The organism is Dyella ginsengisoli LA-4, from assembly GCF_000334915.1.
In the GTDB taxonomy this organism is placed as follows: Bacteria; Pseudomonadota; Gammaproteobacteria; order Xanthomonadales; family Rhodanobacteraceae; genus Dyella_A; species Dyella_A ginsengisoli_A.
This window is the reverse complement of record NZ_AMSF01000005.1, coordinates 1-57,671: the sequence shown is the minus strand read 5'-3', so window position 1 is coordinate 57,671 and position 57,671 is coordinate 1. Positions and strand designations below refer to the sequence as shown.

The 57,671-nt window shown below is 67.3% G+C and carries 44 protein-coding genes, 1 tRNA gene and 1 riboswitch (1 of these 46 running past the window's edge); of the genes, 24 read left to right on the top strand and 21 right to left on the bottom strand.

All coding sequences use genetic code 11. The annotated features are described in order from the left end of the window. A protein-coding gene (locus C693_RS0101045; protein ID WP_017460388.1) for a 5-oxoproline transporter, DUF979 family subunit crosses the window boundary here: on the top strand, window positions 1–268 show its 3' end. It extends 704 nt beyond the left edge of the window; only the last 268 of its 972 coding nucleotides appear in the window; its start codon lies beyond the left edge, outside the window; the stop codon is at window positions 266–268. 20 nt (window positions 269–288) lie between these two features. After that, window positions 289–942 carry a pyroglutamyl-peptidase I gene (gene pcp, locus C693_RS0101040; protein ID WP_017460387.1) on the top strand — a complete coding sequence of 218 codons (654 nt, stop codon included), beginning with the start codon at window positions 289–291 and terminating at the stop codon, window positions 940–942. 25 nt (window positions 943–967) lie between these two features. Here pcp and C693_RS0101035 read toward each other — a convergent pair whose 3' ends face one another. The 4 genes from C693_RS0101035 to apbC all read right to left on the bottom strand — a co-directional run bounded on the left by C693_RS0101035 (window position 968) and on the right by apbC (window position 3,868). Beyond that, window positions 968–1,465 (bottom strand): hypothetical protein, encoded by a 498-nt coding sequence (locus tag C693_RS0101035; RefSeq protein WP_017460386.1) that lies wholly within the window; start codon window positions 1,463–1,465, stop codon window positions 968–970. A 92-nt stretch (window positions 1,466–1,557) separates the two neighbouring features. Beyond that, the gene (gene dcd, locus C693_RS0101030) at window positions 1,558–2,124 is read right to left on the bottom strand and encodes a dCTP deaminase (protein WP_017460385.1); all 567 of its coding nucleotides are present in this window, start codon (window positions 2,122–2,124) and stop codon (window positions 1,558–1,560) included. Window positions 2,125–2,228: 104 nt separating this feature from the next. Then, window positions 2,229–2,777 (bottom strand): NADPH-dependent FMN reductase, encoded by a 549-nt coding sequence (locus tag C693_RS0101025; RefSeq protein WP_017460384.1) that lies wholly within the window; start codon window positions 2,775–2,777, stop codon window positions 2,229–2,231. After that, complete coding sequence (apbC, locus tag C693_RS0101020; RefSeq protein WP_017460383.1) at window positions 2,774–3,868, bottom strand: iron-sulfur cluster carrier protein ApbC; 1,095 nt, start codon at window positions 3,866–3,868, stop codon at window positions 2,774–2,776. Before apbC ends, C693_RS0101025 begins: the two co-directional genes overlap by 4 nt. A 170-nt stretch (window positions 3,869–4,038) precedes the next feature. Here apbC and C693_RS0101015 point away from each other — a divergent pair, with 170 nt between their 5' ends. From C693_RS0101015 to nth, 4 genes are all read left to right on the top strand, one after another. Continuing rightward, window positions 4,039–4,503, top strand: coding sequence for a DUF2147 domain-containing protein (locus C693_RS0101015; protein WP_017460382.1), 465 nt, complete (start codon window positions 4,039–4,041; stop codon window positions 4,501–4,503). 126 nt (window positions 4,504–4,629) lie between these two features. Beyond that, a complete protein-coding gene (gene metG, locus C693_RS0101010) occupies window positions 4,630–6,729 on the top strand; it encodes a methionine--tRNA ligase (RefSeq protein ID WP_017460381.1) in 2,100 nt (699 codons plus the stop codon). Between the two features lie 10 nt (window positions 6,730–6,739). Further along, on the top strand, window positions 6,740–7,351 hold the full coding sequence (locus C693_RS0101005) for an RnfABCDGE type electron transport complex subunit B (RefSeq protein ID WP_017460380.1): 612 nt from the start codon (window positions 6,740–6,742) through the stop codon (window positions 7,349–7,351). Beyond that, window positions 7,348–7,983, top strand: a complete 636-nt coding sequence (nth, locus tag C693_RS0101000; RefSeq protein ID WP_017460379.1) for an endonuclease III — start codon at window positions 7,348–7,350, stop codon at window positions 7,981–7,983. The genes C693_RS0101005 and nth overlap by 4 nt, the downstream gene beginning before the upstream one ends. A 239-nt stretch (window positions 7,984–8,222) precedes the next feature. Here the strand turns inward: nth and C693_RS0100995 are convergent, their stop codons facing one another. Continuing rightward, a complete protein-coding gene (locus C693_RS0100995) occupies window positions 8,223–9,491 on the bottom strand; it encodes a porin (protein WP_017460378.1) in 1,269 nt (422 codons plus the stop codon). A 211-nt stretch (window positions 9,492–9,702) separates the two neighbouring features. Here C693_RS0100995 and rnt point away from each other — a divergent pair, with 211 nt between their 5' ends. From rnt to phoU, 6 genes are all read left to right on the top strand, one after another. Next, window positions 9,703–10,362 (top strand): ribonuclease T, encoded by a 660-nt coding sequence (gene rnt / locus C693_RS0100990; RefSeq protein ID WP_017460377.1) that lies wholly within the window; start codon window positions 9,703–9,705, stop codon window positions 10,360–10,362. Between the two features lie 121 nt (window positions 10,363–10,483). Then, the gene (gene pstS / locus C693_RS0100985) at window positions 10,484–11,506 is read left to right on the top strand and encodes a phosphate ABC transporter substrate-binding protein PstS (protein ID WP_198506814.1); all 1,023 of its coding nucleotides are present in this window, start codon (window positions 10,484–10,486) and stop codon (window positions 11,504–11,506) included. A 147-nt stretch (window positions 11,507–11,653) separates the two neighbouring features. Beyond that, window positions 11,654–12,673 (top strand): phosphate ABC transporter permease subunit PstC, encoded by a 1,020-nt coding sequence (gene pstC, locus C693_RS0100980; protein ID WP_017460375.1) that lies wholly within the window; start codon window positions 11,654–11,656, stop codon window positions 12,671–12,673. After that, window positions 12,673–13,539, top strand: a complete 867-nt coding sequence (gene pstA / locus C693_RS0100975) for a phosphate ABC transporter permease PstA (protein WP_017460374.1) — start codon at window positions 12,673–12,675, stop codon at window positions 13,537–13,539. The genes pstC and pstA overlap by 1 nt, the downstream gene beginning before the upstream one ends. Next, entirely contained in the window at window positions 13,532–14,347 is an 816-nt protein-coding gene (gene pstB / locus C693_RS0100970; RefSeq protein WP_017460373.1) for a phosphate ABC transporter ATP-binding protein PstB, read from the top strand. Before pstA ends, pstB begins: the two co-directional genes overlap by 8 nt. A 61-nt stretch (window positions 14,348–14,408) precedes the next feature. After that, on the top strand, window positions 14,409–15,131 hold the full coding sequence (gene phoU / locus C693_RS0100965; RefSeq protein WP_017460372.1) for a phosphate signaling complex protein PhoU: 723 nt from the start codon (window positions 14,409–14,411) through the stop codon (window positions 15,129–15,131). A gap of 111 nt (window positions 15,132–15,242) precedes the next feature. Here phoU and C693_RS0100960 read toward each other — a convergent pair whose 3' ends face one another. The 3 genes from C693_RS0100960 to rnr are packed head-to-tail and all read right to left on the bottom strand — an operon-like array spanning window position 15,243 to window position 18,980. Beyond that, complete coding sequence (locus C693_RS0100960) at window positions 15,243–15,530, bottom strand: CBU_0592 family membrane protein (RefSeq protein WP_017460371.1); 288 nt, start codon at window positions 15,528–15,530, stop codon at window positions 15,243–15,245. Next, window positions 15,527–16,273 (bottom strand): 23S rRNA (guanosine(2251)-2'-O)-methyltransferase RlmB, encoded by a 747-nt coding sequence (gene rlmB, locus C693_RS0100955; RefSeq protein WP_017460370.1) that lies wholly within the window; start codon window positions 16,271–16,273, stop codon window positions 15,527–15,529. Before rlmB ends, C693_RS0100960 begins: the two co-directional genes overlap by 4 nt. A 4-nt stretch (window positions 16,274–16,277) precedes the next feature. Beyond that, entirely contained in the window at window positions 16,278–18,980 is a 2,703-nt protein-coding gene (gene rnr, locus C693_RS0100950) for a ribonuclease R (protein WP_017460369.1), read from the bottom strand. A gap of 140 nt (window positions 18,981–19,120) precedes the next feature. Between rnr and C693_RS0100945 the strand changes: the two genes are divergently transcribed. Then, window positions 19,121–19,205 (top strand) — tRNA-Leu (locus tag C693_RS0100945). 76 nt (window positions 19,206–19,281) lie between these two features. Further along, the gene (locus C693_RS0100940) at window positions 19,282–19,887 is read left to right on the top strand and encodes an HAD family hydrolase (RefSeq protein ID WP_026107086.1); all 606 of its coding nucleotides are present in this window, start codon (window positions 19,282–19,284) and stop codon (window positions 19,885–19,887) included. 128 nt (window positions 19,888–20,015) lie between these two features. Here C693_RS0100940 and C693_RS0100935 read toward each other — a convergent pair whose 3' ends face one another. Continuing rightward, window positions 20,016–20,426: a VOC family protein gene (locus C693_RS0100935; RefSeq protein WP_017460367.1), complete on the bottom strand. Its 411-nt coding sequence runs from the start codon at window positions 20,424–20,426 to the stop codon at window positions 20,016–20,018. Window positions 20,427–20,627: 201 nt separating this feature from the next. Beyond that, window positions 20,628–20,731, top strand: a riboswitch (glycine riboswitch). A gap of 40 nt (window positions 20,732–20,771) precedes the next feature. On the opposite strand from C693_RS0100935, the gene gcvP reads away from it, so the two are divergent. Continuing rightward, window positions 20,772–23,663: an aminomethyl-transferring glycine dehydrogenase gene (gcvP, locus tag C693_RS0100930; RefSeq protein ID WP_430536795.1), complete on the top strand. Its 2,892-nt coding sequence runs from the start codon at window positions 20,772–20,774 to the stop codon at window positions 23,661–23,663. 61 nt (window positions 23,664–23,724) lie between these two features. Here gcvP and C693_RS20780 read toward each other — a convergent pair whose 3' ends face one another. Then, window positions 23,725–25,803 carry a putative bifunctional diguanylate cyclase/phosphodiesterase gene (locus C693_RS20780; RefSeq protein ID WP_017460365.1) on the bottom strand — a complete coding sequence of 693 codons (2,079 nt, stop codon included), beginning with the start codon at window positions 25,801–25,803 and terminating at the stop codon, window positions 23,725–23,727. 206 nt (window positions 25,804–26,009) lie between these two features. Here C693_RS20780 and C693_RS0100920 point away from each other — a divergent pair, with 206 nt between their 5' ends. From C693_RS0100920 to C693_RS24465, 4 genes are read left to right on the top strand one after another with little or no spacing between them, the layout of a single operon-like run. After that, complete coding sequence (locus C693_RS0100920; RefSeq protein ID WP_017460364.1) at window positions 26,010–27,272, top strand: sensor histidine kinase; 1,263 nt, start codon at window positions 26,010–26,012, stop codon at window positions 27,270–27,272. Continuing rightward, on the top strand, window positions 27,269–28,036 hold the full coding sequence (locus C693_RS0100915; protein ID WP_017460363.1) for a LytR/AlgR family response regulator transcription factor: 768 nt from the start codon (window positions 27,269–27,271) through the stop codon (window positions 28,034–28,036). The genes C693_RS0100920 and C693_RS0100915 overlap by 4 nt, the downstream gene beginning before the upstream one ends. A gap of 18 nt (window positions 28,037–28,054) precedes the next feature. Beyond that, window positions 28,055–28,441 (top strand): hypothetical protein, encoded by a 387-nt coding sequence (locus tag C693_RS22430; RefSeq protein ID WP_017460362.1) that lies wholly within the window; start codon window positions 28,055–28,057, stop codon window positions 28,439–28,441. Next, complete coding sequence (locus C693_RS24465; protein WP_083868195.1) at window positions 28,362–29,039, top strand: carbohydrate porin; 678 nt, start codon at window positions 28,362–28,364, stop codon at window positions 29,037–29,039. Before C693_RS22430 ends, C693_RS24465 begins: the two co-directional genes overlap by 80 nt. A 556-nt stretch (window positions 29,040–29,595) precedes the next feature. On the opposite strand, the gene C693_RS0100905 is transcribed toward C693_RS24465, so the two are convergent. Together C693_RS0100905 and C693_RS0100900 are read right to left on the bottom strand one after the other, a co-directional pair. Continuing rightward, window positions 29,596–30,522: a 2OG-Fe(II) oxygenase gene (locus C693_RS0100905; protein WP_017460361.1), complete on the bottom strand. Its 927-nt coding sequence runs from the start codon at window positions 30,520–30,522 to the stop codon at window positions 29,596–29,598. A 123-nt stretch (window positions 30,523–30,645) separates the two neighbouring features. Further along, the gene (locus C693_RS0100900; RefSeq protein WP_017460360.1) at window positions 30,646–33,294 is read right to left on the bottom strand and encodes a M1 family metallopeptidase; all 2,649 of its coding nucleotides are present in this window, start codon (window positions 33,292–33,294) and stop codon (window positions 30,646–30,648) included. A 344-nt stretch (window positions 33,295–33,638) separates the two neighbouring features. Here C693_RS0100900 and C693_RS0100895 point away from each other — a divergent pair, with 344 nt between their 5' ends. Continuing rightward, window positions 33,639–33,989 carry a hypothetical protein gene (locus C693_RS0100895; protein ID WP_017460359.1) on the top strand — a complete coding sequence of 117 codons (351 nt, stop codon included), beginning with the start codon at window positions 33,639–33,641 and terminating at the stop codon, window positions 33,987–33,989. 71 nt (window positions 33,990–34,060) lie between these two features. On the opposite strand, the gene C693_RS0100890 is transcribed toward C693_RS0100895, so the two are convergent. Then, window positions 34,061–35,812 carry a serine hydrolase domain-containing protein gene (locus C693_RS0100890; RefSeq protein ID WP_017460358.1) on the bottom strand — a complete coding sequence of 584 codons (1,752 nt, stop codon included), beginning with the start codon at window positions 35,810–35,812 and terminating at the stop codon, window positions 34,061–34,063. A 99-nt stretch (window positions 35,813–35,911) separates the two neighbouring features. Then, window positions 35,912–36,745, bottom strand: coding sequence for a helix-turn-helix transcriptional regulator (locus C693_RS22425; RefSeq protein WP_017460357.1), 834 nt, complete (start codon window positions 36,743–36,745; stop codon window positions 35,912–35,914). A gap of 235 nt (window positions 36,746–36,980) precedes the next feature. Here C693_RS22425 and C693_RS0100880 point away from each other — a divergent pair, with 235 nt between their 5' ends. Continuing rightward, window positions 36,981–37,331 carry a nucleotide pyrophosphohydrolase gene (locus C693_RS0100880; protein ID WP_017460356.1) on the top strand — a complete coding sequence of 117 codons (351 nt, stop codon included), beginning with the start codon at window positions 36,981–36,983 and terminating at the stop codon, window positions 37,329–37,331. 24 nt (window positions 37,332–37,355) lie between these two features. Next, window positions 37,356–39,248 carry a DUF2075 domain-containing protein gene (locus C693_RS0100875; protein ID WP_017460355.1) on the top strand — a complete coding sequence of 631 codons (1,893 nt, stop codon included), beginning with the start codon at window positions 37,356–37,358 and terminating at the stop codon, window positions 39,246–39,248. 130 nt (window positions 39,249–39,378) lie between these two features. Here C693_RS0100875 and C693_RS0100870 read toward each other — a convergent pair whose 3' ends face one another. From C693_RS0100870 to miaA, 7 genes are all read right to left on the bottom strand, one after another. Beyond that, entirely contained in the window at window positions 39,379–45,819 is a 6,441-nt protein-coding gene (locus C693_RS0100870; RefSeq protein ID WP_026107083.1) for an NACHT domain-containing protein, read from the bottom strand. 361 nt (window positions 45,820–46,180) lie between these two features. Further along, on the bottom strand, window positions 46,181–47,473 hold the full coding sequence (locus C693_RS0100865) for an adenylosuccinate synthase (RefSeq protein ID WP_017460353.1): 1,293 nt from the start codon (window positions 47,471–47,473) through the stop codon (window positions 46,181–46,183). 194 nt (window positions 47,474–47,667) lie between these two features. Then, complete coding sequence (gene hflC / locus C693_RS0100860; RefSeq protein ID WP_017460352.1) at window positions 47,668–48,534, bottom strand: protease modulator HflC; 867 nt, start codon at window positions 48,532–48,534, stop codon at window positions 47,668–47,670. Beyond that, window positions 48,531–49,679 (bottom strand): FtsH protease activity modulator HflK, encoded by a 1,149-nt coding sequence (gene hflK, locus C693_RS20765; RefSeq protein ID WP_017460351.1) that lies wholly within the window; start codon window positions 49,677–49,679, stop codon window positions 48,531–48,533. The genes hflC and hflK overlap by 4 nt, the downstream gene beginning before the upstream one ends. Before the next feature lie 168 nt (window positions 49,680–49,847). Continuing rightward, window positions 49,848–51,161 (bottom strand): ribosome rescue GTPase HflX, encoded by a 1,314-nt coding sequence (hflX, locus tag C693_RS0100850; RefSeq protein ID WP_026107082.1) that lies wholly within the window; start codon window positions 51,159–51,161, stop codon window positions 49,848–49,850. A gap of 94 nt (window positions 51,162–51,255) precedes the next feature. Then, window positions 51,256–51,525 carry an RNA chaperone Hfq gene (gene hfq / locus C693_RS0100845; protein WP_026107081.1) on the bottom strand — a complete coding sequence of 90 codons (270 nt, stop codon included), beginning with the start codon at window positions 51,523–51,525 and terminating at the stop codon, window positions 51,256–51,258. A gap of 156 nt (window positions 51,526–51,681) precedes the next feature. After that, window positions 51,682–52,632: a tRNA (adenosine(37)-N6)-dimethylallyltransferase MiaA gene (miaA, locus tag C693_RS0100840; RefSeq protein ID WP_017460348.1), complete on the bottom strand. Its 951-nt coding sequence runs from the start codon at window positions 52,630–52,632 to the stop codon at window positions 51,682–51,684. Between the two features lie 146 nt (window positions 52,633–52,778). On the opposite strand from miaA, the gene tdh reads away from it, so the two are divergent. Beyond that, window positions 52,779–53,813 carry an L-threonine 3-dehydrogenase gene (gene tdh, locus C693_RS0100835; protein WP_026107080.1) on the top strand — a complete coding sequence of 345 codons (1,035 nt, stop codon included), beginning with the start codon at window positions 52,779–52,781 and terminating at the stop codon, window positions 53,811–53,813. 196 nt (window positions 53,814–54,009) lie between these two features. Next, window positions 54,010–57,663 (top strand): DUF748 domain-containing protein, encoded by a 3,654-nt coding sequence (locus tag C693_RS0100830; RefSeq protein ID WP_017460346.1) that lies wholly within the window; start codon window positions 54,010–54,012, stop codon window positions 57,661–57,663. The last annotated feature ends 8 nt before the right edge of the window (window positions 57,664–57,671 follow it).

Below are 57,671 nucleotides of genomic sequence, written 5' to 3'. Positions count from 1 at the left end.
CGCCTTCCCGGTGATGACCGCCGGCATCGGCCTGCCGCTGCTGGTGCAACGCTACGGCGCGAACCCCGCCACGCTGGGCGCCCTGGGCATGCTGTGCGGCTACTGCGGCACCCTGCTCACGCCGATGGCGGCAAACTTCAACCTGGTCCCGGCCGCGCTGCTGGAACTGCGCTCGCCGTACGGCGTGATCCGTGCGCAGGTGGTCACCGCGCTGGTGCTGCTGGCGGTGAACCTGGCGCTGATGGCGCTGCTGGTATTCCGCCACTGAACCATCGAGGGCAAACGACCATGACCCGAACCCCGCGCATCCTGCTCACCGGCTTCGACCCGTTCGGCGGCGAGACGGTGAACCCCTCGTGGGAAGCGGTCAGCGCGCTGCACGGTCGGAGGGTCGCCGGCCACCGCATCGTCGCGCGGCAGCTGCCGACCGAGTTCGCCGCCTCGCTGAAGGCGCTGCGGCGCTCGCTGCGCGAGGAGCGTCCGGCGATCGTGCTGGGCGTGGGCCAGGCCGGCGGCCGCAGCCGGCTGTCGCTCGAGCGGGTGGCGATCAACGTCAACGACGCGCGCATCCCCGACAACGCCGGCGCGCAGCCGGTGGACGAGCCGGTGGTCGCCGGCGGGCCGGCCGCCTACTTCAGCACCCTGCCGATCAAGGCGATGCTCGCCGCGTTGCGCGAAGAGGGGCTGCCGGCGGAGATCTCCAACACGGCCGGCACTTACGTCTGCAACCACATCGCCTATGCCATGGCGCATTACACGGCGCGCCAGCGTGGTGTGCGCACGGGCTTCGTGCACATTCCCTTCCTGCCGGACCAGGCCGTGACACATGCGCATGCACCGAGCATGTCGCTGGAGGACGTACGCCGGGGCCTGCTGGTCGCCCTGCGCACCGCGGCGCGCGTCCGGACGGACGCGCGGCTGACGGCGGGCGCGATCAGCTGAGCCGTCGCGCCCGCGAGGAACCGCCTCAGTAACCCTGCGAGCGGTCTTCCATGCTGGAGCCCGCCGCATCCTTGCCCTTCATCTGGTCGTCCATCTTGGCCGGACCGTGGTAGTCCTCGAGCCTGCGGGTCTTGGTTTCCTCGGGATTGATCTGTACCAGGGTGCCCTTCTTGTCGTAGTAGGCGACGAAACCGTAGTCCAGCTGCATCCGCGCCAGGTACTGCAGGTGCTCCTTGCGGATCGAGTAGTCGTCGCTGGGCACCAGCAGCACGGTCTTGGGCAGCTTGCCGACCTCCTTCAGGTAGGCGAAGTGGCTACCCGTATCGAGTGCCGACAACACCGCACCGTCGATCAGGAACTGGCCGCCCTTGTACGCCTTGATCACGGTGTCGAACTGGCCCTTGGACTCGAGCGCGGCCACCTGCTCCTTGGTCGCGCCGCGGTGGCAGCCCGCCAGCAGAACGGTGCCGCCGACAAGGACAGCCATCGCCAGCCGGCCGGCGAGGGAAGAAAGACGGGTCATGCGGATCTCCTGCAAGGCATTCATCACAACGGGGAAGTGTAGCGCCGCCCCCGGACGCGGGACGCGCGGCGGTCGGCGTCGCCAGCGAAGGTTCAGGTGCGCGGCAGGGTCACGCCCTGCTGGCCCTGGTACTTGCCGCCGCGGTCGCGGTAGCTGGTCTCGCACGACTCGTCGGATTCGAAGAACAGCATCTGCGCGACGCCTTCGTTGGCGTAGATCTTGGCCGGCAGCGGCGTGGTGTTGGAGAACTCCAGCGTCACGTGGCCTTCCCACTCCGGCTCCAGCGGCGTGACGTTGACGATGATGCCGCAGCGGGCATAGGTGCTCTTGCCCAGGCACACCACCAGCACGTCTCGCGGGATGCGGAAGTACTCCACCGTGCGCGCCAGCGCGAACGAGTTCGGCGGGATGATGCATACGTCCGCCTCGACGTCCACGAAGCTGGTCGGATCGAACGCCTTCGGGTCGACGATGGTGGAGTTGATGTTGGTGAAGATCTTGAACTCGCGCGCGCAGCGCACGTCGTAGCCATAGCTGGAGGTGCCGTAGGACACCAGCTTCTCGCCATCGCGCATCTTCACCTGGCCGGGCTCGAACGGCTCGATCATGCCGTGCTGCTCGGCCATCCGGCGGATCCACTTGTCGGGTTTGATGCTCACGCGCGCTCCGGTCGTCGGTGTAGTGGGCAACCAAAGCATCCGGCTGCCGCAAAGACCCAGAAAAATACCACGCGAACCGGCCCGACAGGCCAGCATCGGGCCGATCAGACGCTCTCGAGCGCCCGCGCAAGCCGCTTCAGCAGGGTCTCCAGCTCGCCGCGCGGTTCCGGCTGGGCGAGCACCGATGCCCGGTCGCAGCCCGCCCCCGGCAGGGGCACGGTGCCGGACACCGGATCCAGCAGCTCGGCCGACATGGTTCGCAGGATCTCGCGAAGCGCGTCCTGCGCATGGTGGGATCCGCGCGCCGAGGCGTTGAGCAGGGCCACCGGCTTGCCCGGAAACCGCGGGCAGCCGACCAGCCAGTCCAGCAGATTCTTGAAGGCGCCGGGGACGCCGTGCGCATATTCCGGACAGGCGATCAGCAGCGCGTCGCTGTCGGCGACGGCAGCTCGCAACCGCGCCACGGCGGGCGGCAGGGGATCCCGCTCGTCGTCCGGATTGAACCACGGCAGCGCGGCGAGACCGTCGTAGAGAACCAGCTCCAGCGAGGCCGGCGCCAGTTCACGCGCGGCCTCCAGCACGCTCCGGTTCGCCGACACCGCCCGCAAGCTGCCGGCCAGGCACAGCACGCGACGGCGTGCGGCGGCCGTCATGCCGACGGCGCGCCCTGCACCACCACCTTGCCCAGGCCCAGCGACTTGTTGCGCGGCTGGCGCGACAGGCGGCCCGCGGCGTTGCGGGCGATCTCGCGATAGCGCGCCGCCAGGTCGGACTCCGGCATCGCCACCACGGTCGGCGTGCCGCCGTCGGCCTGCTCGCGGATACGGATGTCCAGCGGCAACGAGCCCAGGTAGGCCACGCCGTACTGGTCAGCCATGCGCTGGCCGCCACCCTCGCCGAAGATGTGTTCCTCGTGCCCGCAGTTGGAGCAGACATGGGTGGCCATGTTCTCCACCACGCCGAGCACCGGCACCTCCACCTTCTCGAACATCTTCAGCGCCTTGCGCGCGTCCAGCAGGGCGATGTCCTGCGGCGTGGTGACGATCACCGCACCGGCTACCGGCACCTTCTGCGCCAGCGTGAGCTGGATGTCGCCGGTACCGGGGGGCAGGTCGACGACGAGGTAATCGAGCTGTTCCCAGCGCGAGTCGCCGAGCAGCTGCATCATCGCCTGGGTGACCATCGGGCCACGCCAGATCATCGGCGTCTCCTCGTCGACCAGGAAGCCGATCGACATCGCCTGCAGGCCGTGCGCCTGGAGCGGGATGATGGTCTTGCCGTCGGGCGACTCGGGCTTGCCGGACAGGCCGAGCATGCGCGGCTGGCTGGGGCCGTAGATGTCGGCATCGAGGATGCCGACCTTCGCGCCTTCGGCGGCCAGCGCCAGCGCCAGGTTCGCCGACACGGTGGACTTGCCCACGCCGCCCTTGCCGGAGGCGACCACGATGATGTTCTTCACGTTCGGCAGCGGCGCCAGCTGGCCCTGCACCTTGTGCACCTGCACGCGGCTGCCGACCGACACCACCGCCGCGGCGATCGCCGGATGGGCTTCCAGTGCCCGGCGCACCTGCGCGGCAAGATCCGCCGTCACCGAGGCCGCGGGATAGCCAAGCTGGACGTCGACCGACACGCGGTCGCCATCCACGCCGATGGCGCGCACGGACTCGGCCAGCGGCGCGCCTGTGTGGGGGTCGGTGAGCGCGGCGAGCAGTTCGCGCACCAGGGCTTCGTTTGCCTGCGTCATGGGGGACTGTCTTGCGGGGAAAGAGCGTGATTATGCCAGTCATGCCGGCGTCACCGGCTGCGCTGGATCATGGCCCGACGGCCCCGAGTGGCTCTTGCGCATTGCAGCTTGACGCTCCCCCCGGCCCTCGCCAGTCTCATCGCCATACGCTTTCGTACGGGAGGAAACCCATGACCCTGCTGTCCCGCCTCACCCTCGCCGCCGGCCTGCTGCTGATCGCCGGCTCCGCCTTCGCCGCCAGCGACACCCCGGTCGGCACCTGGAAGACCATCGACGACGAGACCCATATGGCCAAGTCGATCGTCGAGATCACCGACCACAACGGCGAGCTGCAGGCGCGCATCGTCAAGCTGCTCAACCGCAGCCCCGAGGACATCGCCCGCGACGGCGCCGAGCCGATCTGCAAGAAGTGCGACGGCGAGCGGCACAACCAGCCGATCGAGGGCATGAACATCATGTGGGGCGTGAGCAAGGACGACGACGTGTGGGACGGCGGCAAGATCCTCGACCCGAAGACCGGCAAGGTCTACAAGGTGCGCCTGAAGATGCTCGACGGTGGCCAGAAGCTCGACGTGCACGGCTATATCGGCTTCGCCCTGATCGGCCGCTCGCAGGTGTGGGAACGGCAGAACTGACATTCTCCGCTCCCGCGGAACCCGAAGGCCCGCCACCCGGCGGGCCTTTTGTTTGCGGCATATGCCGGTCGGAGGGTTTGGACGGCCATGCCATAATGTGCGGTCACTTAAGCCAAGCAAGCCACCATGAGCCGACGCCTCCTCGTCACCAACGCCCTGCCCTACGCCAATGGCCCGCTGCACATGGGCCACCTGCTGGGCTACATCCAGGCCGACATCTGGGTGCGGGCGCAGCGCATGGCCGGCAACGAGGCCATCTACGTCTGTGCCGACGACGCCCACGGCACGCCGATCATGCTCGCCGCGGAGAAGGCCGGGCTGGCGCCGGAGGACTACATCGCCGGCATCCGCGCCGGCCACGAGGCGGATTTCGCCGCGTTCGGCGTGGACTTCGACCACTACCACACCACCCATTCGGATGAGAACCGCGCGCTGGCGACGCTGATCTACACGCGTCTGCGCGACGGCGGTGCCATCGCGCGGCGCGACATCCAGCAGTTGTTCGATCCGGACAAGCAGATGTTCCTGCCGGACCGCTACATCAAGGGCACCTGCCCGGTGTGCAAGACGCCGGACCAGTACGGCGACAACTGCGAGAACTGCGGCGCCACCTACGCGCCGACCGACCTGATCAATCCGTACTCGGTCATGTCCGGCGCCACACCGGTGCTGCGCGCGTCCGAGCACTACTTCTTCGAGCTTTCCAGGTTCGAGGGACTGCTGCGCGACTGGTTCGCCGGCAAATATTCCGGCGGCCAGCCGGTGGCCAACAGCGGCGTGGCCGCCAAGCTGCGCGAGTGGCTGGACGGCGGTCTGAAAGACTGGGACATCTCGCGCGATGCGCCGTATTTCGGCTTCCCGATCCCCGACGCACCGGGCAAGTTCTTCTACGTCTGGCTGGACGCGCCGGTCGGCTACCTGGCCAGCTTCAAGGCGCTGTGTGAACGCACCGGCATCGATTTCGACGCCTATCTGGGACCGGACAGCGCCGCCGAGATGCACCACTTCATCGGCAAGGACATCATCAATTTCCACGGCCTGTTCTGGCCGGCGATGCTGCACGGCGCCGGCTTCCGCGTGCCGACCGCGCTGCACGTCAACGGCTACCTCACCGTCAACGGCGCGAAGATGTCCAAGTCGCGCGGCACCTTCATCCAGGCCCGCACCTACCTCGACGCCGGCCTGAATCCGGAGTGCCTGCGCTACTACTTCGCCACCATGCTCGACGACGCCCCGGTGGACGTGGACCTCGACCTCAAGGCCTTCGAGGAGCGCGTCAACTCGCACCTGGTCGGCAAGTGGGTGAACATCGCCAGCCGCACCGCGGGCTTCGTGCACAAGTTCTTCGACGGGCAGCTCGCCGAACGCTTCGGCAGTACCGAGGCGGAGCTCTGGAACCGTCTGCTCGAGCACTACGACGGCATCGCCGAGCTCTACGACCGCGGGCTGTTCGCCGAGGTCACCCGGCGCTTCGTGACCATGGCCGACCTGGTCAACGGCCACATCGCCGCTACCGCGCCGTGGACGCTGGCCAAGGACGAGTCGCGCCGGCTCGAGCTGCACCAGGTGTGCTCGTTCGCGATCGCCGCATTCCGCCTGCTCGGCGGCCTGCTCAAGCCGATCGTGCCGGCTACCGTGATGGCGGCCGAGCAGTTCCTCGCCGCGCCGATCCTCGACTTCGACAGTGCCCGCGCGCCGCTGCACAACCACATCATCGCGCCGTTCGAGCCCCTGCTCGGCCGCCTCGATCCCAAGCAGATCGAGGCCATGGTCGAAGCCTCGAAGGAATCCCTGGCCGCCCCCGTGGCGACCGCTCCCGCCCCCAGCAAGACCGAAAAGAAGACCATGACCGACAACACCGCCACGCCCGCCGCCGACGCTCCGGCCACCGCCCCGACCATCGGCATCGACGATTTCGCCAAGCTCGACCTGCGCGTGGGCAAGGTCATCGTGTGCGAGTTCGTCGAGGGCTCGGACAAGCTGCTGCGCTTCGAACTGGATGCCGGCCCGCTGGGCACCCGGCAGATCTTCTCCGGCATCCGCGCCGCCTACGAGGAACCTGCGAAGCTGGTCGGCCGCAACGTGGTGTTCATCGCCAACCTGGCGCCACGCAAGATGCGCTTCGGCCTGTCCGAGGGGATGATCCTGTCCGCCGGTGAGGGCGGCAGCGACCTGTTCCTGCTCGACGCCGACCAGGGCGCCAAGCCGGGCGCCACCGTCCGCTGACCGTATTGCCGTGGAGACGCTGGCCGAGCGCATCGACGCGATCCTGCCGCAGACCCAGTGCGAGCAGTGCGGCTTCCACGGTTGTCGCCCCTACGCCGAGGCGATCGCCAACGGTGAGGCGCCGATCAACCGCTGCCCGCCCGGCGGTGCGGCCGGCATTGCCCGGCTGGCCGCCCTGCTTGGGCAGCCGGTGCTGCCGCTGGACCCGGCCCACGGCGTGGAAAAGCCGCGGACGCTGGCACGCATCGTCGAGGCCGACTGCATCGGCTGCACCAAGTGCATCCAGGCCTGCCCGGTCGATGCCATCGTCGGCGCAGCCAAGCTGATGCACACCGTGCTGGTCGATGACTGCACCGGCTGCGAGCTATGCGTGCCGGCCTGCCCGGTCGACTGCATCGTGCTCGAACCGATGCCGCCGGCCTGGGCGGACGACCCGGTCCGCGCCGACGCCGCCCGCGCGCACTTCCGGCGCCGCGAGGCGCGGCTCGAGCGCGAACGGCAGGCGCACGCGGCCGACCTGGCCGCACGCAAGGCCGCGGTGGACGCGGCCGCCTCGCCGGCCAACCCGGTGCTGGCCGCGCTCGCCCGCGCCAAGGCCAAGAAGCAGGGAAACCCCACGTGAAGCGTGCCGATGTCGTCGAGCTGTTCACCCGCCTGCGTGAGCTGAATCCCAGGCCCACCACCGAACTGGACTACACCACGCCATTCGAACTGCTGGTCGCCGTGGTGCTGTCGGCCCAGGCCACCGACGTCGGCGTGAACAAGGCCACGCGCCGGCTGTACCCGGTCGCCAACACGCCCGAGGCGATCCTCGCGCTGGGCGAGGACAAGCTGAAGACCTTCATCTCCACCATCGGCCTGTTCAACGCCAAGGCGAAGAACGTCGTCGCCCTGTGCCGGATCCTCATCGAACAGCACGGCGGCGAGGTGCCGCGTGACCGCGCAGCGCTCGAGGCATTGCCCGGGGTCGGCCGCAAGACCGCCAATGTGGTGCTCAACACCGCCTTCGGCGAGCCGACCATCGCGGTGGACACCCATATCTTCCGCGTTTCCAACCGTACGGGGCTGGCACCCGGCAAGGACGTGCGGGCGGTCGAGGACAAGCTGGAAAAGGTGGTGCCGGCCGAGTTCAAGCTCGATGCCCACCACTGGCTGATCCTGCACGGCCGCTACGTGTGCAAGGCGCGCAAGCCGGATTGCCCGGACTGCGTGATCCGCGACCTGTGCCGGTTCAAGGACAAGACGCCGGCCTGATCCGCTCCGCCCGGAAAACCCCGTAGGAGCCCGCTCGCGGGCGATGCCTTTCGCTTTGATTCGACATGCAGAGCCAGGGGCATCGCCCGCGAGCGGGCTCCTACAAGACATGCGGCGCTGGCTCGGCGCACAAAAGCAAACGGCGGGCTGTCGCCCGCCGTTTTTCCGTCCCTGGGTCGAACTCCCTTCCGATAACCGGGATGCGACACCGGCATCATGCCGGTGTCGCATGACAGTTTTTAGAACGCCACCTGGCCGAAGATGCCCACTTCGTCCGTCTTCACGTTTTGCACGTGCGGCGGAACCGGGGTGTTGACCGACTTGTCGCCCTTCTCGTGCTTGTACACCGCGGCCAGCTGGAAGCCCTTGGTGATGTCGAACTGCACGCCGGCGTTGTAGTAGGTGTCCTTCGCCTTCGGGTCGAGCGTCTTGCTCAGCTTGGCGCTGTCGTAGCGGGCGAACAGCGAGACGCCGTCGGCCACCGCCACGCTGCCCCACACCGAGTAGCCGTCGGCCTTGTCGGTGGAGATGGTGGTCACGTTGTTCCAGTTCTTGGCCGTGAAGTACTCGGCGCCGAAGCGGTAGTTCTTGTCGGCGTAGGCCAGCAGCAGGTCGGCGCGCGAGGCGGTGTTGGTCGAACCGCCGCCCTGGACTTCCTTGCCGCGGTGGCCGTCGTAGCCGCCGACAGCGATGACCGCGTGCTCGAACGGGACGAAACCGAGGCGGGCCTCGACGTCCACGCCCTTCGAGCGACCCGGGTTCTTGTAGCCGTTGCCGTTGACCACGGACACCGCGTAGTTGACCGTCTTGCCGCCGAAGTCACCCATCGCGTGCAGGCCCCAGTCGGCCGAGTTGGCGTAGTGCAGGCGGTCGGTCAGGGTGTTCTCGACGTAGCGGAAGCCGTAGTAGTTCTCGACGAACGGGATCCAGGGCATGTCGGCCGAACCGATACGCAGCTTGAACGCCGGGTCGAAGCTGCCTTCCACGTAGGCCTTCTTCACGAACAGGCTGGTCTGGCCGATGGCGCTGGCGTAGTTGAAGTCGGTGGTCAGGTTGGCCGACCAGACGTCGTCGAACTTGTGGGTGACCGACAGGTAGAAGCGCTTCACGTCGACGCCGGTGCCGCTGGCAGCGGTCTTGCCGGTGTCGCTGTTCTTCTGGTTGATGTTGGAGAAGTCGAAATACATCTTGCCGCCGATGCTGGTGTTGTTCACCAGCTTCTCGAGCTTGGCCAGCGACTTGTCGTTGGAGCCGGTGGCCTGCACCTTCTCGATCGCCTGGCCGGTGCTGACGTTGATCTGCGACTGGGCGTCAGCGCGCTGCTCGAGGTCGTCGAGCTTGGACTGCATGGCGGCGAGCTGGGCCTTCAGGGCCTCGATTTCGGCGTTGGTGGCGGCCGACGTCTGCTCGGCCCTGGAGGTCTTGGTCTTCTGGGCCGGCGCGGCCGAGACAAGGCTGGTGAAGCCGAGGCCGGCAGCGATGGCTACCACGAGCAACTTGGAACGCATGGGAAATCTCCGCTGGATGGATAACGCCACCTCGACCGCGCCCCTGGGAATTCTGTGGTCGGCGAAGCAGGACGTTAAAAGTTTGCGGGCATCCCTTTGCAGTCATGTTGACGGAATGTGACAAAACGAAGTCACGACTCCCCACCCGTCATCTTTCCGTATGGTGCCTGCGGTCACCGGGATGTCGTGCCCCGGCTGATATGCTTGCTGGATGGACGACCTCAACAAGAGCCTGGCCAGACGCATGGCCGACCGTTTCCGCGGCTTCCTGCCGGTGATCGTGGACGTGGAAACGGGCGGCTTCGACGCCGAACGCGATGCCCTGCTGGAAATCGCCGCGGTCAACCTGACCATGGACGCGGACGGCTACCTGCACCCCCTGCCGGCGGTTTCGGCCCACGTCGAGCCCTTTCCGGGCGCCAACCTCGACCCGCGGGCGCTGGAGGTCACCGGCATCGATCCGGACAATCCGCTGCGCGGCGCCCTCGCCGAGCGCCTGGCGCTGGACCACATTTTCAATGAGGTGCGCCAGGCCATGCGCCACCAGCATTGCCAGCGCGCCGTGCTGGTCGGCCACAACGCGGCCTTCGACCTGGGCTTCCTGAATGCCGCGGTGCGCCGGGTCGGACACAAGCGCAACCCGTTCCACCCGTTCAGCTGCTTCGATACGGCCACCCTGAGCGGGCTCGCCTTCGGCCAGACCGTGCTGAGCAAGGCCGTACTGGCCGCAGGACACGGCTTCGACAGCCGCGAGGCGCATTCGGCGGTCTACGACGCCGAGCGCACCGCCGAGCTGTTCTGCGGCATCATCAACCGCTGGCGCCGGCTGGAAACCTTCGAGCGCGAGCACATCGGCGAAGGGGTGCTGTGACGCCTCGATGACAGGCTGTCACACGCGTGCAACATTGATCTCATTTCATTGCAACACGTCCCCCCTGTAATGGGGAAAGGACGGGCTTACCTCCCGTGTCTTTCCTCCTCAAGGAGCTACCGTGTTGACCTCGACCAAATCCCGTATCGCCCTGATCGCCGCCGCTTCGCTGTTCAGCGTTGCCGCCGCTCAGGCCACCGACATCACCGGTGCCGGTTCCAGCTTCGTCTACCCGGTCCTGACCAAGTGGTCGGCCGCCTATGCCGAGAAGACCGGCAACCAGCTCAACTACCAGTCGGTCGGCTCGGGCGCGGGCATCGCGCAGATCAAGGCCGGCACCATCGACTTCGGCGCGTCCGACGCTCCGCTGAGCGGCGAGGACCTGAAGAAGTTCGGTCTGGGCCAGTTCCCGCTGGTCGTCGGCGGTATCGTGCCGGTGGTCAACATCAACGGCATCCAGGCCGACCAGATCAAGCTCGACGGCCCGACGCTGGCCGATATCTTCATGGGCAAGATCACCAACTGGAACGACCCGAAGATTGCCGCCCTCAATGCCGGCGTGAACCTGCCGGCCGGCAAGATCACCGTCGTGCACCGCTCGGACGGCTCGGGCACCACCTACAACTTCACCAACTTCCTGAGCAAGGTCAGCCCGGCCTGGGCCGCGCAGGTCAAGTTCGGCACCTCCGTCGACTGGCCGACCGGCGTGGGCGGCAAGGGCAACGAGGGCGTGTCGCAGTACGTGCGCCAGATCAAGGGCTCGATCGGCTACGTCGAGTACGCCTACGCGGTCAAGAACAAGATCAGCTGGGTGGACATGAAGAACGCCGCCGGTGAAGTGGTCAAGCCGAGCGCCGACACCTTCGCCGCCGCCGCCGCGACTGCGGACTGGGCGCACGCCAAGGACTTCAACCTGATCATGACCAACGCCCCGGGCCAGACCGCGTGGCCGATCACCGCCACCACCTGGGCGATCATGTACAAGCAGCCGAAGAATGCCGAGCACACCAAGGTGGCGTTCGACTTCTTCAAGTGGTCCTACGAGAACGGTCAGCCGCAGGCCGCCTCGCTCGACTACGTGCCGCTGCCGGCCTCGCTGGTCAAGCAGATCGAAGCCTACTGGGCCTCGGACTTCCAGAAGTAAGATGGTCTGTCCGGAGAGGGTGGTACTCGTGGCCGCCCTCCCTGCCGGAAGACTCCCGAACAGCCGCCCCGGTGGTCCAGGGGCGGCTTTCCGTTGAAGGCGCCGGTATCCTTGCGCCCTTGAGCTAACGAGAGGACGGCCCGCTCCATGTCCAGTGCCCCCGACGCCCTCGCGATCCGCGATACCGGCGACCAGCGCAACCATCGTGATGCGCGCCACGACCGCTGGTTCCGCTGGCTGCTCATGGTCTGCGCGCTGCTGGTGCTGGCTTCGCTGGTCGGCGCCGCCGGCGCCACGCTGTGGGGCGGCCGCCACGCCTTCGGCACCTTCGGCTGGCACTTCCTCACCAGTTCGGCCTGGGATCCTGGCAACGATGTCTACGGCGCACTGGTCCCGGTCTACGGCACCATCGCCACCTCGATCATCGCCCTGATCATCGCCGTGCCGGTCAGCTTCGGCATCGCGCTTTACCTGTCCGAGGTCGCGCCGCCCTGGCTGCGCACGCCGGTCGCCTCGGCGATCGAGCTGCTCGCCGGCATCCCCTCGATCATCTACGGCATGTGGGGCCTGTTCATCTTCGCCCCGTTCTTCTCCGCGCACATCAAGCCGTGGCTGACCAGCTACCTGGGCGACAGCCCGGACGACGGCAAGGTGTCCTGGGTGGCGGCGCATGTGCCGTTCATCGGCAAGCTGTTCGCCAGCAACTACCCGTTCGGCGCCAGCGTACTCACCGCCGGCATCGTGCTGGCGATCATGATCATCCCGTTCATCTCCTCGGTGATGCGCGAGGTGTTCCAGACCGTCCCGACCCGACTGAAGGAGTCCGCCTACGCGCTGGGCTCGAGTACCTGGGAGGTGGTCTGGGACATCGTGCTGCCGTACACCCGCTCGGCGGTGATCGGCGGCGTGTTCCTGGGCCTGGGCCGCGCGCTGGGCGAGACCATGGCGGTCACCTTCGTGCTGGGTAACGCGATGAACCTGTCCGCCTCGCTGCTCGACCCGGGCGCCTCGATCGCCTCGACCATCGCCAACCAGTTCAGCGAGGCGGTCGGCCTGCAGAAGGCCACCCTGATGGCACTGGCCTTCCTGCTGTTCGTGGTCACCTTCTTCGTGCTGCTGATCGCCCGCCTGATGCTGCGCCAACTGAAGAAGCGGGAGGGCCTGTGATGAACACCCTCTACCTTCGCCGTCGCATGACCAACTGGATCGCGCTCGGCCTGAGCGTGTTCGCCACGCTGATCGGCCTGGGCTTCCTGGCGTGGATCCTGTGGGAGACCCTGCGCCAGGGCATCAGTGCGCTGGACCTGAAACTGTTCACCAAGATCACTGCCTACGGTGCGGACGGTGGCCTGGCCAACGCCATGGTCGGCAGCCTGATCATCAACTTCATCGGCATCGCCATCGCCACCCCGATCGGCGTGCTGGCCGGCACCTGGCTGGCCGAGTACGCCAACCGCACCAAGCTGGGCGAGACGATCCGCTTCCTCAACGACATCCTGCTGTCGGCGCCATCGATCGTGATGGGCCTGTTCGTCTACACCATCGTGGTGCTGCCGAGCACCGCCCTGACCAACGGCAACACCACGTTCTCCGGCTTCGCCGGCGGCGTGGCGCTGGCACTGATCGCCCTGCCGGTGATCGTGCGCACTACCGACGAGATGTTGCGCCTGGTGCCCTCCACGCTGCGCGAGGCGGCGCTGTCGCTGGGCGTGCCGCAGTGGAAACTGACCCTGCAGATCCTGATCCGCGCGGCGCGTTCGGGCATCATCACCGGCGTGCTGCTGGCGCTGGCGCGCATCAGCGGCGAAACCGCACCGCTGCTGTTCACCGCGTTCGGCAACAACTTCATGGTGTTCAGCCCCATGAGCAAGATGGCCAGCCTGCCGCAGATCATCTACCAGTACGCGAACGATCCGGGCGACGCGATGCACGCGCTGGCCTGGGCCGGCGCCTTCGTGGTGACGATGTTCGTGCTGCTGCTCAGCCTCGCTTCCCGTCTGGTCCTTTCCCGCAACAAGGTGTCCCATGACTGAGTCCGCCGCCGCCGGCCTCCACCCGCAGCCCGCGGCCGGCCCCGAGGCCGTCGCGCCGACCAAGATCCAGGTCAACGACCTGCACTTCTACTACAACGGGTTCCATGCGCTGAAGGGCATCAGCATGGCGATCCCGGAGAAGAAGGTGACGGCCATCATCGGCCCGTCCGGCTGCGGCAAGTCCACCCTGCTGCGCATCTTCAACCGCATCTACGCGATCTACCCGAAGCTGGAAGCACGCGGCGAAGTGATCCTGGACGGCGAGAACGTGCTTGCCCCCGGCTATTCGATGAACCGCCTGCGCAGCAAGGTCGGCATGGTGTTCCAGAAGCCGGTGCCGTTCCCGATGACGATCTTCGAGAACGTCGCCTACGGCATTCGCCACCACGAGAAGCTCTCGCGCGCCGACATGGAAGTGCGCGTGGAGAAGGCCCTGCGCGACGCCGCGCTGTGGGACGAGGTGAAGGACAAGCTCAAGCAGAATGCGCTCGGCCTGTCCGGCGGCCAGCAGCAGCGCCTGTGCATTGCCCGCGCCATCGCGCTGCGTCCGGAAGTGCTGCTGCTGGACGAGCCGACCTCGGCGCTGGATCCGATCGCCACCGGCCGCATCGAGCAGCTGGTGGAAGAGCTCAAGAGCCAGTTCACCATCGTCATCGTCACCCACAACATGCAGCAGGCGGCGCGCTGCTCGGACCTCACCGCGTTCATGTACATGGGCGAGCTGATCGAGTTCGACGGCACCGAGAAAATCTTCACCAAGCCGAGCAAGAAGCAGACCGAGGACTACATCACCGGCCGCTTCGGCTGATCCGGTCGAGCCATCCCCGCGTTCCACCCGTTCCAAGCATCCCATACAGGCAGGTATCGACATGAGCAGCGGCAGCGAGCACATCATCAAGAGCTACGACAGCGAACTGACCCGCCTCACCGGCGAGATCGTACGCATGGGCGAGCTGTCGGTGACCCAGCTGGAGTCGGCCCTCGACGTGATCGCCCGCCGCGACGAGCGCGCCGCCCAGCGCGTGGTCGCCAACGACGATGCGATCGACCAGCTCGAGCAGGAAATCAGCCACGACGTGGTGCGCCTGCTGGCGCTGCGTGCGCCGATGGCCGGCGACCTGCGCAACGTGTTCGCCGCCCTGCGCATCGCCGCCGACATCGAACGCATCGGCGACTATGCCGCCAACGTGGCCAAGCGCTCGATCCCGCTGTCGATGGTCGCGCCGATCTCGCCGACCAAGGGTCTGGACTACCTGGCCAAGCTGGCCGCCTCCGAAGTGCGCGAGGTGCTGGTGGCCTACCGCGACCAGGACGCCGAGCATGCCTACCAGGTGTGGAAGAGCGACGCCGAACTGGACGAGGCGTACACCGGCTACTTCCGCCAGCTGCTCACCTACATGATGGAAGACCCGCGCAACATCACGCCGTGCACGCATCTATTGTTCATGGCCAAGAACATCGAGCGCATCGGCGACCACGCCACCAACATCGCCGAGAGCATCTGGTTCCAGGTGCATGGCGAAACGCTGGACAAGCAGCGCGTGAAGCGCGACTTCACCTCCAGCCCGGAGCTGACCAAGCTCGGCGAATAGCCCGCCACTTGCTTCCACGGCAGGAGCCCGCCTGCGGGGGATGCTCCTGGCTCCGATGCTTCATCGAAGCAAAAAGCATCGCCCGCGAGCGGGCTCCTGCCCGATCGAAGGTCACGGCGTGGGTAGTGGCTTCTCGCGTGCCTCGCGACGGCGGGCAACGCCACGCACGATGCCGTAGATGCCGATGGCGATCCAGGCCAGCTCGAGCAGAAACGCCGACCAGTTGAAGCTGCCGAACACCAGCGACACCAGCACGCCGAGCGCACCGGCGATGTTCATCAGCTGGTAGGCCAGCCCGTTGCCGTGCAACTTGTGGGCCTGCAGCAGGAAATAGGCCAGCAGGATCAGCAGAACCCCGGCAAAACCCACCAGGTCGTACCAGTGCAGTCCAGTCGTCATCGTTTCGCACTCCGCTGCCGCAAGGCTTCGAACAGCACCACGCCGGTGGCGACCGAGACGTTGAGGCTCTCCATCGCGCCCGGCATCGGGATCTTCGCCACGAAATCGCACAGCTCGCGGGTCAGCCGGCGCATGCCCTCGCCCTCGCTGCCCAACACCAGTGCCACCGGCCCCTTCAGGTCGATACCGTAGATCGAGTCGTCGGTGTCGCCGGCCAGTCCGGTGATCCACACGCCGGCGTCCTTCAGCTCGCGCAGGGTGCGCGCGAGGTTGGTCACCGCGATCAGCGGCACGCGGTCGGCGCCGCCGGCCGAGGCCCGGCGGACCACCGGGGTCAGGCCCACCGCACGGTCCTTCGGCACGATCACCGCGGTAACCCTGGCCGCCGCGGCGCTGCGCAGGCAGGCGCCGAGGTTGTGCGGGTCGGTCACGCCGTCGAGCACCAGCACCAGCGTGTCCGCGCCGTCGCGTTCGAGCAGCGCCGGCAGATCGCCCTCGTGCGCCATCGGCGGCGGCTCGTAAAGAGCCACCACGCCCTGGTGACGGGCCTCGCCGGACAGCTTGTCCAGCTGCTCGCGCGGCCGATGATGCACGGGAATCTTCAGCGCCTTTGCCCGCTCGGCCAGCGCCTGCACGCGCGCGTTGCGCTGGCCCTGTTCGACCAGCAGCTCGCGCACCTGCCCGGCATCGTTGCCGAGGGCACCTTCCACCGGGTTGATGCCGACAATCCAGCTTTCGCTCATCTACTTACTTGCCTTTCGATCGAGTAGGACGCCCGCTGCGGCCGGACGGCCTGGGTTTGTCCGCGGAGCGGGTGGCCGCCTTCGCGGGCGTCTTCTTTGCCACGGCCTTCGCCGGACCCTTCCCCTTCGGCTTGCCGCCGGATGACGGCACCGCCGGCAGGGCCGGCAACGCCGGGGCATCCTTGGCATAAGCGCGGGGCGGCGGATTATCGCGCGCCGGCGCCGACGCCGACACCCCGCCCTCGCCGCGCCCGAATGCCCGGCCGATCGCCTTGGCCGCGCGGCCGAACATGCCCGGCGCCTTGTCCGCACTTGCCGTGGCGGCCTTGGGCGCCGCGGCCTTGGGCAACGAGTAGCGCTCGCCGCCGGCTGCATAGTCGTAGGCCTTGGCCGTGCGCGGTGGCGGCGCGCCCCGCTTCTTCTGCGGCACCAGCCGGAAATCGATCTTGCGATCCTCCAGGCTGGCGCGCAGCACCTGCACCCGCACGTGGTCGCCGAGGCGGAACTGCTCGCCGGACTTCTCGCCCTTGAGCAGTTTGCGCAGCGGATCGAAGTGGTAATAGTCGTTGGCCAGCTGGCTGATATGCACCAGGCCGGACACCTTCGACTCGTCCAGCTCCACGAACAGGCCGAACGAGGTGACGCCGGTGACCACGCCATCGAATTCGCTGCCGACGTGCTTGCTCATCCAGGCGCACTTGAAGCGCTCGTCGACATCGCGCTCGGCCTCCTCGGCACGGCGTTCGCGCTGCGAGCAGTGCACCGCCAGCGAGCCCATCTCGGCGGGCGTGTAACGGTACTTGGCCGGCTTGCCGCCAGTCAGCGCGTAACGGATCGCGCGATGCACCAGCAGATCGGGATAGCGCCGGATCGGCGAGGTGAAGTGCGCATACGCGCTCAGCGCCAGGCCGAAGTGGCCGCGGTTCTCCGGCTGGTAGGCGGCCATGCTCTGCGAGCGCAGCAGCACCGACTGGATCAGCTCGCGCTCCGGGCGTTCGCGCACCATGCGCAGCACCTCGGCGAAATCGCCCGGGGTGACCCGGTCGATCGGCGGCATGCTCAGCTTGAACTCGCGCAGGAACTGCTGCAGGTCCTCGTACTTCTCCGCCGGCGGCGGCTCGTGCGCACGGAACAGTGCGGGGATCTTCTTCTTTTCCAGGAACAGCGCCGCCTGCACGTTGGCCGCGATCATGCATTCCTCGATCAGCTTGTGCGCGTCGTTGCGCTCGGTCGCGCCCATCGCCTCCACCTCGCCACGCTGGTCGAGGCGGAACTTCACCTCGGGCGTCTCGAAGTCGATCGCACCGCGGCGCCGGCGCTGCTCGGCCATCGCCTTGTACAACGCATGCAGGTGACGGATCTGCGGCAGCACGTCGGCCACCTCGGCGATCGTGTCGGGGTCTTCCAGGCCGACCACCTGCCACACCTTGTCGTAGGTGAGGCGCGCGTGCGACAGCATCACCGCGTCGTAGAACTTCGACTTGGTCACCTCGCCGCTGGCGTCCACCTGCATGTCGCACACCATGCACAGCCGCTCGACCTTCGGGTTGAGCGAGCAGATGCCGTTGGACAGCGTCTCCGGCAGCATCGGCACCACGAAGCCGGGGAAATAGGTCGAGGTGCTGCGCTCCTGCGCCGCGGCGTCCAGCGCACTATCCACCTTGACGTAGTGCGAGACGTCGGCGATCGCCACGATCAACCGCCAGCCGCCACCACGCCGCGGTTCGGCGTACACGGCGTCATCGAAGTCGCGCGCATCGGCGCCGTCGATGGTCACCAGCGGCAGCTTGCGCAGGTCGACCCGACCCTGGCGCTCGGCCGCGGTGACTTCCGGTTCCACCTGCGCCGCGTCGCGGAGCACCTCCGGCGACCACTCGCGCGGCAGGTCGTAGCTGGCGATCGCCATCTCCACCAGCAGCGAGGGTTGCAGGCGTTCGCCGAGCACCGAGCGGATCTCGCCCAGCGGCGCGCGCTGGGCGGTCGGCGGGTCGGTGATCTCCACCACCACGATCTGTCCGTTGCGCGCGCCCAGCTCCTTGCCGGGCGGGATCAGGATGTCCTGCAGCAGGCGGCGGTCATCCGGCGCCACCACGGTGACGCCGTTCTCCACCGTCACCCGGCCGACCAGCCGCGGCGAGCGGCGCTGCAGCACCTCGACGATGGCGCCCTGGCGGCGGCCGCGACGATCCAGCCCGACCACGCTGGCGAGCACACGGTCGCCATGCATCACCGCGCGCATCTGCTGCGGCGAGAGATAGAGGTCGTCGCCGCCCTCGTCCGGACGCAGGAAGCCGTAGCCCTCGGCGTTGGCGATCACCACGCCGGGAAGCAGGTCGAGTTTCTGCGCCGGCGCATAGTCGCCGCGACGCCCCTGCAGCAGCTGGCCGTCGCGCACCATCGCACCGAGGCGCTTGCGCAGCGCCATCAGGTCGGTGGGGTGGTCAAGCTGCAGGGTTTCGGCGATGCGTGCTTCGCTGAGCCATTCGCCACGGTCGGCCAGCATCGAGAGGATCGCCTCGCGGCTGGGAATCGGTCGCTCGTAGCGCTGCGCCTCGCGCTCGGCCTGCGGATCGCGGACCGCGCCGGCGCCCTTGCGCGGAGCTCCGCCGTTGGAGCGGGGCTTGCCGGACGGCCGCAGGGGTGCGTCGTCGCGGGTGGGTGCTGCTGCGCGGCGCTTGCCGCCACGCGTGTTTTTCTTCTGGGTCACTCAGTTACCTTGGTTGAAGGCCTCCGGGACGGAAATCGTCCGGAAGCAGGGGAAAATTTTTTGTCGACGTATTGTTGACAACCCTGGGGGAGATGCCTAATCTACGCGGCTCGCGCAGCCCGAACGGTTGCGCGGCACCTGCCCAGGTGGCGGAATTGGTAGACGCACTAGTTTCAGGTACTAGCGGGTAAAACCGTGGAGGTTCGAGTCCTCTCCTGGGCACCAATTGTAGACGAAGCCCGCAGCGATGCGGGCTTTGTCGTTTCTGCGGTTCATCTGCGCCGCCGAGGGTGATCCGCCGATGACGACCACGCGCCACGCCCTCGCCTCGCACCGGCACTGGGTGTTCGACCTGGACGGCACGCTGACGGTGGCAGTGCACGACTTCACCGCGATCCGCCGCGCGCTCGCCATTCGCGACGACGAGGACATCCTCGCCCACATCGCTGCCCTGCCCGCCACCGAGGCCGCCGCCAAGCGCGCCTGGCTGCTCGAGCACGAGCGCGAGCTGGCCCATGCCTCGCGCCCCTCTGAAGGCGCCGTGCCGCTGGTGCGCACACTGGCGGCACGTGGCTGCCGGCTCGGCATCCTGACCCGCAACCTGCGTGAGCTGGCGCTGCTGTCGCTGGAGGCGATCGGCCTGGCCGACTGCTTCGATCCGGCGGTCGTACTCGGCCGCGAGGACGCACCGCCCAAGCCCGACCCGGCCGGCCTCAGGCACATCGCCTCGCACTGGTCGGTCGACGCCGCCGAACTGGCCATGGTGGGCGACTACGCCTACGACCTGGCCAGCGCCCGCGCCGCCGGCGCGCGCTCCGTGCTGGTGAACCTGCCCGACAACCGCTGGCCGGAGCTGGCCGACTGGCACTTCGCCGACTGCCGAGCCCTGGCCGCCGCGCTGGCCTGAGCCACGCAAATCGGCAGGAGCCCGCTCGCGGGCGATGCTCTTCGTTCCGGTGTTGCATCAGAGCCAGAAGCATCGCCCGCGAGCGGGCTCCTACAAGAGCGGGCTTCGGCTTGGATCAAGAGCGGGCTTCAGCCTGGATGGGGCGGCCCCTTCAGCTCGATCATGTTGCCCTGCGGGTCGTACAGGTAGATCGAGGGGCCCTCGCCCTTCGCGCCGTAGCGCATGCCGAGGTCTCCGATGCGCACGCCGTGGGCGCGCAGGTGGGCCAGGATGGCCGCCTCGTCGTAGTCCTCCACGCGCAGGCAGACGTGGTCCATGTTGTGACCCTCCACGCCGGGCGCCGCACCGCCGTGGCGGCCGATCCGCCCATCCACGCTCACCAGGTCGATCAACGAGGCGCCAGCGCGCAGCTGTACCAGGCCGATCTCGTCCTGTCGCCGCTCCTCGCGGCAGCCCAGCACCTCGCAGTAGAACCGCTGCATCGCGTCCAGGTCGCACACGCGCAGCACCACGTGGTCGATCTCGCCGATCCGGATCATGGGAAGCCTCCTGTCGAAACCGCCCCAGCTTAACCGGCGCCATCGGCCCCGCGACCGGGTGCCCCACCCGCTGACCGCCACCCGGGCGGCCTGTATAATCGCCGCGGTAAACGTACGGTGGGAGAAGCGCCGGGCCTTCCAGGGCCACGTCGCTGCCGAAGGCGCAACGCCCGTAATCGCTCAGGCCCCGTAACCACCGCGCGCAAACACTCTGGAGAGACCGGTTGAATCCGGCGCCGAAGGGGCATAAGGCAGCAGTCCATCGCCGCCTCCAAACTCTCAGGCAAAAGGACAGAGGGGCGCCCCGCGTGCGGCACGGCACGCTATCCCCGGATGCCCCTGATCATGAGCCAGTCCTCCTCTCCCTCGTTGCGCGAGCTCGAGCACCACGGTGCCTTCATCGAGCGTCACATCGGCCCGAACGACGCCGAGATCGCCCACATGCTCGCCGCCATCGGCCAGCCCTCGCTGGAAGCGATGACCGACGCGATCGTGCCCGCCTCGATCAAGTCGCCCGCCCCGCTGGCGCTGCCCGCGCCGCTCACCGAGGTGGAAGCGCTGGCCAAGATCCGCGCCGTCGCCTCGAAGAACCGCGTGTTCCGGAGCTTCATCGGCCAGGGCTACTACGGCACCCACACGCCGAACGTCATCCTGCGCAACGTGCTGGAGAACCCGGCCTGGTACACCGCCTATACGCCGTACCAGGCGGAGATCTCGCAGGGCCGTATGGAGGCGCTGATCAACTTCCAGACGATGTGTGCCGACCTCACCGGCATGGACATCGCCAACGCCTCGCTGCTGGACGAAGGCACCGCCGCCGCCGAGGCGATGACCCTGGCCAAGCGCTCGGGCAAGAGCAAGTCCAACACCTTCTTCGTGTCCCGGGGCGTGCACCCGCAGACGCTGGAAGTGCTGCGCACCCGCGCCGAGGCGATGGGGCTGCAGATCCTGGTCGGTGACGACGCCGACGCCGCCACTGCCGAGAGCTTCGGCGTGCTGCTGCAGTACCCGGACACCTTCGGCCAGGCGCACGACTACGCCGCCCTGGTCGAGGCCGTGCACGCGCGCGGCGCCCTGGTGGCGGTCGCTACCGACCTGCTCGCGCTGACCCTGCTCAAGGCGCCGGGCGAATGGGGCGCGGACATCGTCATCGGCAACACCCAGCGCTTCGGCGTGCCGTTCGGCTTCGGCGGCCCGCATGCCGCCTTCATGGCCTGCCGCGACGCCTACAAGCGCTCGATGCCGGGTCGCCTGATCGGCGTCTCGGTGGATGCCGAGGGCAACAAGGCCTACCGCCTCACCCTGCAGACCCGCGAGCAGCACATCCGCCGCGAGAAGGCCACCTCGAACATCTGCACCGCGCAGGTGCTGCTGGCGGTGATGGCGGCGATGTACGCCGTCTACCACGGCCCGGAGGGCCTGAAGCGCATCGCCCGCCGCACGCATCGCCTGGCGGTGATCCTGACCGTCGCGCTGCGCCGCGCCGGCGTGACCGTGGCCGACGGCTTCTTCGACACGCTGTACATCACCGGCGTGGACGCCGACGCGGTGCATGCCCGCGCCGCCGCGCAGCAGATCAACCTGCGCGCCATCCACGGCACCAGCGTCGGCATCAGCCTGGACGAGACCACCACCCGCGCCGACGTCATCGCGCTGGCCGGCCTGTTCGGCGCCGAGATCGAGGACATCGACGCGCTCGATGCCGAAGTCCACGACGCGCTGCCGCGCCAGCTCGTGCGCGAGAGCAAGTTCCTCACCCATCCGGTGTTCAACACCCACCACAGCGAGACCGAGCTGCTGCGCTACCTGCGCGGCCTGGCCGACAAGGACCTCGCGCTGGACCGCAGCATGATCCCGCTGGGCTCGTGCACCATGAAGCTCAACGCCACCGCCGAGATGATCCCGGTGACCTGGCCCGAGTTCGCCAACATCCACCCGCTGGCGCCGGCCGAACAGGCCGCCGGCTACAAGGAGCTGATCGACGGGCTGGAGGCGATGCTGGTCGAATGCACCGGCTACGACGCGGTCAGCCTGCAGCCGAACTCAGGCGCCCAGGGCGAGTACGCCGGCCTGCTGGCGATCCGCGCCTACCACCGCTCGCGCGGCGAAGGCCATCGCGACATCTGCCTGATCCCCGAGTCCGCCCACGGCACCAACCCGGCCTCCGCGCAGATGTGCGGCATGACCGTGGTGGTCACCGCCTGCGACGCGAACGGCAACGTCGACGTCGCCGACATCCGCGCCAAGGCCGAGAAGTACTCCGACCGCCTCGCCGCCCTGATGGTCACCTACCCGTCCACGCACGGCGTGTTCGAGGAGGAGATCGTGCAGATCTGCGAGATCATCCACGCGCACGGCGGCCAGGTGTACACCGACGGCGCCAACATGAACGCGCTGGTCGGCGTGGCCAAGCCCGGCAAGTGGGGCTCGGACGTCAGCCACCTCAACCTGCACAAGACCTTCTGCATCCCGCACGGCGGCGGCGGCCCGGGCGTCGGCCCGTGCGCGGTGAAGTCGCACCTGGCACCGTTCCTGCCCAAGACCTTCGGTGGCGAAGGCGATGTCGGCATGGTCTCGGCCGCCAGCTTCGGCTCGGCCAGCATCCTGCCGATCAGCTGGATGTACATCGCCATGATGGGCGCCGAAGGCCTGCGCCGCGCCACCCAGCTGGCCCTGCTCAACGCCAACTACGTGGCCAAGCGCCTCGCGCCGCACTACAAGACGCTGTACACCGGCCGCAACGGCCTGGTGGCGCACGAGTGCATCCTCGACCTGCGCCCGCTCAAGGACGCCACCGGCATCGGTGCCGAGGACGTCGCCAAGCGCCTGATCGACTTCGGCTTCCACGCCCCGACGCTGAGCTTCCCGGTGGCCGGCACGCTGATGGTCGAGCCGACCGAGAGCGAGAGCCAGTACGAGCTGGACCGCTTCATCGACGCGATGATCCAGATCCGCGAGGAGATCCGCGCGGTCGAGGACGGCCGTCTGGACCGCGAGGACAACCCGCTCAAGCACGCCCCGCACACCGCCGCGATGGTCTCCGGCAGCGAGTGGACCCACGCCTACCCGCGCGAGCTGGCCGCGTTCCCGCTGCCCAGCCTGCGGCTGCAGAAGTACTGGTCGCCGGTGGCCCGCGTGGACAACGTCTACGGCGACAAGAACATCATGTGCTCGTGCATCCCGGTCGACGCCTTCAAGGGCGAGATCGAGGCGTTCAGCGAACCGAACGTGATGTAAGCGTCCGCCTGGACGACCGGATGGAAACAAGCCCCGCTCCGGCGGGGCTTTTTCTTGGCGATCAGGCCGGCGCCAGTACCGGCAGCGTGCGGCAGTGCCGCTCGAACTCCTCAGGCGGCAGCGGGCGGGAAAAGTGGTAGCCCTGCAGCTGGTCGCAGCCGAGGGTGCGCAGCACGCTGGCCTGCAGCTGGGTTTCCACGCCTTCAGCGACCACCTCGATGGCCAGCGTGTGGGCCAGGTCGATGATCGCCGCGATGATCGCGCGTGCCTCCGGCCCGCCCTCGTCCAGCGCCTGCACGAAGAAGCGGTCGATCTTCAGCTGGCGCACCTGGAACTTCTGCAGGTAGGCCAGGCTGGAGTAGCCGGTACCGAAGTCGTCGATGGCGAACTCGAAGCCGCGCTCGCGGAAATCGCGCAGCATCAACCGGGTTCGTTCGGCGTTCTCCATCGCGATGCTTTCGGTCACCTCGAACAGGATCAGCGCCGGAGCGACCCCGGCCTCCGCGACGATGCGCGCGGCCGTGTCCACAAACCCCGGCTGGTTCAACTGCAGCGGCGAGAGATTGATCGCGATACGCAGCGACACCATCCCCTGGCCGCGCCAGGCGCCGATCTGCCGGCAGGCTTCGCGGATCACCCATTCCCCGATGCGACCGATCTGGCCACTGCGCTCGGCCACCGCGATGAACTCCATCGGCGGCACCTCGCCCAGTTCCGGATGCGTCCAGCGCGCCAGCGCCTCGGCGCCGACGATCGCCCCCGTGGCGCTGTCGTGCTTGGACTGGTAGTGCAGCGACAGGCTGCCGTCCTCGATCGCCGCATGCAGCCCGCGCTGGATCGCCAGCGCCCGCTCGGCACGCCGACGCATGCTGGTGTCGTAGATGCTGTAGCCATTCCGGCCGGCCTGCTTGGCCGCGGTCATCGCCACGTCCGCGTGCGCGATCAGCGCCTCGGCGGAATCGCCGTCCTGCGGAAAGTGGGCGACACCGATGCTCGGCGTGGCGCAGAGCGTGATACCCCCGACCACCAGCGGCAGCTGCATGGCGTCGAGCAGGCGCTCGACGATGCGGTGGGCCGAATCCTGCGAGCGCATGCGCTCGAGCACGGCGACGAACTCGTCGCCACCGACGCGACCCACGCTCTCGTAGCGCAGGTGCGTGGCCAACCGCTCGGCCACCGCGCACAGCACCTGGTCGCCCGCGGTCTGGCCGAGCGACTCGTTGATGTGCTTGAAGCCGTCCAGGTCGATGTACAGCACGGCCACGTAACCGCGCCCGTCGCGCGCGCCGTCCAGCGCGCGCTCCAGCCGATCGATCAGGGTCGCGCGGTTCGGCAGGCCAGTCAGTGCATCGTGGGTCGAGAGGTAGCGCAGGCGGTCGTGCAGGTCGTCCAGCGAACCGGCCAGGCTGCGGGTGCGCTGGTACAGCCGGGTCACCCATTCGGACAGGCCGATGGCCGAGCCCATCGACACCAGCGCGATCACGCCGATCATCGAACCGACCCAGACCACCGCCGCCGCATCGCCGGCACTGCCGCCGGGAAAGCGCTCGCCGGACATGCGCATCGCCAGGTGCAACGTGGCGGCGAGGATCAGCGCGTTGCCGAAGGCCACCGGGATGCGCCGCCGCAGGCTCCGGTTGTGCCTGGCCCGGAACGCGTGCAGCAATCTCAGCACCGCCGCGCCGATCGCTGCCACCACCAGGCACCAGATCCACAGATGCTGCCCTGCCCCCACCCGTACCGCCGGCAGGTGCAGCGAGGCGATCATCAGCAGGTGCATCGGTATCACGCAGCCGGCCAGCAGAATGCCGCCGCCCAGCATGCGGGCACGCGTCAGCGCGGCGACATCGGTCATCGCCAGCAGCACATAGGCCGCCAGCAGGGCGAACAATCCCGAGGCGATGCACAGCAGCGGATCCAGGCCATCGCGCAACTGCGGCACCCGAGCCAGCGTGCCGACGAAGTGCTGCGACCACACGCCGATGCCGATCATCCACACGCCGACCACGTACCACGCCGAACGCTGCCAGCGCTCGCGCGAGGCGGCCAGCCGTGGCATCACGTCCAGGGCCTGATAGGTGGTGGTCGCTCCAACAAGAGGGGCCAACAACGCCAGGGCGAGATGGAAACTGCCGTTCATTAAGCGCCGGGGGAGGCCATTCGGGGAAACAGAAGCATAACGGCAACTCGCCCCCGCACTTGACCCTGCATTCGTACGACCGTCCCCGCTTCGTGCCCCCGGATCCTGGTTCCGTCGCGCCCTGGCCGGGTTCCGTCGCCTCCATCCCGACCGGCGGCGGCCAAGCGACTAAGCTCTGTCGCGATTCCTGCCCCGGCGAGCCACTCATGTTCAAGAGCCTGTTCTTCGTCCTGCGTATCGCCCTGGCCTGGTCGGCGCTGTTCCTGGTGGGCAACCTGTTCTGGAGCGCCACGCCGGGTTACCACGACGGCAATCTGGCCTCGCTGGTCTATTTCATCACGCTGGCCTTCGTGATCACCGGCGCGTTCTCGCACCTGGGCCGGGTGCGGCTGATCGCCGGGGAAGTCGACTCCAGCGCGCTGGCCAACCGGCAGCGCCGGCAGATCGAGATCCCGTTCGAGGCCGGCGAGGCGTTCGACCTGGTCGACGCGGCGATCCGCGAACTGCCGCGCATCGAGGAGGTCGAGAGCGCCCGCGACAGCCTGCAGGTGCGCGCCAAGATCCGCCGCCCGCAGCCCTACGGCCGCCACTGGGTGCAGCGGCTCAACCCGTCCAACTGGCTGGGCAGCCTGCGCAACCAGATCACCGCCACGGTCACCCCGGTCAACGGCACCGGCAGCGTCACCCTGCTGTGCGAGCCGGAGGCGGCCGCGTGGAGCGACTGGTTCCGCGTCGACGACGGCACCAACCTGGAGAACGCCGAGGCGATCACCCGCGCCATCGCCCGGCGGGTCGCCGAGCATCGCCGCAACGAGCAGCGGGCCGCAGCGCAGACGGCCACCGAGAAGGAGCTCACGGTCGCCCGGCTCAACCTGCTGCACGCCCAGGTGGAACCGCACTTCCTCTACAACACGCTGGCCAGCGCGCAGCTGCTCACCCGCAGCGAGCCGGCGCAGGCCGACCGCATGCTCGGCCATCTCATCCAGTACCTGCGCCATTCGCTGCCGAGCGCCGACGAGTCGCTGTCCACCCTCGGCGACGAACTGGAGCGCACCCGCGCCTACCTGGAGATCATCCGCATCCGCATGGGCGCGCGGCTGGCGATGGAGGTGGACGTACCCGACGCGCTGCGCGCCATCTCGATGCCGCCGATGATGCTGCAGACGCTGGTGGAGAACGCCATCAAGCACGGCCTGGAGCCCAAGCCCGGCGGCGGCACGGTATGGATCTTCGCCCGCCGCGACGAGGACCGCGTGATGGTCACCGTCGCCGACAACGGCCAGGGCTTCGGCGTCGCCACCGGCGGTACCGGCATCGGCCTGAAGAACGTGCGCGAACGGCTGCGCCTGATCTACGGCGAGCGCGCCTCGCTGTCGGTGGTCGCCAATGTGCCCGACGGCGTTGCCGCCACCATCACCGTGCCCGCGGTCACCGACGCGTCGACCGACAGCAGCCGGGTGACCGCATGATCCGCGCCGTCGTCGCCGAAGACGAAGCCCTGCTGCGCAGCGAGCTGGTGCGCCTGTTGCACCAGGTGTGGCCGGAGCTGACCGTGGTGGCCGAATGCGAGGACGGCGCCAGTGCGCTGGAAGCCATCGCCACGCAGCAGCCCGAGGTCGCCTTCCTCGACATCCGCATGCCCGGCCTGACCGGCATGGACGTCGCCACCGCAGCGGCCACCTGCAGCCCCGGCACGCAGATCGTGTTCACCACCGCCTACCACCAGTACGCCATCGACGCGTTCGAGCGTGGCGCCATCGACTACCTGCTCAAGCCGGTGACGCCGGAGCGCCTGGCCGCCACCGTGCAGCGCGTCCGGTCGCGGCTGGCCAGTGGCCAGCTGCCCGCCAACCTCAGCCAGCTGCTGCGCGATCTCGCCCAGGGCGCGGCCACCACACCGAGGGCTCCGCCATTGACCTGGATCACCGCCAGCACCGGCCGCGAGACGCGGCTCATCATGGTCGACGACGTCGCCTACTTCCGCGCCGACCACAAGTACACCGTGGCGATGACCGCCGAGGGCGAAGCGCTGCTGCGAACCTCGCTGCGCGAGCTGCTCGAGGTGCTCGACGCCAACGTGTTCCGGCAGATCCACCGCTCCACCATCGTCAACCTCAAGGCGATCGCCTCGATCGTGCGCGACGACACCGGCCGCGGCACCGTGCGACTGAAGCAGCGACCGGAAACGCTCACCGTCAGCGCGCCGTTCATGACGCTTTTCAAGACCATGTAGACGCAAGGAGCGCCTGCCGTGGACACCGCCATGCACATGCTCTACCGACTGCTCGCCCTGCTCGCCTTCGCCGCCAGCGCGCTCGGCTGCGACCATCCGCATCGCAGCTTCACCCAGCGCTCCACGGTCAACGGCGTGGACCAGCTCGACAGCCGGGTGGAGATCACCGCCAGCGGCGCCCATTTCGACTGCCGCGCCAGTCGCAGCGGGCAATGCCACTACAGCCTGTTCGCCGCGGGCTGCGACCGCGGGGACGACTGCCGCATCCCCGCCCTGAAAACGCTGGCCGTGCCGGCCGGCAGCGACCGCGACATCACCCACCTGCCTGCCGTGGTGCAGGTGTGCGTGCGTACCGACGACGCCGCGGTGGACGCGCGCTGCCGGGCGCTCGCGCCCGGCGCCTGAGGCGCCGCGGCCGACCACCGCCACCGAACGCTCGATCGAGCTGAGCTACCTGGCCCAGGCGACCAACTGGCTCGCCGTGCAGCCGGACCTGCAGTACGTGGTGCACCCGGACACCGACCCCAACGTGCGCAACGCGCGGGTGTTCACCCTGCGCTTCGAGCTGTCCACCGACCTGTCATCCCACCGGACACCCCACGCCCTCCCCGTAGGAGCCCGCTCGCGGGCGATGCCCTTCGCACCAATGCGCCACAAAAGGCAGAAGCATCGCCCGCGAGCGGGCTCCTACCGGGTTTTCGCGTTGTGTGGCGTTCGACAGTGGGGCGTGGCGTGCGCTTCGGCGGCGCGTGCACCGCTCCCCTGGATGCGGCAATCGGCTACGCCTGAGCGGAAACGCATGCGCCACGCAAACACAGAAGCATGCCTCGCCCCAGCCTCCGAGCTGTCCACCGACCTGTCATCCCACCGGACGCCCCACGCCCTCCCCGTAGGAGCCCGCTCGCGGGCGATGCCCTTCACACCAGTGCGCCACAAAAGGCAGAAGCATCGCCCGCGAGCGGGCTCCTACCGGGTTTGTGTGGCGTTCGACAGTGGGGGGTGACGTATGCTTCGGCAGCGCGTGCACCGTTTCCCCGGATGCGGCAATCGGCTACGCCTGGGCGGAAACGCATGCGCCACGCAAACACAGAAGCATGCTTCGCCCCAGCCTCCGAGCTGTCCACCGACCTGTCATCCCACCGGACACCCCACGCCCTCCCCGTAGGAGCCCGCTCGCGGGCGATGCCCTTCACACCAATGCGCCACAAAAGGCAGAAGCATCGCCCGCGAGCGGGCTCCTACCGGGTTTGTGTGGCGTTCGACAGTGGGGCGTGGCGTGCGCTTCGGCGGCGCGTGTACCGTTTCCCCGGATGCGGCAACCGGCTACGCATGAGCGGAAACGCATGCGCCACGCAAACACAGAAGCATGCCTCGCCCCAGCCTCCGAGCTGTCCACCGACCTGTCATCCCACCGGACACCCCACGCCCTCCCCGTAGGAGCCCGCTCGCGGGCGATGCCCTTCACACCAATGCGCCACAAAAGGCAGAAGCATCGCCCGCGAGCGGGCTCCTACCGGGTTTGTGTGGCGTTCGACAGTGGGGCGTGGCGTGCGCTTCGGTCAGCGACGAAAGCGCACGTACGCCCGCTTCGCCAGATACAACAGATGACCGCCGATGCCCTTGTCCTGGGCTTTGCGCAAGGCGGTGTTCTCCGCGTACAGCATGCGGATGTGCGCGTCGCGCTCCTGCAGCAGGCCGGTCAGTTCCGCCACGTCGCGGCCCGCCAGCACATGGCCCTCGACGAGGTGCTCCGGCAGCTGCCGCTTCACGTAATAGGTGGTGTGGCGCGGAGCGGTCTCTTCCGCCGGCCGCTCGTGCGAATAGAAGTACAGCGCGACCGAGCGCCGGGTCAGGTCCTCCCGCCCGGCCGGCAGGGCGATCCGGTCGAAGGCATGCCACGAGCGCTCGGACGTCTCGAAGATCACGCAGCGGTTGAAGCGCGGCACCACCGAACGGGTCGGCCGGCGATCCTCGTGCGGGTCGCGGAACAGCTCCAGGTTGCCGCCCCAGCTCTCCTCCCACTCCGGGTTGAGATAGACGATCAGGTTGAGCCGCCGATGCCAGCGCTCGCTGGGGTGGTAGTTGAAGTCCACGTGCGGGTCGAGGCTCATTCCGTGGCGGTTTTCGTGCGTGCCGCCGCCGAGATACCACGGGTCGTAGAGCAAGCCGTCGATGCCGGTGATCTCGCCGATCAGACGCAGGAACGCCGGGCTCTGGATCGCATCGTCCAGCCGCTGGTAAGCCGGCCCCAGCGCCCGCACCCGCTCCAGCGTGGATTTGCCGCCCATCTTGCCGTCGTCGCCCACGGCATTGCCGCGCTCGAATGCGGGGAAGGTGTCGAGCAGCGCCGCGGCAAACTCCGGCGCGAAGAAGTCGTCGATCACCACGTGGGGAAACGGGTCGCCGGACGCGAAGGCCTCGCGATGATCGGCGCACGAGGCCAGCACGCGTTGATCGAGAATCGAGAGAGGCTCGGCACCTTCCATGGTTGTCATCCTGAGAACGGCCCTCGATTGTAGCCGGCGCGGGAGGCGAGTCCGGGCCACCACACCGCCAAAAAAGAGAGGCCCCGCACGGCGGGGCCTCCGGGCACATCAGCGCCGAACCGCTCAGTCGGCGTGCTTGGCCAGCCAGGCATCCACGTCGGGCAGGCGATCGTTGCGGATCATCATGCGGTACTGGATGTTGGCGATCACCGTGTTGGCCACGCGCTGCGAGCTCTTGGCGATGTGCGCGTCGGCGTACGCCTTGATCTTGTCGATCATCTCCGGCTTCAGCGAGCTGGCGCCCAGCGCCGGGTAGTAGCGACTGGCCGAGGTGGAATCGACCAGCTTGTCCACCTGGTCGCGGTGCGCCACGGCGAAGTCGAACGCCATGTCCGGGTGGCGGTAGGCGACGATGCGGATCATGCCCGCGCTGTTGGTCGCACCCGGCTCCGGGGTCAGCGCCAGGTCCAGCGCCTGCTTGGCCAGGGTGTCGTCCTTGGCCAGCGAGAGCATGGCGTACAGCTGATCCTTGATCAGCGGCGTGGTCTCGGCCTTGGCCTCGGCGTGCAGCTGGTTCCAGGTGGCGGTGTCGGCACTGCGTGCGACGACCGCGGTGACCGTCTTGCGCAACGCCACCGGCAGCGCCTTGGGATCGGTCTTCTGCGCGGCGAAGCGGCGGCGCGCCTCGGCGATCACGTCCTGGTCGCCCAGTTCGGCCAGAGAGCCGATCAGCTGGGTACGCAGCAGGGTGGTCGGCACGCTCTCGCCGGCCTTGGCCTCCCAGCCGATGCGCGCGAACACCGGACGCAGGCGACTGCGGGCGAAGGCGCGGAAGCGCTCCTGGCGGGCGGCGTCGCCGTCGTAGTAGTTGTCGATGGCGTCGAAGTAGCCGGCCACCTCGCCCCACACCTGCGGGTCGGCATCGGCCGGGGTGGCCTGGGCCAGCGCCAGCACGTTGGCCACCGGCTCCTTGCCGGCCATCGCCAGCGCCCAGGTGTCGCCCATCAGGCCGAGCTGGTCGATCGGCTTGAGCTTGGCGAAGTCGCCCTTCAGCGCGTCGAACCCGGCGGTGGAGTACAGCGTGCGGTAGTAGCCCGCCTGGCCGGCGTTCACCAGCACCGGGCCGCAACCCGGCACGGTCAGCGTGCCCTTGCCGTCCAGCACGGTGGTGACCGGCTTGCCGCCGACGGTCTGGGCGATCACCGGCACGTGCCAGCGCAGCGGCTTCTTGTCCGGGCGGTCCTTGGTGAACTCGCCCTGGCTCAGTAGCACCTTGGTCGAGCCGGCGTTGCAGGCCAGGGACTGCACGTTGACCAGCGGGATGCCCGGCTGCAGCGTGAAGTCGTGGGCGATCTGCATGATCGGCTTGCCGGCCGCGGCCTGCACCGACTTCCACAGGTCGTCGGACACCGTGTTGCCGTACTCGTGCGCCTTGATGTAGTTGCGCACGCCGGTGCGCCAGGTCTCCGGGCCCACGTAGGCCTCGAGCATGGTGATCACCGCCTCGCCCTTGGAGTAGGTGATCGAGTCGAACGCCTGGCTGGCCTGCTCCACCGTCTCCACGTGCTGCACCACCGGGTGGGTGGTGGCGACTGCGTCGAGCGACATCGCGCCTTCACGCGTGCCGACCAGATCCAGGTTGGTGTGCCATTCCGGATGCAGCTTCTCGGTGGTGCGCGCGGCCATCCACGAGGCGAAGCCCTCGTTGAGCCACAGGTCGTCCCACCAGCTCATGGTCACCAGGTCGCCGAACCACTGGTGCGCCATCTCGTGCGCGGCGGTGTTGAACACGCGCTGCTTGTCGCCCTGGGTGGAGATGCTGGGATCGAGCAGCAGCGCGTACTCGAAGGTGAAGATCGCGCCCCAGTTCTCCATCGCCGAGAAGAACTGGCTCTGGCCCGGCGCGGCGATGTTGTCCAGCTTCGGCAGCGGGTACGGCACGCCGAAGTAGTCGTTGTATTCCTTCAGCACGGCGCGGGCCGAGTCCAGCGTGAAGCCGGCCTGCTTGACCATGCCCTTCTGGGTGATCACGCCGATCTCGGTGCCGTCCACCTTCTCGGTGGCGCGCTCGAAGTCGCCGACGCTGAAGAACAGCAGGTAGGTGGACATCTTCGGCGACTGCCCGAAGTGCACCTCGGTGAGGCCGTTACCGAGGCCCTTCTTCGAGGCGATCGGCATGTTGCTCACCGCCATCTCATCGCTGGGCACGGTGGCGGTGAGGTCGAAGGTGGCCTTGTAGTTCGGCTCGTCCCACGAGGGGATGAAGCGACGGGCGTCGGAGTTCTCGAACTGGGTGTACAGCGCGCGCTTCTTGCCGTCCTTGGTGTCGTAGTCCAGCGCGAACAGGCCGTTGGCCTGGGTCTCGACCTTGCCGCTGTAGTCCATCGCCAGCTTGTACTGGCCGGCCGGGATCGGGTGGGACAGGGTGAAGGTGGCGGTCTGCGCCTTGGCATCCACCGAGACGGTGGGCGTCGGCACGGCGATCTTCAGCCGGGTCGGCGTCAGCGTGGCCGAATGGAAGGTGAGGTCCGCCGCGTTCAGCGTGATGCTGCTGGTCGGCTTGAGCACGTTCAACGTGATGGTGACCTTGCCGTCGAAGGTGAGCTTGTCCGCGTGCGGCACGATGGCCACGTCGTAATGCGTGGGCACCACGCCGCGCGGCAGCTGGGTGGTGGCTTCGCGCACCGGCGCCGCCTTGGTCTGGGCGGCGAGCGGCGCCATCGACACGCCGGCCAGGGCCAGCGCAATGGCGGAAACGAGATATCGACGCATGACAACTCCCTGCTTGGGTTGAGTCCGGATCACGGCCACCGGCGCACGCGCCTGCCCGACCCGGAAAACGGAAACGGATGTCCCCTGATACCGCCCATGGTGCGGGCGCGCACGGGCCGCCGGACACGGCCGGAAGTCACGGCCGGCGCCACTTGTCGTGCTGCATCGCCGCGAGACTGAACCGGCGCCATCGCCCCCGTCGCCGCAGTCAACTCCTTGCGACGCACCGGCGTTACTGTCCGCGCCCACCGGTCGTCGCCGACAAAACCCTTGCGACGCAAGGATTTACGGAGCACCGGCGGCCCACAGCAATGCTTGCCCATTCCACGCACCGAGGAATCGCCATGAGCCTTCGCAATACGCTCCGCCGCAGCCTGATCGCCTTGCTCGCCACCAGCGCCCTCGCCGCCACCGGCGCGATGGCGCAGACCAGCCCCGTGCCGCACCACCCGCGCGTCAACGAAGTGAACAAGCGCGTCGACACCCAGCAGCAGCGCATCGACAAGGGCCTGGCCAACGGCACCATCACCGGCAAGCAGGCCGCCCGCGACGAGCAGCACGACGCCAACATCGCCCAACGCGCCAGCGCCGACGAGGCCAGGCACAACGGCCACCTCACCAAGAAGGAAACCCGCCGCCTCAACCGCTCGGAGAACCGCAACAGCCGGCATATCCGGAAGCAGCGCCGGCACTGAACTAGCCGCCTGAAACAAACAAGGCCCCGCGATGCGGGGCCTTGTTCGGTCTGCTGGCTGACGCAATCGCCTCAGCGACGCCCTTGCAGCGCCGGGATCACGAACGTCGGCACCAGATCCTGCAGCTTGTACCAGGTGGCGAAGTCGCCGTAATTGCCGGCCTGGATACCCACCACCAGCTCCAGCTCCGGCACCACGATCACGAACTGGCCGCCATTGCCCTCGGCCGCGTACTCGCGATACGCGTGCCCGTCCACGGTCATCGTGTGCAGGTGCCAGCCGTAGCCGTAGCGATGATCCGGCGTGAACGCGCTGTGCTCGGCGGTCGAGGCCTTCACCCACGCGGAGTCGACGACGCGCCGGCCGTTCCAGCGCCCGCCGTCGAGATAGAGCTGGCCGAGCTTGAGCATGTCGCGTGGCCGCATGTAGATGCCGCCGGCCAGGTAGGCGTCGCCGCCGGGCATCAGGTTGATGTGGTAGTCACGCATCTGCAGCGGGTCGCCCACGGTGCGGCGGAAGAAGTCCGGCAGCCATGCGCCCGTGGCCCGGGCGACCACCGCGCCCAGCAGGTTGATGCCGGCCGAGCAGTACACCGCCTTGTCCCCACCGGGCTCGCGCACCATCGGCAACGCCAGCGTGTAGCGGTACCAGTCGGGCTGCGCCTGCTGGCTCTGCATGGCGTCCTCGTTGCCGGGGGACTGGTCGTCGCCGTCGTCGCAGGCCAGGCCCGAGGTCATCGTCATCAGGTCGGCCACGGTGATGCGGGCCTTGCGCGGATCGCTGCCGAAGGCATCGCGGTAGGCCGGCAGCATCGCGCGCAATGTCGTGCCCGGCGTCAGCGCCTTGTCCTGCGCCATCGCCAGCCCCACCAGCAGCGGCGCGAAGGTCTTGCCGGACGAACGGCTGTCGTGCGGCCGGTCGGCGTCGAAACCGTGGAAGTAGCGCTCCACCACCAGCTTGCCGCGATGGGCGATCAGCAGCGACTGCACCTGCGGCGTGCCGGCATCGTCGCTCTGCAGCAGGCGCGCCAGCAGCGCATCGAGGCGTTTCGTGTCGAAGCCGGATGAAGCGGGCGCGTCCGTGCCCCAGCCGTCCTCCAGCGTGAGCGGCGCCCGCCAGGCGGGCGTGCCGGCCGGCGGCGTGCTGGCGTAGAAGCCGATGGCATCCGCGCGATCGCGCCGGGTGAAGGTGAATACGCCGATGCCCTGCCAGTTCACCTGCAGCTGCCCGGTCTCCTCGTCGTAGTTCGCGTGCAACTGCCAGCGTGGCCGCGCGGGATCGCCGAAGGTCACCGCATCACCGTCCAGCGCCACGGTCATCCAGCGATCGCGCGTGAGGTTGGCCTCCGGGTTGCGCAGGAACGCCCGCAAGCTGCCGTCGGCATCCCGCTCGATCTTCAGGTACTGCGACAGCCGCTCGTCCTGCGGCTGCACCGTGCCCATCCACACGTCCGGCTGCGACCGGGTCAGCGTGAGCGGCGTGGCGTAGGCGCTGCGCAAGGCTGACGGCGGCTGCACCCAGAAGCCGTCGATGCGTGCATGGTCCGCGGACCAGTGACCGCGAAACGTGCCCAGCCCGCCCGCCAACACCGCACGCACCTCGTCGCCCGAGCGGGACACCGGCGCCGTGATGCCGCCAATGTGCGCCTCGCCGGCCGCACCACGCAGATCCAGCACCAGTCGCCCGGCCACCGGCTGGGTCATCTGCGTCTCGTTGCCCCACAGGCCGACCAGCTTCTCCGGACTGACCGCGGCGCGTGCCGGCAGCGCCAGCATCACCAGACATCCCGCCATCATCACGGCCCAACCGTTGCCCACGCGCATGTCTCGCCCTTTCCGTTGTGATGCGGCCCGCGTCGGTCCGCGCGCAGGCATCCTAGCCGGGCACCGCCATACATTCTTGTATCCGGCAAACCTGCCGCGTCAGGCGTCGGCCACCGCCTGGCGGTAGGCGCGCGGCGAGCGCCCGAAGGCGGCCTGGAAACTGCGCGCGAAATGCGCCTGGTCGAAGTAACCACAGCGCGCGGCCACCTCCACCAGCGCCTCGCGTGAGGTGGTCAGCAACGCCGCGGCCCTGGTCAGCCGGCACCGGCGCAGGTAGTCGCCCGGGGTGCAGCCGAAATGGCGACGGAAGCTGCGCGTCAGGTGCACCGCATGCACTCCGGCGACCGCGGCCAGCTCCCCCAGCGACAGCTCGCTGCCGCAGTCGTCGTGCAGCATTTCCCGCACCCGCCACAGCCACGGCGGCAGATGCTCGCGCCGCTCGCGCAATGGCGCCGAGGCCGCGTCCAGCAATTCCGCGCACAACGATTCGGAGTGCAACGCGTCCGACGCCTTCCGCGTCGTCGCCAGGCCGGCCAGCCGCCGCCACGCCTCGCCCTCCCCCGCGGCAAAGGCGCGCGGCCGATCCGGCAAGGCCACCGCCTGCGCGTAATCGCGCAGCGTGCCCATGCCCAGCGTCACCGTCATGAACTCCCCACCCACCCCATCGCCCCGAAACCGGTCGCGATGCAACGTCCCCGGCGGGTTGTAGATCACCAGCGGCTCCCGCGCCAACGCCGGCGCGCCCTCCGCACTGGAGAGGTATTCCCCGCGCAGCAACACCACGAAATGCGCCTCCGCATGCGTGTGCTCATGCACCTCATACTCCGGCACCGTCGGCACCATCCGCGTCAAGGCAAAGCCGCCCGCGGACCAGCGGGTCTCGGTGCGGCCGAGGAAGTGGCCTTTGGGGAAAACGGGGGTGCACAGCTTCATCGCAAGCGCCTTGGCTGATGCAACCCACTCTAGTCCTGGAACTCGCCTGCCGCCCGTGACAGTTGGCATGGCTGCTCTGAAGCAGTGAGTTGCGCGCAGAGTCTTTGCTTAGTGCGCAACAGCCGAGAGCCGACGCCGTAAACCGGCACAGCGTGTGCTCGCGCCTCCGACCTTTTGCGCAGAAATGCGAAACGCCTAAGCTTCTCACTATTCGTTTGGGTACCAGGAACGGACTATGAGCACAGATATCCAGGCACTGCAGGCTGTCCTGCGCACATTCGCTAGCGACAGAGAGTGGGAGCAGTTCCACTCGCCCAAGAATCTGGCCACTGCCCTGTCGGTCGAGGCTGCCGAACTGCTCGAGCACTTCCAGTGGCTGACCGAGGAGCAAAGCCGCTCGTTGCCGGACGTGAAGCGCGATGCAGTCGCCGAGGAAGTGGCTGACGTCTTCCTCTACCTGCTTCAGCTCTCGGACAAGCTGGGCATCGATCCGTTGGACGCAGCCCGCAAGAAGCTGCAGCTCAACGCTCTCAAGTACCCGGTCGAACGCGCCAAGGGGACGAGCAAGAAGTATTCTGAGCTTTGACGGAAGGCCAAGGGGGGCCGCAGCGTGATTGTCTATCAGGCCGACAAGACCCAGTTTCTTGACGATCACGACAACCGGGACATCGAAAGCGTCATTGCTGCCAAGTATTTGCAGCGAACCGGGCGGTACTCCACTGAAGCCGAATACCGCTCCTGGAAGAACTCGCTGGGCGAAATGGCCAAGGTGCTTCGGGACCCAGGCATTCCCGACAACATCGGGGTTGGCGTCGAGTTCGGGATACCCCAAACCTCCAAGCGGATCGACTTCATCCTTTCCGGCCGTACCGATGAGGGTCCCAAGCTCATCATCGTGGAACTCAAGCAGTGGTCCGAAGCGAAGCTCTCGCCGAAAGACGGCCTAGTCATCGCACGCCGGGGCGGCCATGCTCCCGAGAGCGAAGGCACCCACCCCTGCTATCAGGCTTGGTCGTATGCGGCCTTGCTCGAAGGCTTCAACGAGGCCGTCTACGAACGCAACGTAGCCCTGAACCCCTGCGCCTATCTCCACAACTACGTGCAGGACGGCGTCATCGACGATCCCCAGCATTACGGGGACTACATCCGGAAGGCGCCGCTGTTCCTGAAAGGTGAAGCCGAGCGTCAGCGCCTTCGGGACTTCATCAAGCAGCATGTGAAATACGGCGACAACGCCGAACTGATCTACGAGATCGAGAATGGCCGCATCAAGCCATCCAAGGCCTTGGTGGACAGCCTGGTCGGCTTGATGAGGGGCAATCAGGAGTTCGTGCTGATCGACGACCAGAAGGTCGCCTTCGAAAGCGCCGTCACCCTCGCCACCCGTGCCTCGGGGGAAAAGAAACAGGTCGCAATCATCCAGGGCGGTCCCGGCACCGGGAAGTCGATCATCGCGATCAACCTGCTGGTGCGCCTGTCGAAGCAGGGACTCGTCAGCAAGTACGTATCCAAGAACGCGGCGCCGCGTGCCGTCTACAAGGCCAAGCTGACAGGCACGTTCAAGCAGACGGCCATCAGCAACCTGTTCTCCGGCTCCGGCTCCTTTGTCGAGACGGCAGCGAATGCGTTCGATGCCCTGATCGTGGACGAGGCCCACCGCCTCAACGAGAAGTCCGGCCTCTACGGCAACCTCGGCGAGAACCAGATCAAGGAGATCATCCACAGCAGCAAGAGCGCGATCTTCTTCGTGGACGACGACCAGGTCGTCACCCTGTCCGACATCGGGCACAGCGCCGAGCTGGAGAAGTGGGCGCACGCGGCCGATGCCGAAGTCACCCACATGCAACTGGCTTCGCAGTTCCGTTGCGGTGGCTCGGATGCCTACATGGCCTGGCTGGACAACACGCTGGGTCTGCGCGAGACCGCGAACACCACGCTTTCCCCGGATGAGTTCGACTTCCGCGTGATGGATTCGCCCACAGAGCTGCACGAGCTGATCGCCGAGCGCAACGTCATCAACAACAAGTCTCGCGTGGTCGCCGGCTACTGCTGGGACTGGGTCAGCAAGAAAAAGCCCGATCAATTCGACGTGGTCATCCCTGAACACGGCTACGCGAAGCGCTGGAACCTCGACAAGGACGGCAGCCTATGGATCGTGGCACCCGACTCCATCGACGAAGTCGGCTGCATCCATACCTGCCAGGGACTGGAGCTCGACTACGTCGGCGTCATCGTCGGCCCCGACCTAGTCGTCCGCGACGATGCGCTTACCACCGTGCCCGAAGCGCGATCCAACATGGACCGATCCATCCGTGGCTGGAAATCGATGATGAAGCAGTCACCCGAAGAGACACGCCAGCGCGTGGACCGAATCATCCGCAACACCTACAAGACGCTGATGACTCGCGGCATGAAAGGCTGCTATGTCTACTTTGTGGATGCCGATACGGCAAGTTACTTCCGAGAGACTATCAAGCCATCCAGCTTGACTTGCGCATCTTGAAGATGAGCGCCTTCTCTGAGCCCGGGCTGTGTAGTGACCGCATTCGGCCAAAACCCGTCGTTCATAGGCAATCATCATTGGCATTCCACACATAGCATTGGTCGGTTTGGAGTAGATAAGCTCAGGCAGCTCAATAATCTTGCTTCGATGCCTTCTTCGCATTCCAAATCCTCATCGTCCCGTCATCAAGCCGTAGTCCAACAAGGACGGATCTAACGCCACTCGAGGGAGCGTACTCCCGTGACGATCGATACTTCGAAAGCGTTATCGTAAAGACAAGTCGTTTGTCCTCGCTGGACAGCGTCTCGGCTAGCCAATCGGGCGAAGCCCACAAAACCTCACCATCATCGTGATTACGGGCTCCACGGTGGCCATCGGGATCCGGTTTCCAACTACCCCAGACCTGACTCCTCAGCGCCAGGTCGCCATTACCGGCATACCAATCACCACTGCCCGGCTCGTTTACCAACCTCAGGCTCTTCGTGAGGTCGATTCCGATACGCGGTCTGCCGGCCGCTCCCTCCGCCGCCATTTCATCACCCTCGTCGATGCCAAGACTGTGGGTTTCGGGCGCCCACACTAATGGAGCAAAAATACTCTTTTGCCGATAACGACGGTCATAGAATCCACCATCCCAAAACTCGGGCAGCCAAAGGTCATGACTGGGCTTCTTGGCGAATGCCGCGCAGCGACCAATTGCGCCCTTCCGTTCCGTCAGCGCCGACGTGATCCTAACTCGCACCCCATCGGGCGAAGACCAGCGCCCGTAGAGCAGCACTAGTGCGTCGTCGGGTGGCTCCACGAGGCCAAGCTTCCTCAGCATTGCGTGTTGATCCTGCAGGCCCTCTTGCTGTCCTGTCCTCTTGCCTAGCAGATATTCCTTCGCCTGCCCGGGGACAGGGTCTTTCCGATCCGACAGCCACGAGCCGTCATCGAACGTGACGTCGTAGCGGTCGCGCCATTCCAGCCAAGGCGAGCCGCCGCCGACCTCGTAACTCCGAACGACCACCGGCCGCGTCTTTGAAAGACTGGTGGCTGCACCCAGCAAGGCATGTCTTTGAACATGCTCACGGTAGGTCTCATATCGATCGCCTCGATCCCAGTCGTAACGTTGCCGGCCGGGAAAATCATCCAGCGAGGTGGCCTCCGGCCATCGCTTCTTGATTTCGGCCGCCATCGCATCTACCACGGTTGCCTTGCCGACATTGAAGAGCCACGCCAGTGCGCTGATCTCACTCTTAGCAAACTCGTAGTCGAAGCGGAAGTTCGACGTCGCTTTCGTGCCCCCCGAGTAGACATCACTGGTCTCAATGCCGCATGGCGGTTGGTCGACCTGATCGACCAACGCTTCCAGATCCGTGTCTCGGACACCGTTGTTACCGATGTTCCTTAAACACCTGGCAATGTGGACTTTGTCGATAACATGGAGGTCGCTTCGTTGGGCGAGTGCCAGCAGCCTGCGCCGGAAGCCGCCCATGGTCCGTCCTTGGCGCAAGGCGGTCCGCGCTAGACCCATCAGCAGCCACTGCCGGGAATTCAGGAACGGAAGCTCCCGATCCGGCGATGCCAAGGCCGCGATCTCCCTTTGGTCGAAGCGGTCGAGCAACAGGCCGATCTCTTCGTCCAGACCCAGCTCGGCAAGCGTGTTCAAGCCGCGTGCGACCGTCCAGCGGAGATAGGCGTCGTCGTCGCCGAGAAGGTGCCAGATCACATCGGCGAAGAACGCCGCTTCGTTTCCCCCGACGGATTGCTCGGGGCGGAACGGTCCCTCGCCGATCTCGTCGGCGATGCGCGACGCCGGCCCGGACAGCAGCAACTCCAGCGCATCGAGACCGGCCTGGCCCGAAGTGACGTCGCACAGGGCGGTAGCCAACTGCAGCCACTCGTCGCCATCGAGTTCCACCTCCTCCGCCGCCACTTTGCGAAGGACGAGCCGCAGCACGAAGGGCTTGTCATCGCACAGTTCCGAGAGTTGGTGGATGCCACGCACGATGTCCGAGAACTGACCTTCGAACAGCTCGACGATCTTGGACTCGAACAGTCGTTCAACCAATGCTTTTGCATTGGAAACGAGGTGCCTGGAGGATCCGCTCCAGGAGGACAGGCACTCGGCAAGTATGTCCAATGACTGGGTGAGGCTCAGCTCGGCCGAGTCGCAGATTGCGAACAGAAACGCCAACCGCTTCGGATATGGGCACGAGGCGCGCAAACCGGCGATGAATCGCTGGCGTGCGTTATAGGAAAGTCGACTGTCCGTTTGAATGGTCGTCAGCGCCTGGTCGAGCGACTGCGCCGATGACGGATCGCAATTCGAGACCAGCGCCGCGATGAGACCGTGGATTTCTTCCTTGCTCGGTTTCGGAGTTCGATCGACGACGAAGTCTGGCTGCGACCTATCGCGATTGTTGAACTCATCCTCCTTGCCTTTCGCCTCTAGCCTGAGTTGTTCGATCGCCTCTCGCTCTTCGGTGGTGAGCGCGGTCGGAAATTGACTCCCCGCTTCCAGGAAGCCTTCCCAAAGGGAGCTCCAGGCGCCGAACGGGTACCGGGCGCGCAGCTTTTCGATGATCGCCAGAAATATCCGCCTCTGATCGTCCGGGTTAGACAGTTTCAGCAGATCGGCGACTCCGTCACCGGAGCGCCAGTCCCACCAGCCATGGTCTTCGCAGATCGTCAGGACGAAGGCAGCGCGCCGCGGATCGAGATTCCCGTTCCTGGCCAGAAAACAGGCAAGCTGCGGCAAACCGTAAGACAGTTCCGCGACGTCCTGGTCGTGCCAACGCACGATCTTGGCGATTGCCGGGAAGCCTATGGAATTGGCTGCGGCGCGCGCGAACAACGTCCAGCCGAACTTGCTTGGCTCGTTCCGTATGATGGTCTGGCACAGGTTCATCAATCGATGCGACAGCGCTGGCTTCAGCAGTCCGCCATGCTGCACGCTCGCGAAACGAAGCAGCGAATAGATCTGCTCGTAGCTCTCTCCTCCCAATTGGTCCAGCTGGGCCAGACCTTGCCGGTAGTATTCACGGGCCTCGTCAATGCTCATGGACACGAGGGAAACCGCGAGATCGGCGTATGCACCGCCGCGCTGCCCGATATCGTCGTCTTGGCCAATCTGCTCCGCGATGTGCTGCGCAAACTTGCCCGCGAGCTCATGGAGGCCCGGTCGCTGGGCAAGCAGGCCCAATACGGACGTTTTCTGCCGGACGGAAAATCTTCCCGAAGAAATCAGGCTGACGATGGTCTTCGCTTGGTCTTCCGATATCACCGGCGCATGGTCCAGCAGGATATGGATACAGCCGAGCCCGACGGTGCGAATAAGCGAGTCGGCGGCGACCTCAGCCGTCCACTGCACGCCCTCCCTCAAGTGCTTGCTCCATAAATCCAGGAAGTCGCTGACACTCGCATCCGGGAGGCTTCTGCGAGAGAGGACAGCATCCTCGATGGGCCGGGTCAGCTGGCGTGCAAGCTCGATGCCCCTACTGATGTTCTCGCAGTCGCGGTCATTGAATCTCGCGCTTCGCGGTTTCCCGCCACGTCTCCTGCCGGAGCCGCCGGGCGCGGGCCGCCGCAGCTCCTTCAGAAACGCAAGCAGTTCCCTCTGGCTCTTGACTGCCCTCGCCTGCCTGGTGATCTTCACCTCCCCCGGAAGCAGGTCATGGTGGGCGACGGGCCTTCCAGCCGACCATGCGCGGATGCAGGCGCGGAGGATCGGGGGCCAAGCCCTCGAGTGGCCGTAACGCTCGCCGTAGTCGTACGCTGATGGCCGGGCCGGAGGCGCATAGCGGATGATCGCCGCGGCGGCGGCACGCGAGCTGTAGAAGAGCGCTGTCAACGCCGCCTGTACGATGTGGGCGCTGCCCCCTCGCGTGGGCTCCACCGAAAGGCCCTCGTCTTCGTCTTCGTCGTCGTCGACGGACACCGGCGCTCCGGTCGCCTTCGCCAGCGCTTTTACCTGTTGTCTATCGAGAGAGCGAGGTCGCGACAGAAGCCGCAGCTTGAGCGCTTGCGATTTGCATTCGTCGCTTGCGGCGAATGAGACCAAATCTTTGAGTACCGTCGTGCCGTTCGCCCGGTCGAACAATTCCAGAAGTTGCAGGAGGCGGCCGCTCGCGGAAAGCGAGAACCGATCAGTCCAGGCGGCGAGGTTACGATCGACGACGTCGAACTTGTATGCGGCGGAATTCTGGAACAGTACCGCCGCGAAGTCCTCGATCTCCGGCCCGGCGCGGTCGCGATGCGACTCGTCATGTGGCTGCGCCGCGTACCAGTTGATCCACCGCACAGTGCTTTCGCACTGGATCTCCGATTCCTCAGCGTCTCCTGCGAAACGATGGGCGACCGTCAGCCGCGCGCTTCTGGCGCCACGCCATCCCGCACGATCCGCAAAAAGGCGGCGATAGGAGTCAGCGTCCCCGAGTACGATTGCCAGAGCGGGCGAGCTCCGAATGAACTCATCGCCCCTCTGATTGGCCGTCGCGGCTTGCGCCAGCCGCATGCTGAGGCCCAGCACCCGGTCGAGGTCGTCATCCGCGACCGCCAATCGAAAGGCCGCGCGAAGCCGTGCGAGGATCAACCTTCGGCGGCCGAACTCCGACTGCACCGTCGCCGGGAAGCTGGCCGAATCAGCGAGCGCGAACGCACGATCGCTGTCCTTTATGACGACCAGGAAATGCGGCAACGCCTCGGCGGCATAGGCCGATGTCACCTGCGACGCCAAAAGGCGATCGGCAATGGCCTTTTGGGCTTCCCCTCCCGCGGCGTAAGTTTCGCGGATGTATGTTTCGGTTGGCTCATCCCTGAAGATCGCACCGTGCGAGGTTATCTCGAGCATCGGGGCCAGGTCCGATGCGGCGGTACTTACCTGAGTCGCGGACCATCCAAGCGCGTTTGCCAGTTCGTCGAGCGGAATCGGCGGAGGAAGTAGCGACAGCGCGACGAAGAACTCTGTTACCTCCGAATCCGACCATCCTGCAACATGAAGATCGGAGATGATCTTCGCGCAATGCTGGGCGATGATCTCAGGAACCATGATGAGCGCGGCCGACGTGCTGCCGCGGACATTCGTATCCCAAGTCTGGACGAGGTAGTCGAGGACACGTGCGTTCCGGCCGGATCGAGCCAAAGCGGTAGCAACCTCGACGCCGGAAGCGTCGGGCTTGCGATCCTGCAGAAATTCTCGGGCCTCTGAATCTGTGAAGGGTCCTAGCTCGACACGACTCACCGTGCTGCGACCGATGACCTTGTCCTTGCGGTGCGTGCGTGCCGTAAACAGCAGTCTCACTCCATCGATCGGATCCTCGTCGATGGTCGCGAGAAGAAGCTTTGGGAATGCATTTTCGTGGCGATGCTCGGCTTCCAACTGGGCGTTATCGGCCGCATCGACGATGATGAGCAAGCCGAGCTTTCGGGACTGGGCCCGAATCGCCTTCGCCGCTTGAGACAGTCGTTTGCGCGCCGCCTTGATGATTTTTCGACTGTCATCGCCTCCTGGCAGTATCGGATCACACAGTGTCCGCGCGGCCAACTCGTTGACAATCTGCACCAGCCCAATTCTGGGGAGGTGTCTGGAGTAATTGTCCGAGCGGTACGAACCACCACCGAAACAGTCAAAAACTACCACTTCGAATTCGCTCGCCATCCTTGCGGCAAGGCTCTGGACGAACACGGTCTTGCCAACCCCGCCCTCCGCATCGACGAAGACGGGCTGCTTTGAAGCCTTGATCAGATCATGGACCATCGAAAGTTCTGATCGCTCGACGACGGCACCTACGTCGATGAAGCGGGTGTCGGCCGGAAAGAGGTCCTCTGGGGCACAATCGAGCGCATCCAGAACATCTTCACGGCGGATCAGGTTCTTGCCTTGGCCGCTTGGACCAGCCTTTCTCAAGACGAGATCCTGGAGCCCGTGAAGGCGGATCCTAGCCTCAGCATCGGCACCGGCAGACCAGTCGGTGAGTGTTCTCCTGAGTGCGTTGTCTTGGCTCGAAAGACCTTTCTCTCCAGCTCGAAAAACTACTCTGGAGAAGAGACGGCTTGCGTCAGACAGGCCTCCGATAGCACAACATTCCCTGAGATAAAGAACCTGGTCGGCTGCTTCCTGACCTGAAGGTGTCTTCCCTTCGATGAGGGCTTCTATCGCTTCAGAAAGGCTGTACTTGAACTCGGCATTCGTGACGAAGACGAACCATGCTTTCGCGTCGACTTCGGCAGTCGAAAACTCTTTCTCATAGCCGGAAATCGTGCTGGAGAACTTTTCGATTGTCTTTTTCAGATAAGACGCTGTAACCGGCTCCCCGCGATGCTTGTACTTAAATTGGACGGTCTCCAGCCGCTCGCAGGTGTGAAAATTGTCTCCTCGGCCGTAGTAAAGGACGAGGTCAGCGACATCTTCGGCCCATGTTCCCGGACTAGTAGTCTCTGTCGACGAAATCCCCTCCACGGCGATCGCGAATAGCTCGTCATTCGGAAATACTAGCTGCAATGCCCTTCTGGCAGCCCATCTCTCGTGGAAAGTGTGGCCAGCGCGAGATGCGCGGACCGAATCTATACTTTCATCGCTGTAAGGCATGTTTACACCGTGCCAATATTCAATGTGGTCGTCATTCAATAAGAACCACCGCAGCCTCGGGACTGTGCGGTCAACGCACCTTCACATACCTCCCTCTGTCGCGCAGATAGTTCGCTAAAGCCTGAGCTTACGGCGCCCGAGCTTCGGTTTGGCCTAGCCAACAAAGTTCGTCTGCCACTGACCAATCCTAGTCAAAAAACTTTTGGAATCATAAACGCTGAATGCAAGGTCTCATCAGGACTCGCCAACACCTAAATCCAACGTCCGCTTTGGGTCGAAAGCCGCCCCTGATGCACCGACGCATCAACGCAAAAAAAGCCCCGCATCGCGGGGCTTTTTCGTGTCAAGCGCTACCGACCACTCAGGCGAACGGATCGTCCAGCACGATGGTGTCGTCGCGGTCGGCGCCGGTGGCGACGAGGGCGATGCGGCAGCCGGAGAGTTCTTCCAGGGCGCGCAGGTAGGCGCGGGCGGCGGGCGGGAGCTTGTCCCACTCGCGGATGCCGGCGGTGGACTCTTCCCAGCCCGGGAACTCCAGGTACACCGGCTTGCACTCTTCCCAGCCGTCGGCATCCAGCGGCGCCAGTTCGCGGCGCTTGCCGCGGTATTCGTAGGCGATACAGACCTTGATGGACGGCAGGCCGTCGAGCACGTCGAGCTTGGTGATGGCCAGGCCGTTGATGCCGTTGATCTGCACGGCACGCTTGAGCGCGACGAGGTCGATCCAGCCGCAGCGGCGCGGGCGGCCGGTGCTGGCGCCGAACTCGTTGCCGACCTTGCGCAGGCGCTCGCCCATCTCGTCGTGCAGCTCGGTGGGGAACGGGCCGCCGCCGACGCGGGTGGCGTAGGCCTTGCAGATGCCCAGCACGTAGTCGATGTCGCCCGCGCCCACGCCGGTGCCGGCCAGCGCGCCGCCGACGGTGGTGTTGCTCGATGTGACGTACGGGTAGGTGCCGTGATCGATGTCCAGCAGCGCGCCCTGCGCGCCTTCGAACAGGATGTTGCCGCCTTCCTTGCGCACGTCGTGCAGGATGGTGGCGACGTCGTCGACCATCGGGCGGATGAACTCGCTGTAGGTCAGCGCTTCGTCCAGCACGGTCTGGTAGTCCACCGGCTCGGCGTTGAGCCACTGGGTGAGGATGAAGTTGTGGTACTCCACGGCGGCCTTGATCTTCTCCGGCAGCTCGTGCGGGTACATCAGGTCGGCGACGCGGATGGAGCGGCGGGCGACCTTGTCTTCGTAGGCCGGGCCGATGCCGCGGCCGGTGGTGCCGATGGCGCTCTTGCCGGCCTTGACCTCGCGCGCCTTATCCACCGCGATGTGGTACGGCATGATCAGCGGCGTGGCGGGGCTGATCTTCAGGCGCGGGCGCACGTTGACGCCGTTGGCCTCCAGCTCCTCGATCTCGCTCTTGAGCGCGGCCGGGCTCAGCACCACGCCGTTGCCGATCAGGCACAGCGCGTCGTCGCGCAGGATGCCCGAGGGGATCAGGTGGAGGACGGTCTTCTTGCCCTTGATCACCAGCGTGTGGCCGGCGTTGTGGCCGCCCTGGAAGCGCGCGACGGCGCCCACGCGTTCGGTCAGCAGGTCGACGATCTTGCCTTTGCCTTCGTCGCCCCACTGGGCTCCAAGAATGACTACGGACTTGCCCATGGCGTTGCTCTCTTGTGGCACCCCGATCGGCGGGGCGGGAGGTACTGCGGTGGTGTTGCCGGTGCTGCGGTGGCGCAGGTCGGTGGCGTCCGTGTCACCCCGTCACGCCCGCGCGCGACGCACCCTCGGGCCTCGTGGCCAGAGCCGGTTGGAACGGGCCGATCGGCGGCCCGCCGGTGTGTCGCGAACGTGTTTCAGCGCTTTCCGGCGCTGTTCTGGAAATAGTGCAGGAACGGATCGTCCGGCTTCAGCACCAGCACGTTCTTGCCGTCGTCGAAGGCGTGACGATACGCCTGCATGGATCGGTAGAACGCGAAGAACTCCGGATCCTGGCCATAGGCCTGGGCGTAGATCAGCGCGGCCTGGGCATCGCCCTCGCCGCGGGTCTTGGCCGCGTCGCGCTCGGCATCGGCGCGCAGCACCTGGGCCTGGCGGTCGGCGTCGGCGGTGACCGTGGTGGCCATCTGCTCGCCGGTGTAGCGCAGCTCGTTGGCCAGCTGCAGGCGCTCGGCCTTCATGCGCTTGTAGACCGAATCGCTGACCTCATTGGGCAGCTCGATCTGCTTGATGCGCACGTCCACCACCTCGATGCCCAGGCTCTTGCGGGAGGCCAGGTCGGTCTGCTCGCGCACCTTGTTGGTGATGTCGCGACGGCCGCCGGAGATCAGCTCCTGCAGGGTGCGGCTGTTGAACTCGAAGCGCAGCGCGTTCTTGACGATCGGGCTCAGGCGCTGGGCGGCCTGCACCGGGTCGCCGCCGGTGGCACGGTAGTAATCCGCGTTGTCGGCGATGCGCCACTTCACGTAGAAGTCGACGTTGACGCTCTTCTTCTCCGAGGTGAGGTAGCGCTCGGGGCTGGCGTCCATGGTGAGGATGCGGTTGTCGAAGCGCATCACCTGCTGCAGCAGCGGCAGCTTGAAATGCAGGCCGGGCTGGTCGCCGGTGCGCACGATGCGGCCGAACTGCAGCAGCAGCGCGGACTGCCCCTCGCCCACCACGTACATGCTGTTGAGGCCGAGCAGGGCCAGCAGGATCACGGCGATGATGGCGGAGATCTTCATGGCTGCTTCTCCTGCGAGGCCGCATCGGCACTGACGGTGGCGGCCGGGCTGAGCGTGCTGCCCATGCTGGCCGGCAGGTTGATGATGTTGCGACCGCCGGAGCCGTCGATCACCTTCGGGTTGCGCGCCATCACGTCTTCCATGGTTTCCAGCCACAGCCGCTGGCGGGTCACCGCAGGGGCAGCCTTGTATTCCTTCAGCAGCAGGTTGAAGCGCTCGGCATCGCCGGTGGCTCGGGCAATGCGCTCGGCCTTGTCGCCCTTGGCCTGGGCGATGATGCGGGCGGCCTCACCGGTGGCCTGCGGAATCACCTGGTTGGCGTAGGCGTGGGCCTTGTTGACCGCGCTCTGCTTGTCCTCGCGGGCGGCGTTGACGTCGTCGAAGGCGGCCTTCACCTCGTCCGGCGGGGCCACGTTCTGGAAGCTGACGTCGGTGACCTGCAGGCCGGCGTGGTAGCTGTCCAGCGTGTGCTGCAGGGCGTCGAGGGTCTGCTGCTGCAGGGTCACCCGATCGTCCTTGCCCGGCTTGGCCGCCGCCAGCTTGGCGGCGGTCGCGGCGCTGGCCGAGGCGGCCGAAGCCGGCAGCGAATCGGGGTCATCGCCCGGGCTGGTGAGAATCTCGTCCATCGAATGCGAGCCGACCACCGAGCGCACCGCCGCTTCGGCGGCCTGGGCCAGGGTGTCGTCCGGATCGTTGGTGGAGAACAGGTACTGGCGCGGGTCGGAGACCTGGTACTGCACGTTGTAGGCGACCGAGATGATGTTCTCGTCGCTGGTGAGCATGCGCACCTGGCCGACCTGGGCGCGGATGCGTGTGGTCTCGACCTTGGCCACCGTCTCGATCGGCGCGGGCAGCTTGAAGTGGAAGCCCGGGGTGAGCGTGCGCGAATACTTGCCGAAGCGCAGCACGACGCCGGTCTGGCTGGTGTTGATGACAGTGGCGCTGGACACCAGCAGCCACGCCAGCAGCACCGCCAGCACGATGGTGAAGATGCCGCCGGGGCCACCGCCGAGCTTGCCGAAGCGCTGGCGCAGCCGCTTGAGCAGCTGGTCCAGGCCGTTCGGACCGCCGTTGCCGTTCGGGCGGTTGTTCTTGCCCCAAGGGTCGCGTTGTCCGTCGTTCTTGCCGGGTTCGTTCCAGGCCATGGTCAGTCTCCTTGGGGCCGCTGGGAGGCCGGCAAATACAGCCGGAACACAGGTGTGACGGGTTGGGTCATGACTCGATCGGGCACGCTTGGCGTGAAGGTCCGCCCCGAGGGGCACCACAGGCACAAAACGGGCGCAATTCTACCAGAGCCGTCCGGCGCCTGCGGGTCACTCCAGCGGCGGGGCGGTGCGTTCGAGCAGGTCGCGCAGCAGCACGGCGTCGCCGCCGGGGCCGCCACTGAGCGGGGCGATGACGCTGCGCGGGGCGTCGATGTCCAGGCACCAGCCGTCCTCGTCGACCCGTTCGCCGACGATCGCGCCGGCGGCCTTGAGCCGCGCATGCAGGCGGCCGGCGGACAGCGGCAGGCGCAGCTCGGAGCGCACGCGGTCGCCGCCGAGCAGTTCGCCCAGCGCCTCGCGCAGCAGCTCCAGCCCCTGCCCGGTGCCGGCCGACAGCCACACCTGCACCGGGCGGCCCTCGCCGTCGCGGACGATGCGCGGTTCGGCGCCGGCCAGGTCGATCTTGTTCATCACGTGCAGCTGCGGCAGGTCGCCGGCGCCGATCTCCTCCAGCACGCCGTCGACCACACGGTGCAGCCGGTCGCGCTCCTCGTCGGCGGCATCGCTGACGTGCAGCAGCAGGTCGGCGTCGCGCGCCTCGGCCAGGGTGCCGCGGAAGGCGGCGACCAGGTCGTGCGGCAGGTCGCGGACGAAGCCCACGGTGTCGGCGATCACCGCCGGCCCGCAGCTGAGGTCCTCGATGCGGCGCACGGTGGGATCGAGCGTGGCGAACAGCTGGTCGGCGGCATACACGCCGCCGGCGGTGATCGCGTTGAACAGGGTGGACTTGCCGGCATTGGTGTAGCCGACCAGGGCCACCCGCGGCACCGTGTTGCGCAGCCGCGCCCGGCGCTGCTGGCCGCGCTGCACCTGCACCTTCTCCAGCCGCTTGGTGAGCATCTTCACGCGCTCGGCGAGCAGCCGGCGGTCGGTTTCCAGCTGGGTTTCGCCCGGGCCGCGGTTGCCGATGGCGCCGCCGCGCTGGGCGTCCAGGTGGGTCCAGCCGCGCACCAGCCGGGTGGCGATGTGCTTGAGCTGGGCCAGCTCCACTTCCAGCTTGCCTTCGTGCGAGCGGGCGCGCTGGGCGAAGATGTCCAGGATCAGCCCGGCGCGGTCGACCACGCGCACGCCCAGGTGCTTTTCCAGGTTGCGCTCCTGCACCGGGCTGAGCAGGTGATCGACCAGCACGAGGTCGGCCTCCAGCGCGCGGGCCATCTCGGCCACCTCGTCGGCCTTGCCGGTACCGATGTAGAAGCGCGGGTTGGGCGCCTCGACGCGCGCCGGCACGGTACCGAGGATCTCGGCACCGGCGGATTTGGCCAGCTCGGCGAATTCTTCCGCGCGCCGCGCAGCATCACCCTCGCCGCGCGAATGCGGCTGGACGAGCAAGGCGCGATCGCCTCTCTTCTGTCTATCGAACACGGGGGCTTGCAGCTCCGGCGGATGGAACGTCCCTGGATGGGGGCAACGCCGGCGCGATCAAGCAGGCGGCCGCGTCACGGCCGCCCGCCTGGAGTCAGGCCTCGGCGTCGGCGGCCGCGGCTGGCGTCTCGGCCTGGCCCTCATGGCCGTTGCCCACGCGCACGTTGCGGCTGGGCACCACGGTGGAGATGGCGTGCTTGTAGACCATCTGGCTGACCTGGTTGCGCAGCAGCACCACGAACTGGTCGAAGGACTCGACCGTACCCTGCAGCTTGATGCCGTTCACCAGGTAGATGGACACCGGGATGCGCTCGCGGCGCAATGCGTTGAGAAAAGGATCCTGCAAAGACTGCCCCTTGGACATTGTTCTGGTTCTCCCCCGTCTGATGCGGCGGTCCGGACAAAAAGAGAGCGCGCCCGCTCCGGACCAAGTCTTCTGGATCTTAACCGCTTTTAAATCGGGTGCGAAAGCGCCGCGCCCCGCCGCATGGCGGATCGCGATGGCTGTCACATCAGGCATTTACCCGGCATGTCCGAGGAACAGCTCCAGCGCGTCGACGGCGCGCCCGGCCAGATCCGCGCGCTCCGGATCGAGCACGCGCGCGTCCAGCTCGCTGCGCAGCCAGGTGATCTGCCGCTTGGCCAGCTGGCGGGTGGCGTAGATGCCGCGGTTGCGCAGTTCGGCGGCGTCGAACTCGCCGTCCAGGTGCTGCCAGGCCTGGCGGTAACCGACCGCGCGGATCGCCGGCAGGTCGGCATGCAGGTCACCGCGGGCCTTGAGTGCGCGCACCTCGTCGAGGAAGCCGGCGGCCAGCATGGCGTCGAAGCGCTCGGCGATGCGCGCGTGCAGTGGCGCCCGGTCGGCCGGCAGCAGCGCCAGCTTCAGCACCCGCCACGGGAACGGTTCGCGTGGCTGGCTGCCCTGCAGTTCGGAGATCGGCCGGCCGGTGAGCGCGATCACCTCCAGCGCGCGCTGGATGCGCTGGGCGTCGTGGATGCCGATGCGCGCGGCAGCGACCGGATCCTGCCCGGTGAGCCGGGCGTGCAGTTCCGGCCAGCCGATCTCCGAGGCCTCGGCGCTGATCTGCGCGCGCAGCTCGGCATCGGCCTCCGGCAGCGCCGACAGCCCCTGCTGCAGGGCGCGGAAATACAGCCCGGTGCCGCCGACCAGCAGCGGCAGCTTGCCGGCGTCGGTGATCGCCCGCATCGCCGGCACTGCGTCGGCGCGGAAATCGGCGGCCGAATACGGCTCGGCCGGGTCGCGGATGTCGATCAGCGCGTGCGGGTAGCGCGCCAGGGTGGCGGCGTCCGGCTTGGCGCTGCCGATGTCCAGCCCGCGGTAGACCAGCGCCGAGTCCACGCTGACCAATCCCACCGGGAAGCGGTCGGCCAGGGCGCACGCGAGCGCGGTCTTGCCCGACGCGGTCGGGCCCATCAGGAAGATCGCCAGCGGGCGCGTGTCGGAGGGCATCGGGCAAGTGTAGAGGGCCGCCGGCGCGGGATGGACCGTCGCCCCGCCATGCTGCGCTGCCAAAGCGGCGTGCACCGGTCGGCCCGTATAATCGTCGGCTGATTCCGCGGCCGCCCCGCCGCGTCACCCCACCCACGGATGTCCCCATGCCTCAGACGATGAAAGCCCTGGTCAAGCGCCACGCCGAACCCGGCATCTGGATGGAAGAAGTGCCGGTGCCCGAGGTCGGCCCGAACGAGGTGCTGATCAAGCTGGAGAAGACCGCGATCTGCGGCACCGACCTGCACATCTACAAGTGGGACGAGTGGAGCCAGCGCACGATCAAGCCGGGCCTGACCATCGGCCACGAGTTCGTCGGCCGCATCGTGGAGATCGGCCCGGGCGTGACCGGCTACCAGATCGGCGACCGCGTCTCCGCCGAGGGCCACATCGTCTGCGGCCATTGTCGCAACTGCCGCGCCGGCCGCCAGCACCTGTGCCCGAACACGGTGGGCATCGGCGTGAACCGCAACGGCGCGTTCGCCGAGTACATGACCATGCCGGCCTCGAACCTGTGGCCGATCCCCGACCAGATCCCGTCCGAGCTGGCCGCGTTCTTCGACCCGTACGGCAACGCCGCGCACTGCGCGCTGGAGTTCGACGTGATCGGCGAGGACGTGCTGATCACCGGCGCCGGCCCGATCGGCATCATCGCGGCGGGCATCTGCAAGCACATCGGCGCGCGCAACGTGGTGGTCACCGACGTCAACGACTACCGCCTGAAGCTGGCCGCCGACATGGGCGCCACCCGCGTGGTGAACGTGGCCAACCAGTCGCTGCGCGACGTGGTGAAGGACCTGCACATCCAGGGCTTCGACGTCGGCCTGGAGATGAGCGGCAACCCGCGCGCCTTCAACGACATGCTGGAAGTGATGTACCACGGCGGCAAGATCGCCATGCTCGGCATCATGCCGCGCGGCGCCGGCATCGACTGGGACAAGGTGATCTTCAAGGGCCTCACCCTGCAGGGCATCTACGGCCGCAAGATGTACGAGACCTGGTACAAGATGACGCAGATGGTGCTGACCGGCTTCCCGCTGCAGAAGGTGCTCACCCACCAGATCGCCATCGACGATTTCCAGCGCGGCTTCGACCTGATGGACCAGGGCGTCTGCGGCAAGGTCGTCTGCAGCTGGACCTGAGTCCCGCCCCCTGACCGCCGGCCGCCTCGCGCGGCCGGCACCTCCCGAATCCGATCGAACGTGCGCTTCACCCGGCCGAGGCTGGGCGGCGGACGGGCTTGTCCGTACACTTCGGCAAGGACCCGCAGGGGCACCGGGTCCGGTGCCGGCGGCGTCCAGCCGCGCCGCCGGAATGCGGCGTACTGGGACTGCTTCGATGCGCATCCGACGTTTGCTGGAAGACCCCCGCGCCACCCGCGCGCTGGAACGCACGCGCGAACTGGCCCGTTCCCGGCGAACACGCCGCACGCTGGCGATCGTTGCGGGCGTGCTGGTGCTGTTCGGCCTGCTCGGCTTCTTCGCCGCCCCGCCGATCCTGCGCGGGCAGATCGAGAAGCGCGCCAGCGCGGCGCTGTCCCGCCCGGTGACGCTCGGCAAGGTGCACCTCAACCCGTTCACCCTGCGCCTGCAGCTCGACCATCTGCACATCGGCGGCCGCGACGGCAAGGCCGCCTTCGTCGACGTGGACCAGGCGGTGATCAACGCCTCGTGGACCTCGCTGTTCCGCATGGCGCCGGTGCTCGACGCCCTGCGGCTCGACCACCCGCAGATCCAGCTGACCCGCGGTGCGGACGGCCGCTTCAACTTCTCCGACCTGATCGACCGCTACGCGGCCAAACCGGGCGCGCCGCCCTCGCCGCCGGCGCGCTTCGCGCTGGCCAACATCGAGGTGAAGAACGGAGACATCCGCTTCGACGACCAGCTTGCCAGGGCCACCCACCGGGTGGACAAGCTCGACGTCGGCATCCCGTTCCTGGCCAACCTGCCCAGCGACACCGACATCTACGTGCAGCCGCTGCTGGCGATGCGCATCGACGGCAGCCCGCTGCGCGTGGAAGGGCAGACCAAGCCGTTCGCGGACTCGCGCGAATCGATCATGCATGTCCGGTTCGACCAGCTGGACCTGCCGCGCTACCTCGCCTACGTACCGCCGGCCGCACTGCCGGTGGCGATCCCGCAGGGCCTGCTCTCGGGCGTGCTGGACCTGCACTTCGTGCAGAGCCAGCCGACCCCGCAGCTCAAGCTCACCGGCCATCTGCAGCTGGACGACTTCGCGCTGGCCACGCGCCAGGGCGCACCGATCCTCGACCTGGGCCATGGCGGCGCGCAGCTGGTGGACGTGCAGCCGCTGGTCTCGCGCTACCACCTCGGCACCGTGGTGCTGGACCGCGCCACACTGAGCTACCGGCAGGACGCGGACGGCCACAGCAACTTCGATGCGTTGACCGCCGGCAGCGCCGCCTCGGCCGGCAAGCCAGCGGCGCCGCCCACCGACCTGCGCAGCGATGGCTTGTTCCTGACCGACGGCGCCGTGCACTACACCAACGCGACGCAGCAGACGCTGGCTCTCTCCCGCGTGCGCGGCGCACTGCACGGTCTCAGCCTGTTGAAGGCACCCGCCGGCACACTCAACCTGGCCGCCGCACTCGGTGGCGGCGACATCACCGCCCGGGGCACGCTGGACCTGGCCTCCGGCCAGCTCAAGGCCGCGCTCGGCCTGAAGCAGGTGGCGGTGGCGCCGCTGCAGGCGATCGCCGCGCCCGACCTGCGCGCACCGGTCACCCAAGGACGGCTCGATGCCGGCGGCCAGCTCGCGCTGGACTGGGGCAAAGCGGTCAACGTGCACCTGAGCGACGCGCATGCCACGGTGAGCGATTTCGCGCTCGCCCCGCAGCAGAAGGAACGCGGTCCGGCGATGGCGTGGGGCCAGCTCGACGCGGCGATCCCGCTGTTCGACCTGGCCAGTCGCCAGGTACAGCTGGGCGACGTCACCCTGCACCGCCTCGCGCTGAACATCGAGCGCGCGCGGAACGGCCGGCTGAGCCTGGTGGAGCTGATGCCGGAAACGCCCGCCGCCCCCGCGGACGACCACGCGGCGGCTGCCCCCTGGCACTGGCAACTGGGCCGCCTCGCGCTGGACGACGGCAGTGTGGACTTCACCGATCTCGCCGCCGGCACCCGCCCGGTGATCACCCGGCTCACGGCGATGAACGGACACCTGGACGGGCTCAGCGACAAGCTCGGCGAAGCGCGCCCGTTCGCGCTCGCCGCCACGATCGACCGCGGCAGCTTCGACGCCAGCGGCACGCTGCGTCCCGATCCGCTGGGTGCCGAGCTGAAGCTGACCACGCGCAACCTGGACATCGCCCGCTTCGAGCCCTACCTCGACGCACCGCTGAACGTGACCATTGCCAGCGCACGCCTGACCAGTGACGGCCAGCTGCGCTACGACGCCCGCGGCCGCACGCCGTCGCTGCGCTATCGCGGCAACGCGGCGCTGGAACGGGTGCGCGTGCAGGACAAGCTCACCGGCGACGACTTCCTGCGCTGGCGCACGCTCACCGCATCGCGGCTGGACGCCGAGATCGGGCCGTCCACGCCGCGGGTGGATGTCGGCGCGCTGGTGCTCACCTCGTTCTATGCCCGCATGATCATCAACGCCGACGGTCGGCTGAACCTGTCCGACGTGGTGGCCTCGCCGGAGTCCGCCCCGGTGTCGGTGACCCGCGCCGAAGGCAGCGCGCCCGTACCTTCTGCCCCAACGCCGCCGGCAGACAACCGCCGCGTAGCCGAGGTGCCGGCCGCCGCGAGCAGCGCGCCGGCCGCGGACATCCACCTCGGCGGCATCACCCTGGTAAACGGCCAGCTGAACTACACCGACAATTTCATCAAGCCGAACTACACCGCCAACCTCACCAGGCTCACCGGCAAGATCGGCGCCTTCGGCACCAAGCCCGGCGACCCGCCGGCCGAACTGAGCGTGCAGGCCGCGCTGGACGAGAACTCGCCGGTGGACATCAGCGGCACCATCAACCCGCTGCAGCCGGTCGCCTTCCTCGACATCAAGGGCAAGGCCGACGAGGTCGAGCTGACCCGGCTGGCCGCCTATTCGCGCAGGTACGCCGGCTACCCGATCACCTCGGGCAAGCTCAACATGGACGTGCACTACCAGCTCGACAACCGCAAGCTGGCCGCCGACAACCACATCTTCATCACCCAGCTGACCTTCGGCGAGCGCGACAACAGCCCGGGCGTGAAGCACCTGCCGGTGAAGCTGGCGGTCGCTCTGCTGCGCGACACCGAGGGCAACATCGACGTGAACCTGCCGGTGTCCGGCTCGCTGGACGACCCGCAGTTCAGCGTCGGCGGGCTGGTGTGGCGGGCGATCGTCAACCTGGTCGCCAAGGCGGTGACCGCGCCGTTCCGCCTGCTCGGCGCCGCGTTCGGCGGAGCGGGCGCCGACCTGGGCTACGTCGAGTTCGCGCCCGGCTCGGCCATCCTCGACGCCAAGGCGCAGGAGCGGCTGGGCAAACTGGTGGCGATCCTCGAGAAGAAGCCGTCGCTGAAGCTGGACATCATCGGCCGGGTCGACCCGACCAAGGACCGCGACGGCCTGCGCAAGGTCACCGTGGAGAACCTGATCCGCCGCGAGCTGGTGCTGGACGAAAAGGGCAAGGACGCCGACCTGTCCGATGCCGCCCTCGCCGACGTGCGGGTGACGCCGGACCAGGTCGAGAAGTACCTCAAGCGGGCCTACAGGCACGACGACATCCCGAACAAGCCGCGCAACTTCCTCGGCCTGAAGAAGTCGCTGGACCCGGACGAGATGCGCGGTCTGATGGAAGCCAACGTGGCGGTGGACGAGCCGGCGATGCGCGCCCTGGCCAAGCGCCGCGCCGACGCCGTGCGCAGCTGGCTCACCGGCAAGCTCGATGCCGCCCGCTACGACGAGAAGCCGGTGGTGCTCGATGCCAAGGGCATCGACGACAAGGGCAAGACCACCCGGGTGGATTTCGGCCTGCACCAGTAGCGGCGGGC

Coding starts and splice junctions, on each gene's coding strand:
- C693_RS0100900 (WP_017460360.1), bottom strand. CDS start 33,294: ATGCGTCGATATCTCGTTTCCGCCATTGCGCTGGCCCTGGCCGGCGTG.
- miaA (WP_017460348.1), bottom strand. CDS start 52,632: ATGCCCTCCGACACGCGCCCGCTGGCGATCTTCCTGATGGGCCCGACC.
- rlmB (WP_017460370.1), bottom strand. CDS start 16,273: ATGAGCGAAAGCTGGATTGTCGGCATCAACCCGGTGGAAGGTGCCCTC.
- C693_RS0100905 (WP_017460361.1), bottom strand. CDS start 30,522: ATGGAAGGTGCCGAGCCTCTCTCGATTCTCGATCAACGCGTGCTGGCC.
- C693_RS0100890 (WP_017460358.1), bottom strand. CDS start 35,812: ATGCGCGTGGGCAACGGTTGGGCCGTGATGATGGCGGGATGTCTGGTG.
- C693_RS0101015 (WP_017460382.1), top strand. CDS start 4,039: ATGACCCTGCTGTCCCGCCTCACCCTCGCCGCCGGCCTGCTGCTGATC.
- rnt (WP_017460377.1), top strand. CDS start 9,703: ATGGACGACCTCAACAAGAGCCTGGCCAGACGCATGGCCGACCGTTTC.
- C693_RS0100960 (WP_017460371.1), bottom strand. CDS start 15,530: ATGACGACTGGACTGCACTGGTACGACCTGGTGGGTTTTGCCGGGGTT.
- C693_RS0100915 (WP_017460363.1), top strand. CDS start 27,269: ATGATCCGCGCCGTCGTCGCCGAAGACGAAGCCCTGCTGCGCAGCGAG.
- C693_RS20780 (WP_017460365.1), bottom strand. CDS start 25,803: ATGAACGGCAGTTTCCATCTCGCCCTGGCGTTGTTGGCCCCTCTTGTT.
- C693_RS0100940 (WP_026107086.1), top strand. CDS start 19,282: ATGACGACCACGCGCCACGCCCTCGCCTCGCACCGGCACTGGGTGTTC.
- C693_RS0101025 (WP_017460384.1), bottom strand. CDS start 2,777: ATGACGGCCGCCGCACGCCGTCGCGTGCTGTGCCTGGCCGGCAGCTTG.
- tdh (WP_026107080.1), top strand. CDS start 52,779: ATGCCTCAGACGATGAAAGCCCTGGTCAAGCGCCACGCCGAACCCGGC.
- C693_RS0100920 (WP_017460364.1), top strand. CDS start 26,010: ATGTTCAAGAGCCTGTTCTTCGTCCTGCGTATCGCCCTGGCCTGGTCG.
- C693_RS0101035 (WP_017460386.1), bottom strand. CDS start 1,465: ATGACCCGTCTTTCTTCCCTCGCCGGCCGGCTGGCGATGGCTGTCCTT.
- pstA (WP_017460374.1), top strand. CDS start 12,673: ATGAACACCCTCTACCTTCGCCGTCGCATGACCAACTGGATCGCGCTC.
- C693_RS0100870 (WP_026107083.1), bottom strand. CDS start 45,819: ATGCCTTACAGCGATGAAAGTATAGATTCGGTCCGCGCATCTCGCGCT.
- C693_RS0100895 (WP_017460359.1), top strand. CDS start 33,639: ATGAGCCTTCGCAATACGCTCCGCCGCAGCCTGATCGCCTTGCTCGCC.
- pcp (WP_017460387.1), top strand. CDS start 289: ATGACCCGAACCCCGCGCATCCTGCTCACCGGCTTCGACCCGTTCGGC.
- phoU (WP_017460372.1), top strand. CDS start 14,409: ATGAGCAGCGGCAGCGAGCACATCATCAAGAGCTACGACAGCGAACTG.
- hflK (WP_017460351.1), bottom strand. CDS start 49,679: ATGGCCTGGAACGAACCCGGCAAGAACGACGGACAACGCGACCCTTGG.
- C693_RS0100830 (WP_017460346.1), top strand. CDS start 54,010: ATGCGCATCCGACGTTTGCTGGAAGACCCCCGCGCCACCCGCGCGCTG.
- metG (WP_017460381.1), top strand. CDS start 4,630: ATGAGCCGACGCCTCCTCGTCACCAACGCCCTGCCCTACGCCAATGGC.
- C693_RS0100880 (WP_017460356.1), top strand. CDS start 36,981: ATGAGCACAGATATCCAGGCACTGCAGGCTGTCCTGCGCACATTCGCT.
- apbC (WP_017460383.1), bottom strand. CDS start 3,868: ATGACGCAGGCAAACGAAGCCCTGGTGCGCGAACTGCTCGCCGCGCTC.
- pstC (WP_017460375.1), top strand. CDS start 11,654: ATGTCCAGTGCCCCCGACGCCCTCGCGATCCGCGATACCGGCGACCAG.
- C693_RS0100935 (WP_017460367.1), bottom strand. CDS start 20,426: ATGATCCGGATCGGCGAGATCGACCACGTGGTGCTGCGCGTGTGCGAC.
- C693_RS0100995 (WP_017460378.1), bottom strand. CDS start 9,491: ATGCGTTCCAAGTTGCTCGTGGTAGCCATCGCTGCCGGCCTCGGCTTC.
- hflC (WP_017460352.1), bottom strand. CDS start 48,534: ATGAAGATCTCCGCCATCATCGCCGTGATCCTGCTGGCCCTGCTCGGC.
- hfq (WP_026107081.1), bottom strand. CDS start 51,525: ATGTCCAAGGGGCAGTCTTTGCAGGATCCTTTTCTCAACGCATTGCGC.
- pstB (WP_017460373.1), top strand. CDS start 13,532: ATGACTGAGTCCGCCGCCGCCGGCCTCCACCCGCAGCCCGCGGCCGGC.
- C693_RS22425 (WP_017460357.1), bottom strand. CDS start 36,745: ATGAAGCTGTGCACCCCCGTTTTCCCCAAAGGCCACTTCCTCGGCCGC.
- gcvP (WP_430536795.1), top strand. CDS start 20,772: ATGAGCCAGTCCTCCTCTCCCTCGTTGCGCGAGCTCGAGCACCACGGT.
- C693_RS0100865 (WP_017460353.1), bottom strand. CDS start 47,473: ATGGGCAAGTCCGTAGTCATTCTTGGAGCCCAGTGGGGCGACGAAGGC.